The 47,008-nt window shown below is 37.3% G+C and carries 45 protein-coding genes, 1 pseudogene, 1 riboswitch and 1 other annotated feature; of the genes and pseudogenes, 33 read left to right on the forward strand and 13 right to left on the reverse strand.

The genetic code is table 11. The features are described 5' to 3' along the window. Positions 1 to 510: 510 nt before the first annotated feature. The 4 genes from BAZO_RS21960 (at position 511) to BAZO_RS19535 (ending at position 3,460) form a co-directional block, all read left to right on the forward strand. Positions 511 to 666, forward strand: a complete 156-nt coding sequence (locus tag BAZO_RS21960) for a cyclic lactone autoinducer peptide (RefSeq protein WP_081585792.1) — start codon at positions 511 to 513, stop codon at positions 664 to 666. A gap of 118 nt (positions 667 to 784) precedes the next feature. Continuing rightward, positions 785 to 1,342 (forward strand): accessory gene regulator ArgB-like protein, encoded by a 558-nt coding sequence (locus BAZO_RS19525; protein ID WP_003333208.1) that lies wholly within the window; start codon positions 785 to 787, stop codon positions 1,340 to 1,342. Between the two features lie 94 nt (positions 1,343 to 1,436). Beyond that, positions 1,437 to 2,699: a sensor histidine kinase gene (locus BAZO_RS19530; protein ID WP_003333209.1), complete on the forward strand. Its 1,263-nt coding sequence runs from the start codon at positions 1,437 to 1,439 to the stop codon at positions 2,697 to 2,699. An 8-nt stretch (positions 2,700 to 2,707) separates the two neighbouring features. Beyond that, positions 2,708 to 3,460, forward strand: coding sequence for a LytR/AlgR family response regulator transcription factor (locus tag BAZO_RS19535; RefSeq protein WP_003333211.1), 753 nt, complete (start codon positions 2,708 to 2,710; stop codon positions 3,458 to 3,460). 49 nt (positions 3,461 to 3,509) lie between these two features. On the opposite strand, the gene BAZO_RS19540 is transcribed toward BAZO_RS19535, so the two are convergent. From BAZO_RS19540 to BAZO_RS19550, 3 genes are read right to left on the reverse strand one after another with little or no spacing between them, the layout of a single operon-like run. Next, positions 3,510 to 4,322, reverse strand: coding sequence for an ABC transporter permease (locus tag BAZO_RS19540; RefSeq protein WP_003333212.1), 813 nt, complete (start codon positions 4,320 to 4,322; stop codon positions 3,510 to 3,512). After that, positions 4,303 to 5,079, reverse strand: a complete 777-nt coding sequence (locus BAZO_RS19545; protein WP_003333213.1) for an ABC transporter ATP-binding protein — start codon at positions 5,077 to 5,079, stop codon at positions 4,303 to 4,305. Before BAZO_RS19545 ends, BAZO_RS19540 begins: the two co-directional genes overlap by 20 nt. 18 nt (positions 5,080 to 5,097) lie before the next feature. Then, complete coding sequence (locus BAZO_RS19550; protein ID WP_003333214.1) at positions 5,098 to 6,090, reverse strand: ABC transporter substrate-binding protein; 993 nt, start codon at positions 6,088 to 6,090, stop codon at positions 5,098 to 5,100. A 159-nt stretch (positions 6,091 to 6,249) separates the two neighbouring features. Between BAZO_RS19550 and BAZO_RS19555 the strand changes: the two genes are divergently transcribed. After that, positions 6,250 to 7,074, forward strand: a complete 825-nt coding sequence (locus BAZO_RS19555) for an alpha/beta hydrolase family protein (protein ID WP_003333215.1) — start codon at positions 6,250 to 6,252, stop codon at positions 7,072 to 7,074. A 160-nt stretch (positions 7,075 to 7,234) separates the two neighbouring features. Here the strand turns inward: BAZO_RS19555 and pckA are convergent, their stop codons facing one another. Next, positions 7,235 to 8,821, reverse strand: a complete 1,587-nt coding sequence (gene pckA / locus BAZO_RS19560; protein ID WP_003333216.1) for a phosphoenolpyruvate carboxykinase (ATP) — start codon at positions 8,819 to 8,821, stop codon at positions 7,235 to 7,237. Positions 8,822 to 8,995: 174 nt separating this feature from the next. After that, positions 8,996 to 9,168, forward strand: a riboswitch (SAM riboswitch). A 191-nt stretch (positions 9,169 to 9,359) separates the two neighbouring features. Between pckA and metK the strand changes: the two genes are divergently transcribed. From metK to BAZO_RS19575, 3 genes are all read left to right on the forward strand, one after another. Further along, on the forward strand, positions 9,360 to 10,559 hold the full coding sequence (gene metK, locus BAZO_RS19565) for a methionine adenosyltransferase (RefSeq protein WP_003333217.1): 1,200 nt from the start codon (positions 9,360 to 9,362) through the stop codon (positions 10,557 to 10,559). Positions 10,560 to 10,826: 267 nt separating this feature from the next. Then, a complete protein-coding gene (locus tag BAZO_RS19570; RefSeq protein WP_003333218.1) occupies positions 10,827 to 11,033 on the forward strand; it encodes a cold-shock protein in 207 nt (68 codons plus the stop codon). Between the two features lie 211 nt (positions 11,034 to 11,244). Beyond that, complete coding sequence (locus BAZO_RS19575) at positions 11,245 to 11,445, forward strand: cold-shock protein (RefSeq protein WP_003333219.1); 201 nt, start codon at positions 11,245 to 11,247, stop codon at positions 11,443 to 11,445. A 465-nt stretch (positions 11,446 to 11,910) separates the two neighbouring features. On the opposite strand, the gene BAZO_RS19580 is transcribed toward BAZO_RS19575, so the two are convergent. Further along, the gene (locus BAZO_RS19580) at positions 11,911 to 12,423 is read right to left on the reverse strand and encodes a gamma carbonic anhydrase (RefSeq protein ID WP_003333220.1); all 513 of its coding nucleotides are present in this window, start codon (positions 12,421 to 12,423) and stop codon (positions 11,911 to 11,913) included. 305 nt (positions 12,424 to 12,728) lie between these two features. Here BAZO_RS19580 and BAZO_RS19585 point away from each other — a divergent pair, with 305 nt between their 5' ends. Then, the gene (locus BAZO_RS19585) at positions 12,729 to 13,520 is read left to right on the forward strand and encodes an alpha/beta hydrolase (RefSeq protein WP_003333221.1); all 792 of its coding nucleotides are present in this window, start codon (positions 12,729 to 12,731) and stop codon (positions 13,518 to 13,520) included. Between the two features lie 35 nt (positions 13,521 to 13,555). Beyond that, positions 13,556 to 14,635, forward strand: a complete 1,080-nt coding sequence (locus BAZO_RS19590) for a tetraprenyl-beta-curcumene synthase family protein (RefSeq protein ID WP_003333222.1) — start codon at positions 13,556 to 13,558, stop codon at positions 14,633 to 14,635. Between the two features lie 30 nt (positions 14,636 to 14,665). On the opposite strand, the gene mnmM is transcribed toward BAZO_RS19590, so the two are convergent. After that, complete coding sequence (gene mnmM, locus BAZO_RS19595) at positions 14,666 to 15,241, reverse strand: tRNA 5-(aminomethyl)-2-thiouridylate-methyltransferase MnmM (protein WP_003333223.1); 576 nt, start codon at positions 15,239 to 15,241, stop codon at positions 14,666 to 14,668. After that, a complete protein-coding gene (gene mnmL / locus BAZO_RS19600; RefSeq protein WP_003333225.1) occupies positions 15,238 to 16,194 on the reverse strand; it encodes a tRNA modification radical SAM protein MnmL/YtqA in 957 nt (318 codons plus the stop codon). The genes mnmM and mnmL overlap by 4 nt, the downstream gene beginning before the upstream one ends. A gap of 303 nt (positions 16,195 to 16,497) precedes the next feature. Here mnmL and BAZO_RS19605 point away from each other — a divergent pair, with 303 nt between their 5' ends. Both BAZO_RS19605 and leuS read left to right on the forward strand, forming a co-directional pair. Beyond that, on the forward strand, positions 16,498 to 16,773 hold the full coding sequence (locus tag BAZO_RS19605; protein ID WP_003333226.1) for a YtzC family protein: 276 nt from the start codon (positions 16,498 to 16,500) through the stop codon (positions 16,771 to 16,773). A 63-nt stretch (positions 16,774 to 16,836) separates the two neighbouring features. After that, positions 16,837 to 17,078: a binding site (T-box leader), on the forward strand. A gap of 144 nt (positions 17,079 to 17,222) precedes the next feature. Then, positions 17,223 to 19,643, forward strand: coding sequence for a leucine--tRNA ligase (gene leuS / locus BAZO_RS19610; RefSeq protein WP_003333227.1), 2,421 nt, complete (start codon positions 17,223 to 17,225; stop codon positions 19,641 to 19,643). A gap of 134 nt (positions 19,644 to 19,777) precedes the next feature. Here leuS and BAZO_RS19615 read toward each other — a convergent pair whose 3' ends face one another. After that, entirely contained in the window at positions 19,778 to 21,046 is a 1,269-nt protein-coding gene (locus tag BAZO_RS19615) for a BaiN/RdsA family NAD(P)/FAD-dependent oxidoreductase (RefSeq protein WP_003333228.1), read from the reverse strand. Positions 21,047 to 21,245: 199 nt separating this feature from the next. Between BAZO_RS19615 and BAZO_RS19620 the strand changes: the two genes are divergently transcribed. Then, on the forward strand, positions 21,246 to 22,886 hold the full coding sequence (locus tag BAZO_RS19620) for a putative polysaccharide biosynthesis protein (protein ID WP_003333229.1): 1,641 nt from the start codon (positions 21,246 to 21,248) through the stop codon (positions 22,884 to 22,886). A gap of 49 nt (positions 22,887 to 22,935) precedes the next feature. Here BAZO_RS19620 and BAZO_RS19625 read toward each other — a convergent pair whose 3' ends face one another. After that, a complete protein-coding gene (locus tag BAZO_RS19625; protein WP_003333230.1) occupies positions 22,936 to 23,169 on the reverse strand; it encodes a hypothetical protein in 234 nt (77 codons plus the stop codon). Between the two features lie 132 nt (positions 23,170 to 23,301). Here BAZO_RS19625 and BAZO_RS19630 point away from each other — a divergent pair, with 132 nt between their 5' ends. Then, on the forward strand, positions 23,302 to 24,024 hold the full coding sequence (locus tag BAZO_RS19630; protein ID WP_003333231.1) for a pseudouridine synthase: 723 nt from the start codon (positions 23,302 to 23,304) through the stop codon (positions 24,022 to 24,024). A gap of 53 nt (positions 24,025 to 24,077) precedes the next feature. Here the strand turns inward: BAZO_RS19630 and BAZO_RS19635 are convergent, their stop codons facing one another. Then, positions 24,078 to 24,293 (reverse strand): DeoR family transcriptional regulator, encoded by a 216-nt coding sequence (locus BAZO_RS19635; protein ID WP_003333233.1) that lies wholly within the window; start codon positions 24,291 to 24,293, stop codon positions 24,078 to 24,080. Between the two features lie 355 nt (positions 24,294 to 24,648). Here BAZO_RS19635 and pepV point away from each other — a divergent pair, with 355 nt between their 5' ends. The 6 genes from pepV (at position 24,649) to BAZO_RS19665 (ending at position 31,478) form a co-directional block, all read left to right on the forward strand. After that, complete coding sequence (pepV, locus tag BAZO_RS19640; RefSeq protein WP_003333234.1) at positions 24,649 to 26,082, forward strand: dipeptidase PepV; 1,434 nt, start codon at positions 24,649 to 24,651, stop codon at positions 26,080 to 26,082. A gap of 30 nt (positions 26,083 to 26,112) precedes the next feature. After that, positions 26,113 to 26,511 (forward strand): CidA/LrgA family protein, encoded by a 399-nt coding sequence (locus tag BAZO_RS19645; RefSeq protein ID WP_003333235.1) that lies wholly within the window; start codon positions 26,113 to 26,115, stop codon positions 26,509 to 26,511. Further along, positions 26,508 to 27,194 carry an LrgB family protein gene (locus tag BAZO_RS19650; protein ID WP_003333236.1) on the forward strand — a complete coding sequence of 229 codons (687 nt, stop codon included), beginning with the start codon at positions 26,508 to 26,510 and terminating at the stop codon, positions 27,192 to 27,194. The genes BAZO_RS19645 and BAZO_RS19650 overlap by 4 nt, the downstream gene beginning before the upstream one ends. 100 nt (positions 27,195 to 27,294) lie before the next feature. Then, positions 27,295 to 28,290 carry a hypothetical protein gene (locus BAZO_RS19655; protein ID WP_003333237.1) on the forward strand — a complete coding sequence of 332 codons (996 nt, stop codon included), beginning with the start codon at positions 27,295 to 27,297 and terminating at the stop codon, positions 28,288 to 28,290. A gap of 122 nt (positions 28,291 to 28,412) precedes the next feature. Next, complete coding sequence (pulA, locus tag BAZO_RS19660; protein WP_003333238.1) at positions 28,413 to 30,563, forward strand: type I pullulanase; 2,151 nt, start codon at positions 28,413 to 28,415, stop codon at positions 30,561 to 30,563. A gap of 114 nt (positions 30,564 to 30,677) precedes the next feature. Beyond that, positions 30,678 to 31,478, forward strand: coding sequence for a phosphotransferase family protein (locus BAZO_RS19665; protein WP_003333239.1), 801 nt, complete (start codon positions 30,678 to 30,680; stop codon positions 31,476 to 31,478). A 14-nt stretch (positions 31,479 to 31,492) separates the two neighbouring features. Here the strand turns inward: BAZO_RS19665 and BAZO_RS19670 are convergent, their stop codons facing one another. Then, the gene (locus BAZO_RS19670) at positions 31,493 to 31,777 is read right to left on the reverse strand and encodes a YtzH-like family protein (RefSeq protein WP_003333240.1); all 285 of its coding nucleotides are present in this window, start codon (positions 31,775 to 31,777) and stop codon (positions 31,493 to 31,495) included. Between the two features lie 161 nt (positions 31,778 to 31,938). On the opposite strand from BAZO_RS19670, the gene trmB reads away from it, so the two are divergent. After that, positions 31,939 to 32,580: a tRNA (guanosine(46)-N7)-methyltransferase TrmB gene (gene trmB / locus BAZO_RS19675; protein ID WP_003333241.1), complete on the forward strand. Its 642-nt coding sequence runs from the start codon at positions 31,939 to 31,941 to the stop codon at positions 32,578 to 32,580. A gap of 108 nt (positions 32,581 to 32,688) precedes the next feature. Here trmB and BAZO_RS19680 read toward each other — a convergent pair whose 3' ends face one another. Next, positions 32,689 to 32,997, reverse strand: coding sequence for a PepSY domain-containing protein (locus BAZO_RS19680; protein ID WP_039957817.1), 309 nt, complete (start codon positions 32,995 to 32,997; stop codon positions 32,689 to 32,691). Positions 32,998 to 33,150: 153 nt separating this feature from the next. On the opposite strand from BAZO_RS19680, the gene BAZO_RS19685 reads away from it, so the two are divergent. The 6 genes from BAZO_RS19685 (at position 33,151) to murC (ending at position 40,012) form a co-directional block, all read left to right on the forward strand. Then, on the forward strand, positions 33,151 to 34,224 hold the full coding sequence (locus BAZO_RS19685; protein WP_003333243.1) for a M42 family metallopeptidase: 1,074 nt from the start codon (positions 33,151 to 33,153) through the stop codon (positions 34,222 to 34,224). A 16-nt stretch (positions 34,225 to 34,240) separates the two neighbouring features. Beyond that, on the forward strand, positions 34,241 to 34,762 hold the full coding sequence (locus tag BAZO_RS19690) for a DUF84 family protein (RefSeq protein WP_003333244.1): 522 nt from the start codon (positions 34,241 to 34,243) through the stop codon (positions 34,760 to 34,762). Between the two features lie 13 nt (positions 34,763 to 34,775). Beyond that, a complete protein-coding gene (locus tag BAZO_RS19695; protein WP_003333245.1) occupies positions 34,776 to 35,387 on the forward strand; it encodes a hypothetical protein in 612 nt (203 codons plus the stop codon). Further along, complete coding sequence (locus tag BAZO_RS19700) at positions 35,377 to 36,171, forward strand: DUF1444 domain-containing protein (protein WP_003333247.1); 795 nt, start codon at positions 35,377 to 35,379, stop codon at positions 36,169 to 36,171. The genes BAZO_RS19695 and BAZO_RS19700 overlap by 11 nt, the downstream gene beginning before the upstream one ends. 28 nt (positions 36,172 to 36,199) lie before the next feature. Continuing rightward, positions 36,200 to 38,554, forward strand: coding sequence for a DNA translocase FtsK (locus BAZO_RS19705; protein ID WP_003333248.1), 2,355 nt, complete (start codon positions 36,200 to 36,202; stop codon positions 38,552 to 38,554). Between the two features lie 150 nt (positions 38,555 to 38,704). Continuing rightward, a complete protein-coding gene (murC, locus tag BAZO_RS19710; RefSeq protein WP_003333249.1) occupies positions 38,705 to 40,012 on the forward strand; it encodes a UDP-N-acetylmuramate--L-alanine ligase in 1,308 nt (435 codons plus the stop codon). 301 nt (positions 40,013 to 40,313) lie between these two features. On the opposite strand, the pseudogene BAZO_RS19715 reads toward murC, so the two are convergent. Continuing rightward, positions 40,314 to 41,452: pseudogene (locus tag BAZO_RS19715) on the reverse strand (IS110 family RNA-guided transposase). A gap of 788 nt (positions 41,453 to 42,240) precedes the next feature. Here BAZO_RS19715 and BAZO_RS19720 point away from each other — a divergent pair. The 6 genes from BAZO_RS19720 to BAZO_RS19740 form a co-directional block, all read left to right on the forward strand. Continuing rightward, on the forward strand, positions 42,241 to 42,648 hold the full coding sequence (locus tag BAZO_RS19720) for a hypothetical protein (RefSeq protein ID WP_003333250.1): 408 nt from the start codon (positions 42,241 to 42,243) through the stop codon (positions 42,646 to 42,648). A gap of 24 nt (positions 42,649 to 42,672) precedes the next feature. Next, on the forward strand, positions 42,673 to 42,867 hold the full coding sequence (locus BAZO_RS19725; RefSeq protein WP_003333251.1) for a beta/alpha barrel domain-containing protein: 195 nt from the start codon (positions 42,673 to 42,675) through the stop codon (positions 42,865 to 42,867). A gap of 188 nt (positions 42,868 to 43,055) precedes the next feature. After that, positions 43,056 to 43,208: a hypothetical protein gene (locus BAZO_RS22515; RefSeq protein ID WP_157382188.1), complete on the forward strand. Its 153-nt coding sequence runs from the start codon at positions 43,056 to 43,058 to the stop codon at positions 43,206 to 43,208. A gap of 24 nt (positions 43,209 to 43,232) precedes the next feature. Next, positions 43,233 to 43,502 carry a hypothetical protein gene (locus BAZO_RS19730; RefSeq protein ID WP_003333252.1) on the forward strand — a complete coding sequence of 90 codons (270 nt, stop codon included), beginning with the start codon at positions 43,233 to 43,235 and terminating at the stop codon, positions 43,500 to 43,502. A 218-nt stretch (positions 43,503 to 43,720) separates the two neighbouring features. Further along, positions 43,721 to 44,164 (forward strand): hypothetical protein, encoded by a 444-nt coding sequence (locus BAZO_RS19735; protein ID WP_003333253.1) that lies wholly within the window; start codon positions 43,721 to 43,723, stop codon positions 44,162 to 44,164. Beyond that, the coding region (locus BAZO_RS19740) for a calcium-binding protein (protein ID WP_003333254.1) at positions 44,164 to 47,008 on the forward strand (2,845 nt) is incomplete at its 3' end. The genes BAZO_RS19735 and BAZO_RS19740, both read left to right, overlap by 1 nt.

Raw genomic sequence — 47,008 nt, forward strand, 5'->3', positions numbered from 1 at the left:
CTCTGCGAAAGTTGAGTTATATTCTTAATCAAAGTATTACTATGGAACCTCTAAAAGACCTAGTAGACCTAATACACTATTAACTAGACTTAAAATAAAATTTAATTATTCTATTAATAATTCTATCTTTTTCACCTCCTTTTACCGTATTATCTTTCTACAGAAATCGATTCAATTGCGGCGGCTTTGTTGCTTTATATCGATTTTCAGCACCAATACTATAAACACTAGTAGTGGTTAATTAGAATTTTAGGACAAAACATTTACAAGTAGTCATATTTTTCCGAAAATTGAATATTATGATCCTTTTTATAACAAAATGTGCGAATTAACAAAAAAACATTGCGTTTAAGAAGGGAAAATTGTCTTTTAGGAAAAATCAACCATTAAAATTACAGATTCTTTATAATTAGGTAGAAAAAAGAGGAGATTGAGAAACGGGAAAAACTATTTTTATTTCTAGCTAGTAATTATTATTAGCACTCATTTTAAAAAGAAAGGGGGATTCTGATGAATAACTATCGTTCAACAAAAAGTTTACTGATTAAAAAACTTTCTAATCTTGTTATTGCCTTTAGTGGGATAGCTGTTATACAAGGCTGTACTTTTTTTCTTCACGAGGAAGAACTACCGGAGGTACTCAAAAATGAACATCCTTTTAAATAAGTAAAACTAAGGATGCTATAGCTTGATATCACATTATTAAAAGCAGCAAAACAATGTTAATTGCTAGGCTGCTTTTAATTTGTCTTTATTGGTATAATTAGGGAGCGGGGGCGAATTAATGCAGCAACTGGAGCAGCGACTTGTTCATTATTTAACACAAGCACATTATACAGAGGTGGAAAAAGCGAAAATTGCTTTTGGCGTAAAGTTAATACTTTCTGATCTATCCAAATTTATCGCTGTTTATGGGGTAGCTATTCTATTAGATTGCTGGTTTCAGGTCATTATTATGCACTTGGCCTTCTATTTTTTACGTCAAGTTAGCTTGGGGTATCATTTTTCTAGTAACCTTCAATGCGTGATATGGAGCATTTTTTTGTTTCCTGTTCTTTGTAAGATTCAAATAATTATTACTTTTGAACATCATCTGCTGCTTCTATTAGCAAGTACATTTATATTATTTCTTTTTGCACCTGTAGGTACAAAAAAACATGGAATTGTCAGCCAGAAACATCGTAGCTACTTACAAAAAAAGTGTTGGATTCGATTGGTCATTATTCTCGTACTCTATCTTTTACTACCTCAAAATATCCAACCATTTATCGCTTTAGGTGTCAGTGTTCAAGCTATCCTAGTAATCATCCAGCTCATTCTAAATAAGAAAGCGGCATTTTGATGACGGTCTATCATTCAATCAGAATAAATTATCACCTGCATAAAAAAACAAAAAGCACTGCCATTGAAAATGGCAACGAACAGGATAATATAGCATGATAATTATTGGAATTATAGAATTTATCGCATTATTTATAGCAGTATTATTTTTGGCTAATATTAGAATTGATTTATTAAAGTTAATAGTAGGATTTATTTTAATTTTAATTCCCTCGTTGATAGGTTTTTTCTATTTTTCCCAAGGGGTAGGAATTATCGTTTTATTCGTAGGTTTGTCTTTTTTATTTTATATATTGGCGAAAACGAAATGGGTTCTTATTGATGTATGTATAGTCATGATGCTGGGAATCTTAGCAGATAATATCTCTCAATTTTTACAAAATAAACCGATAGGCGGTCATGATTCAATTATTATGCATATTATCTTGTTTAATTGTGTCTTCTCTGCACTTATCGTACTTTATAAAGTGATTTTGAAAAGAAAGATGACATATGTCTACCTATCTTTTGTCAATCAATTAATTATAATAGTATTGATAATTGTTACTGTTGCAATTTTCTATATTAACGTCTTTGTCTTACATACGAAGATGCTTGTAATAATAAATATAGCTATCCAATTACTCTATCTTTCGCTTATTATTTTATTATTTTCATTATTACTAAGAACAACCAAAAAAGAGTATATGGTTAAGCAAAAAGAAATATTGCAACAACATTTTAGTGAATATACCAAAGCATTGGCAAAAGTAAATGAAGATATGCAAAAGTTCCGTCATGATTATATGAATATATTATTATCAATTCGGGGCTACCTTGATGAAAAAAATATAGATGGCTTAACGGATTATTTTTACACATACATTATTCCTACGGAGCAGCAAACACTGTTTCGTAATAAAATGTTTGGTGTACTTGAAAAATTAGAAGTATTAGATATTAAAAGTATTATTGCCTCTAAAATGATCCAAGCAGAAAGGGAAAATATTGAGGTGAATCTCGAAATTCCTCAGCAAATTTCACAAATTAATATCGATCCAATTGATCTTACACGTGTAATTGGCATCTATTTAGACAATGCAATAGAAGCTAGTGAAAACATTAAAAATCCTTGCATCAATATGGCTTTCTTCCAAAATACTGAAGAAAATATTATTATTATTGAAAATAAATGTAACCCAGACAACCTGCATCTAGACAAGCTGTTCAATAAGTCCTTTTCTACTAAAGGAGAACAGCGCGGACTAGGTTTGCTTAATGCACGCTCTATTTTAAATAAATATGATCATATAACAATGAATACACGTATTGAAAAAGATTGGTTTATCCAAGAAATACAAATTGACCAAAGGAGTTGAAACAAACCATGCGTGTTATTTTATGTGAGGACGATCCACAACAGCGACGATTCTTACAATCTACTATTTTGCAATATACGAGTTTTCACGAAACGAATATAGAACTAGTACTTTGTGCAGCAAAACCTGAAGAAGTGATGACCTATCTTACAGATCATCAGGCGGATTGCTATTTTTTGGATATTGAGCTAGATGCGGACATAAACGGACTAGAACTGGCTCAATTCATTCGGGAAAAGGATCCTTTAGCCAATATTATCTTTATCACAACATTTGCCGATAAATTGAAACTGACATTTACCTATAAACTAGCAGCATTAGATTATATCCTAAAAGAAGCTCCAAATTTAAAAGATAATATCATTTCTGCTTTGCAAGTGGCTTTTGAAAAGTATGAACAAATTCATTTCAAAGAAGAAACAGGATTTTTTGCATTAAAAATCGGGGAGTTCATCAAAAAAGTACGCTTTGAAGATATTTATTACTTTGAGACCTCACACCATGCACATAAAGTTATCCTAAGGGAGATAAATGGTTTCTATGAATTTTACGGGAATTTAAAAGAAATTGAAGAAAAAATAGATGAACGCTTTTTCCGTTGTCACCGCAGCTATTTGATTAATCTTGATTATATAGAAAAACTTGATATGCAAAAAAGACAAGTGTTGCTGAAAAACGGTACCATTTGTGATGTCTCTTATCGTTATTGGAAAAACTTAAAACAGCACTTTTTACAAAGTCAATTAACAGGACACAAGTAACAAATAATATTTAAACTAGTAGCAAATTTGGCTCCCCGAATCCAGATAGCTATGCTTCATTTTTCACAAGCTTCTTTTCAAGCCACTCCACCAATTTGTACATAATCGTTGCAAATACTGCTATAAGCAACAGGCTCATTAATACGAGCGTAAAATTGAAGACCTGGAAGCCGTATATAATTAGATATCCGAGCCCCTTAGCGGATACAAGAAATTCCCCGACAATAATCCCAACCCATGATAAGCCTACATTCACCTTTAACGTTGAAATGATTGTTGGAAACGAAGCGGGAAGGATCGTGTGCTGGAATGTTTGGACTCTTGTCGCTCCGAACGTTTGCATTACTTTAATATAATTGGAATCTACCTCTCGAAAAGACGTGTATACAACGATTGTTGTAATGATAACGGATATAATCGTTCCCATGGCAATTATGGAGGTATAACCTGGTCCCAAAGCAACGATAAGGATCGGTCCTAAGGCTACCTTTGGCATCGCGTTTAAGATGACGAGGTAGGGGTCAAGGATATTCGATAACCGTGGCGACCACCATAGGATGGCAGCTAAAATTGTACCTAACAATGTCCCTAAAATAAATCCTAGAATCGTCTCAAACAATGTAACTTGTAAATTAACAAGCAAAGAACCGTCGCTTATTTTTGTTAAAAATAAATTCCACACTTTCGTAGGAGAACTGAAAATTAGTGGATCAATCCAGTGATATTTACTGGAAATTTCCCATAAGCCAAAAAAGGTAATAAAAATAAGAAGCTGCCAAAATTGAGTCAAGCGTTTTTCTTTTTTTAACGTCTGTAAATATTCTTTGTGCAGAAGCTCTGTGTTACGTTGTTTTTGACTCAAGATTGTTCAACTCCTCCCATATGATTTGGAATAACTCTGAAAAACTCGGATGCTGCCTCGCTGCAAAAGGGGTAAGGCCTTGTAACTCTTTTGGGACAATAAAGGATTGTGCGATTTCTCCTGGATTTGCTTTCAGGAGGAAAATACGGTCACTCATGGCGATGGCTTCGCCGATGTCATGGGTTACCAAAAGCGCTGTTTTATTATACTCTTTTAAAATTTGAAACACTAAATCTTCAAGTTTAAGCTTTGTTTGATAATCAAGTGCGGAAAAGGGCTCATCAAGCAAGAGAATTTTTGGATATGTTGAAAGTGTTCGAACTAATGCCACGCGCTGGCGCATTCCACCTGATAATTCACTTGGATACTTTTTTTCTATGTTTTCCAACTTCATCTCTTTTAGAAGATCAAGAGACTTTTGATAATTTTCCGGGGTATCGATTTTCATTATTTTTAAACCAAGCGTAATATTTTCCTCGATTGTTTTCCACGGGAAAAGATAATCCTGCTGGAGCATATAACCGATCATCGCCTTCTGGTCGCTAACATTTATGCCATCAATTTTAATAGAACCTTCCGTCGGTTCTAAGAGTCCCGCAATGATCGAAAGTAATGTTGTTTTCCCACAGCCGCTAGGGCCGAGGAAGGAGATAAATTCCCCCTCCTCAATTGAAAGTGATATATTTTCTAGAGCCGTAGTTGCTGTTTTTGGAGAAAAATAGGTGTGATAAACATTTTCGATTTCTAAAAAGCTCATTGGAGAAAAACCTCCCTCCTATTTAGCCATCACTTTTTTCGCAATGTCTGTATTTACAAGTGTTTCATAATCAATTCGTTTTGGAAGATCACCGGCTTCATCCATAATGTCCTGTAAGTTGTTCCACTCTTCTTCATCCAAAATTGGATCGGTAGCAAAGGAACCTTGGCTCTTATAGCGGTCAACAACCGTTTCAATAATGGATAGGTCCGTGTCTTGGAAATGTGGCGCAATTGCTTCGGCAATTTCTTTCGCACTATGCTCCTGAACCCAAATCTGTGCTTTATAAACAGCTTTCGTGAATTTTTCAATAACCTCAGGATTTTCCTTCATGTAGCTATCCCGAGCCATAAATGTTGTATATGGAACATGACCGGACTCCGTTCCAAATGATGCTACAATGTATCCTTTTCCTTCATTTTCAAAAATACTGGCTGTCGGTTCGAACAATTGCACATAATCGCCTGTTCCAGAGGCAAAAGCATTCGGGATATTAGCGAAATCGATGTTTTGAATCAAAGTCGTGTCATTATGCGGATCAATACCATGTTTCTTGAGAACGAATTCTCCAACCATTTGCGGCATGCCGCCTTTACGCTGTCCTAGGAAGGTGCTGCCTTTTAATTGCTCCCATGTGAAATTGTCAACTTTTTCACGAGCAACAAGAAACGTGCCATCAGTTTGAGTAAGTTGCGCAAAGTTGATGACCGGATCCGTTGCACCTTGGGCTTCCACGTAAATTGAGGTCTCAGAGCCTACTAAAGCAACATCCGCTCCGCCTGTTAACAAGGCTGTCATTGTTTTATCTCCGCCCCAAGTAGTCGTCATTTCAACATCAAGGCCCTCTTCAGCAAAAAAACCTTTTTCAAGCGCTACATATTCTGGGGCATAAAAAATCGAGCGAGTAACCTCAGCCAGCCTAACCTTCTGTGGTGTATCTTGTGAACATGCCGTAAATGCAAATAGAACAAGTAAAGATATTGTTACCACCATTAGTTGACGAAATTTCATATTATACAAACCCCCTTGAATTGAATCTAAAATAGACTATGATGAAAGAATAAAATGTGTGAATGCCCATGTAAAAATTTAAATGGAGCCATGCACCAATTGTCGGTGGGGGTGCCTGTCCCCGCATGGCAGTTGATATAGCAGAAGGGAGTTAAGTTAGTGTTGAAGTATGTTAACATAATTGATTCGCAACGATATCCTTCACCGCACCCTGAGATCGATGTCTTTCTCATTACATATTTAAGCGATCGTTACCGGGTTAAGGCTTTTTTAGCCGTTCCAAAATGGGAGCCGGAGCGGAGAAATGGGAAGTTTCCAGGCTTTTTATACTTAAGAGGTGGAATTAAAGGTGTAGGAATGGTGCGAGTTGGAAGAATCATTCAATTTGCCTCGGAAGGCTTTGTTGTAGTTGCACCATTTTACAGAGGGAATTGCGGTGGGGAAGGTTATGAGGATTTTGCTGGGGAAGATCGAAGAGATGCCTTTGAGGCATTTGAAATATTGAAGGAGCACCCTTTAGTGGATCGCAATAATATCCATATATTTGGCTTTTCCCGTGGAGGTGTGATGGCATTAATTACAGCGATTGAAAAGCCTGATGCGAGATCAATCGTGACATGGGGAGGTGTCTCCGATATGACTTTAACATATGAAGAAAGAGAAGATCTCAGAAGAATGATGAAGCGGGTGATCGGTGGAACCCCGGCTAAGGTTCCTGACCAGTACAGCTGGAGAACCCCGTTAGACCAAGTAGAAAAAATCAATGCCCAGGTATTAATCATCCATGGAGCACAGGACAAAAATGTATCAGTGGAACATGCGTATTTATTGGAAAATAAGCTAAAAGAGCATGGTAAACGGTATTCTAAATGGATTTTCGAGGAATACACCCATTACTTCCCGCCACAAGTTAATCGTCAAGTTGTTCAGAAACTAGCGCAATGGATGCAACAAGGTGAGGATGGTACCGCTATAAGAATTTAATCCAACATCAAATGCTCTCAGGGGTCGGTTTGATTATGGATAACAAGCGATTACAATCATCTTCAAGAGAACAAATCAAACTAAGTCTGTCATCCTTTTTCATTCCAACAAAAAAAGCACGGAACCCCATCAAACGGGCATCACCGTGCTTTGAATTTTATTATTTTACCAATGGACCTGCATTTTTGATTTCGTCAGATACATCACCGAACTGCTTGAAGTTTTCATTGAATGCTTGTGCTAATTCTAATGCTTTCTTCTCGTATGCAGCACCGTCAGCCCAAGTTTTCTTAGGTTGTAATACTTCATCAGGTACTCCAGGGCAATGTAATGGAATTTGTAATCCAAAGATTGGGTCTGTTACTGTTTCAACGTTGTCTAAATCTCCTTCAAGAGCAGCACGAACCATTGCTCTAGTGTAAGAAAGATTCATACGCTTACCAACGCCGTATTCACCGCCAGTCCAACCAGTGTTAACTAAGAATACATGTGCATTGTATTGGTCGATTTTTTCGCCAAGCATTTCAGCATACACTCTTGCTGGTCTTGGTAAGAATGGGGAACCAAAGCATGTTGAGAATGCTGGTTGTGGTTCAGTGATGCCACGCTCAGTTCCAGCAACCTTACTTGTATAGCCACTGATAAAGTGGTACATTGCTTGCTCTTTAGTTAAACGGCTTACTGGAGGTAAAACGCCAGAAGCATCAGCTGTTAAGAAAATAATTGTATTTGGATGTCCACCAATACTTGGTGTTACGATATTATCAATTGCGTGAATTGGATAAGCCGCACGAGTATTTTCTGTTAATGATGAATCATCATAATCTGCCACTCTAGTAGCATCGTCAAGAACTACGTTTTCTAATACAGTACCGAAACGGATTGCATCCCAAATTTGTGGTTCCTTTTCTTGAGACAGGTTAATACATTTAGCGTAGCAGCCACCCTCAATGTTAAATACGCCATTATTAGACCAACCATGCTCATCATCACCAATTAGACGACGATTTGGATCAGCAGATAATGTTGTTTTACCAGTACCTGATAATCCGAAGAATAATGCTACATCACCTTCTTGACCGATATTGGCTGAGCAGTGCATTGGCAATACATTCTTTTCAGGTAATAAATAGTTCATAATAGAGAAAATGGACTTCTTCATTTCACCAGCATACTCAGTACCACCGATTAATACTGTTTTTTGCTCAAAAGAAATGATAATAAATGTTTCTGATTTTACACCATCAACAGCTGGATCAGCTTTGAAATTAGGTGCAGTTATTACAGTAAATTCCGGAGTATGTGACTGTAATTCTTCATCAGTTGGACGAATAAATAATTGATGAACGAATAAATTATGCCATGCATATTCGTTGATTACTTGAATTGGTAAACGATATTTAGTATCTGCCCCGGCAAATCCTTGGAAACGGAAGATTTCATCTTTGGAACTTAAGTAATTTAACACTTTTTGATAAAGTGAATTGAATACTTCAGAAGAGATTGGTTGGTTAACGGAACCCCAATCAATTTTATCTTTTGTTGAAGCCTCTTCGACAATGTATTTATCCTTTGGTGAACGGCCAGTATATTTTCCAGTTGTAGCACGGATAGCACCTGTTGAAGATAATACAGCTTCTTCTCTTGATAGTGTTTTTTCCACTAATTGTGGAACAGACAGATTATGATGGACATTAGCTCCACTAATCACATCCTTTAATTCAATCGTGTTACGAACAGAGTTCATGAACAAAACCTTCCTTTTCATTAATTTAAATCATTTTATAATCTAATCTATAATATGTTAAATAGTATAACATATTTAGATTAATAGTCTATACTATTTAAAATCTTTATCTAATTTTTAAATTTTAATTGCAAAATATGGTTTTCTACGATACTATAGGTCAGAACGGATACTCTCTTATCCCGAGTTGGTGGAGGGGGGACAGACCCTAAGAAACCCGGCAACCGACACTATTATTATTTCCATGAAATTATCGCAACTATCCGGTTTATTTCGTTGGAAAATAAAAAATGGTGACAAGGTGCTTAACCTGTTGCAAGACAAGCTTTTGTCTTGAGCGATAAGAGTGAAAGGCTTAGTTGATTAAACAACCTTTCCTCATTTATTTGTAGGAAAGGTTTTTTTGCGTCTTTATATGATTTATTTTGAGTTTTTTATACAAAGATGGATACCTTAAAATATAGAAAAGGTATGAGCCAACGTATAAAGGGAATGAGTACCGTTAAAATTGATTTATTCTTAGGAGGTACATATTTAAATGACAAAGAATCGTCGTTTGTTTACTTCAGAATCAGTAACGGAAGGACACCCGGATAAAATATGTGATCAAATTTCTGATGCTATTTTGGATGAGATCCTTAAAAACGATCCAAACGCTCGTGTAGCGGCTGAAACGACTGTAACAACAGGCTTGGTACTAGTTGCCGGCGAAATTACCACATCCACTTATGTGGATATTCCAAAAATTGTACGTGAAACAGTTGATGGCATTGGGTATAATCGTGCAAAATATGGATTTGATGCTGAGACATGTGCTGTTTTAACATCGATTGATGAACAATCTCCTGATATTGCAATGGGTGTTGATAAAGCGCTGGAAGCCCGTGAAGGTAAAATGTCAGATGAAGAGATTGAAGCGATTGGAGCAGGAGACCAAGGATTAATGTTTGGATTCGCTTGTAATGAAACACCTGAATTAATGCCGCTTCCTATTTCATTGGCACACAAACTATCACGCCGATTGGCAGAGGTTCGTAAAAATGAAACCCTTTCCTATTTACGTCCCGATGGTAAGACACAAGTAACGGTTGAGTATGACGAAAACGATAAACCGGTGCGCATTGATGCTATTGTTGTATCCACACAGCATAATCCGGAAATATCATTAGAACAAATTCAAAAAGATATTAGGGAATTTGTCATTAACCCAATTGTTCCAAAAGAGCTTATTGATGAAAAAACAAAATACTTCATTAATCCTACAGGCCGTTTCGTAATTGGCGGACCTCAAGGTGATGCTGGCTTAACAGGCAGAAAAATTATTGTTGATACTTATGGAGGATATGCACGTCATGGCGGTGGTGCATTCTCTGGGAAAGATCCAACAAAGGTTGACCGCTCAGCGGCTTATGCAGCAAGATATGTAGCCAAAAATATTGTTGCAGCTGGGTTAGCTGAAAAGTGTGAAGTCCAGCTTGCCTACGCAATTGGTGTTGCCCAACCGGTATCGATTGCTGTTGATACGTTTGGAACTGGAAAGGTTTCAGAAGAGAAGTTAGTTGAAGTTGTCCGTAATAACTTTGACCTTCGTCCTGCTGGAATCATCAAAATGTTAGACTTACGTCGCCCAATCTATAAAGAAACGGCTGCTTACGGACATTTTGGTCGAATCGACCTTGATGTACCTTGGGAAAAAACAGATAAAGCAGAAAGACTACAAAAAGAGGCATTACAATAATAATAGAGGGTAGATAAGCTTTAGAAGTTTATCTATCCTTTTTTTTAGAGGGAATGGGCGCATATCCATAATTTTGAAATAAATTGGTATAAAAATGTTTTATAGGGTATACTATGAAAAAGGGTTTAAAAATTCATATTTTGAAGTCGCTTATTATAAAGATATAACACATCCTATTTTGTTATGTTTTTATAATAAGTTTTTTTGTTGCAATCATGGCTAATTTGGATTTTTTATGAACATAATTCTCGAAAGGTGTGGTAGGTAATGGCTTTTGGAAGAAGACCAGTAGAAGAGGTTGTTACAGAGGAGACTAAGGTGTGGGTGTGTACTTCAGATGATTGCAACTGTTGGGTTCGTGATAACTTCAAAAGTAGTGACGAGCCAGCTTGTCCATTATGTCATAGCGAAATGAGCCCAAGTACTAAAATGCTGCAGGTCGTTGAAAATCACAGCCGACATAATTTTAAATAAAAATTTGACTTAGGAAATTATATGGTATATTATTAGGCATACGCTATTAAGTTCGTTTATAAAATTTTGCATGTATATACGTAAGTCGTGACTGCAAATGGAATGTGGACGATTACTTTCTCCACAATTTGTAGTTACGGCTTTTTTATATTTGATTAAATGTAAGTAAATAAGCTTATGGTGATTAATAAAAATATTGGAGGAAATACAAATGAAAACTGGTACAGTTAAATGGTTTAATGCAGAAAAAGGTTTTGGATTTATTGAAGTTCAAGGTGGAGAGGATGTTTTCGTACATTTCTCAGCTATTCAAAGCGATGGCTTTAAGTCATTAGAAGAAGGTCAAAAAGTTTCTTTCGAAGTTGTTGAAGGAAACCGTGGACCACAAGCTGCTAATGTTCAAAAAGCATAATTAGCGTAATAGAATATAGCATGGGGTTGTCAATGACAGCCCCCCTATATATTTTATCTACTAAACTCCTCTTGGTTGATTCCATCTTTTTATCCCACATTATTTTATTTTTCAAATTATCTAATGTTTAAATTGATTAACAAGTTGGTTTTTATAAGCTAATTCCCATGGCGCGGCCTAGGAGCCGTAAAGATGAAAGAGAGGCAGGGCTTTCGTTGTTTTAGATATATCTGTCGAGAAGTGTTTAGTAAAAATAACAAGGAGACTATGCTTCAAAGCTAAAGTCTCCAACTACATATAATTTTAATTTATTCGTAATTGTCTAGCTACAGTGCCCAGCGACTCGAAAAACTTCACAGGCCTCCCTACGATAAGTCAACATCGACTCACCATGCTCGTCGTGTTTCCTTTATCTCAGTCGACATGCTCCAGTTTTTTCGTCGCTAGACGGGCACCTCCGCTTTTCTATTTTTGCAAACCTTTATAAAATTGACCTTTTTCTACATATTCCCGTCTAATTCTAGCCATGTCTTTCAGGTCTTCTTCATTCAATTCGCGGACGACTTTCGCGGGGCGTCCAAATGCTAATGTGTTTGGCGGAATTTTTTTGCCTTGAGAAACGAGGCTGCCGGCACCGATAAAAGCACCTTCCCCAATCTCAGCACCATCCAAAATCGTTGAGCCCATCCCAATTAAAGCATTTTTTCTAATCGTACAGCTATGTAAAATAACCATATGTCCCACTGTTACGTCATCTTCTATTATTAGCGGGTTATTAGGACTTTGGTGAAGGACTGAGTTGTCCTGGATACTTACACGATCCCCGATAATGGTCGGGGCTACATCGCCACGGATGGATGTATTGAACCAAATATTAGTTAATTCACCAATCGAAACGTCACCAGTTATAGTTACATAATCTGCAATAAAAGCGCTTTCTGCTATTTTTGGATATTTTCCCTTGAATTCATAAATCATAACAATATCATTCCTTTTTAAAAAAATTTGTGTCTTGAATAAAGGTCCGCTCAAACCATAAAATGATTGTATCATGGATAATTGGTAAAATTAACTTTATTCAGCGGAAAATTCTTTTAATCATAAAATGGAGAAATGACTCCCATTATGTATTACGTATCAATAGAGATTCAAACCCCTGCTGAATAAAGTTAAGCCTCTGGCGAATGCCTCAGATTTTTTAGAGGAAATTATCGAGCAAGCTCGATAAAAATCTGGGCGCCAATACACCAAGGCATATTTGATTAGTAAAGGAGACTTTTTTCATGTGGAAGTGGGAAGTTGAAGACCCTCGTGGAGTGTTTGTAGTTGTTCATGGTGCATTTGAACATCAGGGACGCTATAAGTGGTTAACAGAAATGTGGAAAGCAAGCAAAATGAATGTAGTACTTGGCGACTTGCCTGGTCAAGGTACTTCTACAAGAAAAAGAGGGCATATCGATTCTTTTAATGAATATATAGATACGATTTGCGGATGGATTGAGGAAGCAAGAGTGTATGATTTACCGATCTTTTTGCTTGGCCACAGCATGGGGGGCTTAGCTGTCATTCGGACATTGCAGGAAAAACAATTACCTATAAAGGCAGCTGTTTTGTCTTCTCCGTGTTTAGGACTAACAAACCCACCACCGAAAGGGTTACAATTAGCTGCAAAAGCTTTAAATGTAGTCGTTCCTTCCCTCCGGCTTGCTTCCCATATGGAACCGAAAATTGCGACACGAAATAAAGAAGTGATGCAATTCGATGAAAATGACTCGCTTTATGTGACAAAGGTTTCTGTCCGCTGGTATCAAGAGCTTATGAAGGCAATGGAGCAGGCAAATCGAAATATTGATAAATTACCTGATGATATTCCGGTATTACTGATGCAAGCAGGGGCGGATAAAATTGTCGATAAAGTTGTTGTAAAAGAATGGTTTAATAAAATAAAAGTAAATGAAAAGCTTTATAAAGAATGGCCAAAGCTTTATCATGAAATTTTCAATGAACCGGAAAGAGATGAAGTATTTAAATATGCCAAAGGTTTTATAGAAATGCAATTGCAAAAATCTTTTTAATTTTTTTGATAGATCTTGTTTGGAGTGAAAAAGGATTGACAGCACCAGGCTACGTATTTTACTTAATGAAAAAAATATATAAAAATGTTTTTCCAAATGTCCATCAACAATTAAATAAATGGAAAAAAAAAGCGAGCGAAATTCCTGATCCTGAACTTAGAAAGCAGGCATTAGCCAGTATTAATTCGAAAACCTTTCATTGTGAAGGTGGAGGAGTCTATGCCATTTTGGCAAGGGAATCACTAACCGATTGTATTGAATTCATTGTCGCTTATCAAACGATTAGTGATTACTTGGATAATTTATGCGACAGAAGCACCTCCTTAGACCCAGTTGATTTCAAGTGCCTGCATGAGTCGATGCTGCATGCCTTAACACCGGGTGCAAGTACGAAAAATTATTATTGCTACCGCAAGGAGCAGGATGATGGGGGCTATTTGTGTGAATTAGTGGAGACATGTCAAAAAACTCTTATGAGAGTAAAGCACTATGAAAAAATTGCTCCTTATTTACATGAATTAGCTTCCTATTATTGCGACTTGCAGGTGTACAAGCATATTAAACCTGAAGAACGGGTACCTGAATTGGAAGCATGGTTTGAATTGTATAAGGAAAAGCTGCCGAAAATGGAATGGTATGAATTTTCGGCCTGTGCAGGTTCAACATTAGGAATTTTTTGCTTAGTTGCCTATGGCTTCAATTCAGTTTTTACTGACAAAGAAATGTTGCAGGTTAGACAGGCTTTATTTCCATATGTCCAAGGCCTTCATATTTTATTAGATTATTTTATTGATCAAGAAGAAGATAGGATAGGCGGGGATTTGAACTTCTGCTTTTATTATCCAAGCCCGGAAGTATTAAAAATAAGGCTTGTTCATTTTTTTGAACAAGCCAATGTACATATTAAAGGATTACCGGATGAAACTTTCCATCGCTTAATTAATCATGGACTTTTAGGTCTATATCTTTCCGATCCGAAGGTAAAGAGACAAACCGAAATTCAACGTGTTATGCGAAAAATTTTAAAAAGCGGCGGATTTACTTCCTTATTTTTTTACATAAATGGACGTTGGTATCGTAAAAATGTAGGACAAAATAGAAAGGTTGCCTCTTAAGTTTCTGTTGAGACAACCTTTCACTTTTTGTTATTTGATTTTTTCTATTGCGATTACAAATGGTGCATGATTAATTTGGTTCAAAAATTGATATTGCAGCACTTGGGCCTGTTTTTGATCAATCGTTTTAACATATTGAATCAACTGATCCCGTTCAATTTGACCCTCGGGATGTCCATGGTAGACAACAAGTACAATGATTCCACCCGGGGGCATCATTGTTAGCAGCTGTTTCACGGCGCTTATGCTAGAGTCCGGGGTTGTAACAATGGTTTTGTCTCCACCCGGTAAATAACCTAAATTGAAAATGGCAGCTTTGATTTTTTTATGAAGTTCTGGTGGAATAACAGATTCAATTTGATCATGACTTTTTAGAAAAAGTTCTACTCTTATCTGGAGTTCATATTCTTGTAGGCGCAGGTGTGCCTTTTCCAGCGCATCCTGCTGGATGTCAAAACCGTAAACCTTTCCGCTTGAACCCACCAAATTGGCCAATAATACCGTATCATGACCATTTCCAACGGTCGCGTCGATAGCAATATCTCCTTCTTTGACAGCAGCTTCAAGCAATGAATGGGCAAACGGCAAAACTCGTTTCAACATCATTGCGAACATCCTTCTTTGACTGCTAATTTACCCTGCCAACTATCGCGTCTTTTCAGCTCGGCATCAATCGCATTTAAAACTTCCCATTTCTTTAGACTCCACATTGGACCAATCATTAAATCGGGCGGCCCGTCACCTGTGATGCGATGAATCACAATTTCAGGGGGTAAAATCTCCAATTGGTCACATACTAAATTTACATAATCCTCAAAAGATAAAAATTGGAGCAAGCCTTTTTCATACTGCTTGACCATCGGGGTTCCTTTTAGCAAATGAAGAAGGTGAATTTTAATTCCTTGAATATCAAGCTTTGCAACTTCTTTTGCTGTTTCTAACATCATTTCTGGTGTTTCTTGCGGAAGTCCATCAATAATATGGGAACAAACTCTAATACCATGCTTTCTGAGCTTTGTAACGCCTTCTTTGTAACAGTCATAGTCATGAGCACGATTGATTAGATTTGCTGTTGATTCATGTACGGTCTGAAGGCCAAGCTCGACCCATAAATAAGTCCGTTCATTCAGTTCTGCCAAATATTCAACGACATCATCCGGGAGACAATCCGGTCTTGTTGCAATCGACAAACCGACTACATCGGGCTGTTGTAAAATAATTTCATATTTTTCTCGAAGCTCTTTAACAGGTGCATACGTATTTGAAAATGCTTGGAAATAGCCTAGATATTTTCCGTCTTTCCATTTCTCATGCATTTTCGTTCTTATATCATTAAATTGTTTAACTAAATGATCGGTACGATTACCGGCAAAATCACCGGAACCGGCAGCACTACAAAAAGTACACCCGCCATGGGCAACCTTTCCGTCCCGATTCGGGCAGTCAAAGCCGCCATCAAGTGCCACCTTAAATACTTTATGTCCAAATGTTTCACGTAAATGGTAGTTCCATGTATGGTACCGCTTTTGGTCAGTTGTATAAGGGAATGAATTCTTCATCTGTATTCCCTCCTTCTTTTGAAATTACTTTTGTGTTATTAAACACACTGTGTCATTTTAGCATGATAACCACTTTTGGGACAAGAGGTTGGGACGCAGGGTCGGGTTCTGTGGTCAGGAGTTCCCCAGAGCCAGAGTTCCCGACCCTGTGTCCCGGAGCAATCCCGTGGCCCAGAGCCAGAGTTCCCGACCCTATGTCCCACCCCAACCCCGTGGGCCGTATAACAATCCTGCAACCTGTACAAAATAATAATGCTGCACCTAACCAAAACCTACTCCATTTAAATAAAGGAGGAATCTTCAATGGCAACACGTGCATCAGTTGACCAACATATCAACAGAGCTGAAGAAGCTTGTAAATACGCATTAGAACAATTGGAAGTTGCGAACCAGCAAGAGCATTACAATACGACTGAGTATATAGATGCGCAAATGATGTTAAATGAGTCCTACATGGAACTGCAAAAGCTAATGTTAAGCTCCAATAAGCAGCAGAAAGAGCGTTTATACCGGATGCAATTACAAATTAATCGCATCCAAAATGATATGATTTTAGATCAGCAAAACTTATTAATGTAGCTCATATTTGCCAATGGACTTGACAATGAACCGGTAAATTCTTAAAATACAGACTATATGATATAAACAACTATGATGAGGAATAGTAATGGTTGATGAGTCTTCTAGAGAATTGGCGGTTGGTGCAAGTCAATAGCTTATCATCATGAACTCGCCTTTAAGTTGCAAATGTGAAAAATAGTAATGTTTGCCGTATTGTCCGCGTTAAGGAATTAGAAGTGGGTTAATCTTTATATGAATGGTGTATAAAGATTTGCTAATGTGGGTGGTACCGCGGGAAGTTCAAATAGCCTCTCGTCCCTGGTTATTTTCAGCTGGGGCGAGAGGTTTTTGTATTGGTAAAAGTTATAAACTTACATAAAAGTGGGTAACTTCAATTAATAAAGTATTTCAAATAGAAAACTACCATACATACATTGAAATAAAAAATAAAAGCAGGAGGTTTTTTTATGTCATTTGATCATAAAATTATCGAAAAGAAATGGCAGAACCATTGGGAAGAAAATAAAACATTTAAAACAACAGAAGACAAGGACAAGCCTAAATTTTATGCATTAGACATGTTCCCTTACCCTTCAGGTGCCGGATTGCACGTTGGACATCCAGAAGGCTACACAGCTACAGATATTTTATCCAGATTGAAGCGTATGCAAGGATATAATGTACTTCATCCAATGGGCTGGGACGCATTCGGTCTTCCTGCTGAGCAATATGCTTTAGATACAGGAAATGACCCAGCAGAATTTACAGCTAAAAACATAAATACATTTAAGAGACAAATCAAATCACTAGGATTTTCTTATGATTGGGATCGTGAAATTAATACAACGGATCCAAATTATTATAAATGGACACAATGGATTTTCCTAAAGCTATATGAAAAAGGCTTAGCTTATGTTGATGAGGTGCCTGTTAACTGGTGTCCGGCATTAGGAACAGTTCTTGCCAATGAAGAAGTAATTGATGGAAAAAGTGAGCGCGGCGGTCATCCGGTTATTCGTAAACCGATGAGACAGTGGATTTTGAAAATTACTGAATATGCAGACCGTCTTCTTGAAGATTTAGAGGAGCTTGACTGGCCTGAAAGCATTAAAGAAATGCAGCGCAATTGGATTGGACGTTCAGAGGGTGCAGAAATTATATTTGAAATTGCTGGCACAAATCAAAGCTTTGAAGTATTTACAACAAGACCGGATACCATTTTTGGGGCAACGTATGCGGTATTAGCACCGGAACATCCATTAGTGGCTGAAATTACAACAGCTGAGCAAAAAGCAGAAATTGATGCCTATCTTGAAAAAGTTCAATCAAAGAGTGACCTTGAAAGAACAGACCTAGCAAAAGAAAAAACAGGTGTGTTTACAGGTGCTTATGCCATTAATCCTGTTAACGGGGAGAAAATGCCAATCTGGATTGCAGACTACGTGTTAATGGGCTATGGTTCAGGGGCGATTATGGCTGTACCAGCACATGATGAACGTGACTATGAGTTTGCTGTGAAATTCGAATTGCCAATCAAAGAGGTAGTAGCCGGCGGAGATATTTCGAAGGAAGCCTATACTGGCGACGGTGTTCATGTTAACTCCGATTTCTTAAATGGTTTAAATAAAGAAGATGGGATAAAAAAAGCAATTGAGTGGTTTGAGTCCAATAGTAAAGGTAAGAAAAAAGTATCATACCGTCTACGTGATTGGTTATTTAGCCGCCAGCGTTATTGGGGTGAGCCAATTCCAGTCATCCATTGGGAAGATGGCACAACAACAACTGTACCTGAATCTGAATTACCTTTAATTCTTCCAAAAACCAATAATATTAAACCATCTGGAACAGGCGAATCACCACTTGCCATTATTGAAGATTGGGTGAATGTAGTAGACCCTGAAACAGGTAAAAAAGGTCGTCGTGAAACAAATACAATGCCACAATGGGCAGGCAGCTGCTGGTATTTCTTACGATTTATCGACCCAGACAACAGTGAGGCACTTGCAGATCCCGAAAAGCTAAAACAATGGCTGCCAATTGATATTTATATTGGTGGAGCCGAGCATGCTGTCCTACACTTATTATATGCTCGTTTCTGGCATAAATTCCTTTATGATATTGGAGTTGTCCCAACGAAGGAGCCGTTCCAAAAGTTATTTAACCAAGGTATGATTCTTGGTGAAAATAACGAAAAAATGAGTAAATCAAAAGGAAATGTAGTAAATCCAGACGACATCATTGAAAGCCATGGTGCCGATACGCTTCGCCTTTATGAAATGTTTATGGGACCATTAGATGCTTCGATTGCATGGTCAACAAACGGACTTGATGGAGCCCGTCGTTTCCTAGATAGAATCTGGCGCTTATTTGTAACAGATACTGGCACATTAAATGAAAGAATTCAAAAAGGTACCAATTTAAAATCTTTAGAACGTGTTTATCACCAAACAGTGAAAAAGGTAACAGACGATTACGAGCATCTACGATTTAATGTGGCTATTTCACAAATGATGGTATTTATTAATGAAGCGTACAAAGCTGAAGTTCTACCATATGAGTATATGGAAGGCTTTGTAAAATTAATCTCTCCAGTTGCCCCACATGTGGCAGAAGAACTTTGGGAAAAACTTGGTCACGGTGAAGGCTCTATCAGCTTTGAACAATGGCCAACTTACGATGAATCAAAATTAGTTGAAGATGAAGTAGAAATTGTTGTCCAATTGAACGGCAAGGTACGTACAAAGCTTAATATTCCAAAGGATGCAACGAGAGAAGTGATGGAAGAGATTGCAATGAAAGATGAAAAAGTAATCGAAGGCATTGAAGGCAAAACAGTACGCAAAGTTGTTGCAGTACCAGGGAAATTAGTTAATATTGTTGCTAACTAAATACATTAAAAACACGACATTCCCATTTGGGGCGGAAATGTCGTGTTTTTTTGTAGAAAGCTTGAATATGCTAAGTTATCTATAATCAAACGGAGCCCGGACCTTATTTGGTGAGGATAAAAGAAGGGTAGTGACTACTTGCTTTGCTTCCCCGCATTCAACCCAGCCAGTCGCCCAGTTACTAATGCTGCTGTAATATTATAGCCGCCCGTGTACCCATGAATATCTAATATTTCACCGCAAAAATAAAGCCCGTTCATTAGTTTTGAAGACATTTCCTTAGGGTTAATCTCTTTTACTGAAACGCCGCCGCCGGTAACGAACGCTTTTTCAATAGGCAATGTACCATTGACCTTGATTTCAAATCTTTTTAAATCTTTAACAAACCCGCGGATTTTATCATTGGGCAAATTCGCATAGGTGATTGACTCGTCAATTTCATTTTTCTCAAGTAAAAACAATAGCAATCGTTCTGGAACAAAGCCCTTTAAAACATTTTTGACCGCTTTTTTAGGATCAGCTTTGATTTTTTTCATGATTTGTTGAAAAAGCTCTTCTTCGTTCACAGTAGGAAAAACATCAATGGCAACAATAATTTCGTTTACTTTAAACTTTTGTAAGGCCTTTACAACAAATTGACTGCAGCGCAAAATGGCTGGACCAGACAAACCGAAATGTGTGAAAATCATATCCATTTGATGGGTAACGATCGGTTTTCCTTTTTTGGGATCCAAAACAGAAACAGCAACATCTCTAAGTGAGAGCCCCTGCAAAGCTTTATTTTTAATAAAAGGCTCTGAAGATGTCACAGGAACTTCAGTAGGGTAAAGGTCCGTTATTGTATGACCAGCTGCTTTTGCCCAAGCATAGCCGTCACCTGTTGAACCAGTATGGGGGACTGATTTTCCACCGACTGCAACAACAACAGCACCAGAATGATAGGTTTCTCCATTATGCAACTCCACACCAACGGCACGGTCACCCTCGTATAAAACCTTTTTAACTGCTGCCTTCGTCCGAATATCCACATGCAGCTTCTTCAGTTGATTCAAAAGGGCGTCAATTACTGTTTGCGATTGATTTGAAGCGGGAAACATCCGTCCATGGTCTTCTTCTTTAAGTTTGACTCCTAAATTTTCAAAAAAGCAAATAATATCGAGATTATTAAATTCGGAAAAGGCACTATATAAAAACCGACCATTTCCCGGGATATGTTTGATGATTTCATCAACCGGTAGACGGTTCGTAACATTGCAGCGCCCACCGCCGGAGATTGCTAGTTTCCTGCCAAGGTTGTCCCCTTTATCTAACAACAGTACCTTGCATTTTTGTTCAGCGGCAGCGATGGCCGCCATTAGTCCTGATGGGCCGCCGCCAATGACGATTACATCATATTTGTTCATAATTACACCAGCTTTGGGAACATGGGGACGGTTCTCATGTTCCATATTTTTATAGGATAATGATTATTTCGGAATGGAACACGAGAACCGTCCCCATGTTCCGCTTTCCTAGGCTCATACTGTATGTTAAAATACAGAAGTTGTGTTTGCTTGTCAAATGCTACCGAAAAGGTCTTATTTTACATAATTGGAGGGCGAAATGTCCGGTTCAAAATTTCTTAAAGGAACATTAATGCTTACAGGAGCAACCTTCCTGTCTAAATTTCTGGGAATGATTTATGTATTTCCTTTTCAATCTATCGTTGGTTTAAAAGGGGGTACGCTCTATGCTTATGCTTATATTCCATACACGATTCTTTTAAGCATGGCAACAATGGGGGTACCGCTTGCCGTTTCAAAATTTGTTTCAAAATACAATGCATTAGGAGATTATTATACAGGTAGAAGGCTTTTTAAAACAGGCTTATTGTTGATGTTTATAAGTGGTCTCGTTACCTTTTTAATTTTTTATAGTATTTCTCCTTGGCTTGCACCGAAAATTGTTGGGCAAAATGAATATGGGATTAAACATGAAGAAGTCGTTTATGTTCTTAGAATGGTGAGTACAGCCCTTATTATCGTTCCGATGATGAGTATTATCAGGGGATTTTTTCAAGGCTATCAATCAATGGGACCAACGGCCATATCACAGGTCATCGAGCAAATTGCGAGAGTCATTTTTTTGCTGGCTGGAAGTTTTCTTGTCATGAAAGTATTAAATGGCGATTTGCATACGGCTGTCGGTTTAGCTGTTTTTGCGGCTACTGTGGGTGCAATAGCGGGTATGGGTGTCCTCATCTGGTATTGGGTAAAAAGAAAAGAAAATCTTGATGAATTTCTTGAACAGAGCACAACCCAAAGTAGTTTAACAACAAAGGAAATGCTGTTGGAGCTGCTTTCGTATGCCGGACCGTTCGTATTCGTTTCATTAGCGATTCCATTATATCAATTAGTGGATGAATTTACATTTAGTCGTGCCATGGAAAGTATAAATAAAGGCGGCGAATATGCCGAGAATTTATTTTCGATTTTTAATATGTATGGTCATAAATTAATTATGATACCAGTATCACTTGCAACAGCATTTGGTTTAACGCTTGTACCAACGATTACGGAATCATTTACCGCGAGGAATACGCCGCGATTAAACAAACAAGTCTCACAAGCTTTACAAATTGTTATGTTTTTAACATTACCGGCTGTGTTTGGACTGGCGATGGTGGCCGGGCCGGCAATCGGTGCCCTTTTTAGTGTTGAGCATATTGATATCGGGGAAGGGATTATGCTTTATTATTCCCCTGTGGCGTTATTTTTTGCTCTCTTTACCGTTTCCGCTGCCATTTTGCAAGGAATCAATCAGCAGCGGTTTGCTGTTTATAGTATGTTCGGAGGCTTCCTTTTAAAGCTAGTTTTGAACATACCGCTTATTAAGCAGTTTGAAATTTATGGCGCCATTAGTGCAACAGCGATCGGCTTTTTATTTTCAATTATGTTTAATTTTTGGGCAATTAAAAAATATGCAAATGTCCGTTTTAACTATACGATTCGCCGCAGTTTACTAATTACTATTTTTGTAGGAATTATGGTGGCGGTTGTTCAATTGGTAAAATGGATTCTTTCCTTTGTTATTTCTTATGAAGATGGACGTGGTCAATCCATTGTTGTGTTGGTTCTTTCAATTACAGCAGGTGCCGGTGTTTATTTATATTTAAGTATTCAAAGTAATCTAGCGGGAAGTATTCTTGGCTATCGATTTAAATTTTTACAAAAACAAAAACGAAGGGAAAAGGCGAACAGTTAAGTCCGCCTCTTTTCCTAAACTGGGACAGAGAACCCGACCCTGTGTCCCATTAATCCCATGCTTCAAGGGCAAAGCCTAATTGCCGTTCAACACGCTGGAGGCGGCGGTTTAGTCGGTTAATACGGTCGTTTTGGCGCTGCAATTGATTTTCGATGCGGTTTAAACGACGATCAATATTGCTGCCACCGCCTGGGAACCCGCCCGGGCTACCCGGACCACTAGGACCACCTCCGGAAAATCCAGGAAAACCAAATTGACGTTCATAATCATAATAGTAGTCCATTATCTTCTTCTCTCCTTTTTGTATGTGCTTTTATTACGTTAATAATCTATGCAATATGGATAATCGTGGACTAAACTATAGCCTATATGGATTCTTTACCCGCTTCGAATATTTGAAAATGGAGGACTTAACATGAGAATTGACAAGCTGCTTGCCAATACAGGCTATGGTAGTCGGAAAGAAGTAAAAAAATTACTGAAAACCGGTGCGGTACAAATAAACGATACCGTGGTTAAAGACCCCCAAACACATCTTGATCCGGAAACTGATCAGGTTACGGTTCACGGTGAGATAGTAGTATATAGAGAGTTTATCTATTTAATGATGAATAAACCGGACGGTGTCATTTCAGCGACAGAAGATGACCGTGAGGAGACCGTTATTGATCTTCTTGAGATGGAGGATCAAATTTATGAACCATTTCCGGTTGGGCGGCTTGATAAAGATACGGTCGGTTTATTGCTATTAACGAATGATGGCCAGCTAGCTCATCAGCTTTTATCCCCAAAAAAGCATGTACCGAAAACGTATTATGCCAAAATAGCCGGGCTTGTTACAGAAAAGGACATCGAGGCCTTTAAGCGGGGGGTTACCCTGGATGATGGCTATATAACAAAGCCAGCTGAGCTCGTTATCCTATCAACAAATGAAGAGGAAAATAGATCGGAAATCGAACTGACGATCATGGAAGGGAAATTTCATCAAGTAAAACGAATGTTTGAGGCTGTTGATAAAAAGGTGACTTTCTTAATGAGAATTAAAATGGGTCCCCTATCACTCGATGAATCATTAAAACCGGGGGAATATCGGGAACTAGATGATGAGGAAGTTGAATTATTAAAGCAAACATCATAAGGGCTGTACCCAAGTTGCTTAGCAATTGCAATTTGGGACAGCCCTTTAATTTCCTAAGATATCTTTACCTTCTTTTCAGTTGTTGTCCATACTCCTCGGCTCGGACTGCAGACCAAATCATTATAAGTCAGCACATTTAAGTCTCTTTGAATAGTCCGAGGTGTTGTACCAAATTCTTCTACAAGTTCTTGTGTTGAAACCATGCCTTTTTCATTAATGAATAAGTAAACAGACTTGATGCGGTTTATCATCCGGGTAGTTGGGTTCAAAAAACCACTCCTTAATATAATGTTCAAACCCATTTGAACAAGAAATTAAATAGAGGTGAATTCATACTCTTGAAACTCCAAAACTAAAACCAAGTAACAATACCAACACTTGATAATATTATTGTACATGTTATTGTTAAAAATTTCTACTATAACATATGAATTTACAAAATATTTACACTTCTTATACAATCACCTCGCTTAGTGCCATTTCACTACTAACATATGTAATATAGTTTGAATATTATGACTATTTATCTGTGAAATTAAGATAGGTTTTACGCGCGTAACTAAATAAAAAGTAGTATATTGATAAAAAATAACATTATTTATTTCAAAGGGAGGACAATTAAGAATGTCAAATCAAATAAATTGGATGGAAGAGGTTTTAAAAAGAAAAGAGCAAATCATCCATGATACTCAAGTATTTTTACAAATCAAAAGTGTTTTAGATGAGGATGGTGCGACCGAACTAGCCCCATTAGGCCACGGAATTGATCAAGCTTTAAAGTTTATGCTTAATAAAGGGCAAAATGATGGTTTTTCTGTAAAAAATGTCGGTGGCTTAGCAGGCCATATTGAATATGGGGAAGGTACAGAGTTATTAGGAATCCTGTGCCATGTTGATGTTGTCCCTGAAGGGGATGGTTGGACAAGTGATCCGTATAGTGCGGAAATAAGAGATGGGAAAATTTTTGCAAGAGGGGCGATCGATGATAAGGGACCAACAATGGCAGCCTATTATGCCATGAAAATCGTAAAGGAATTAGGACTTACTGTACAAAAAAGGGTTAGAATGATTTTAGGTACGGATGAGGAAAGCAACTGGCGCTGTGTGGATCATTATTTTAAACACGAGGAAATGCCTACGATTGGTTTTGCGCCTGATGCGGATTTCCCGATCATAAATGCAGAAAAAGGAATTTTTGATTTTATCCTGGAGCAAAAAGGTTTGGAACAAAATGAGAATAGCGGTACGGCAGTTTTAGAAATGCTGCAAGCCGGAAGACGTCTTAATATGGTACCAGATCTGGCAGAGGCAAGCATTCAATGCAGAACAAAAGATAGTGCCGAACAAATTAAATATTCTTTTGAACAATACATAAAAGATAATACCCTAACAGGTGCTGTTATAATAAAAGAAAACAACTTGCAACTTCGTTTGGAAGGCATATCTGCCCATGGAATGGAACCTAATAAAGGAAGAAATGCCGGTCTGTTGTTAAATAGCTTTTTATATAATAATCTCCTTGATGTGCTCGATCCAAAGACGTGTTCCTTCGTTTCTTTTGTTCAACAGTATTTTGGAGGGGATACTCGCGGCAAAGCACTTGGTATTGCTTATGCGGACGAAATCTCGGGGGAATTAACAATCAATAATGGTACTCTTTCCTATAGTAAGGAAAAAGGTGGAAAAATCGGATTAAACCTTCGTTATCCGGTTACCCATGATATTGAACCATCCAAGCAGAAAATAAAAGAGGTTTCTGAAAATCATAATTTTACATGTAAAGAATTAAGTGATTCAAAGCCACATCATGTTGATCAACAGCATCCATTAATTAAAGTACTGCAGATGGTTTATGAAGAGCAAACAGGTGAAAAAGCAGAGTTAATCGCCATTGGTGGAGGGACCTATGCCCGTTCATTACGTGCCGGTGTTGCTTTTGGTCCGTTATTTCCGGGTCGTCCGGATGTTGCCCACCAAAAGGATGAGTACATCGAAATTGAGGATTTATTAAAGGCGACCGCAATTTACGCACAAGCTATTTATGAATTGGCAAAATAGCAAAAAAAAGGAGAATTCTGGGGGGTTTTTATGGGGGGCTATATTCGAATTTTTTATCAAATTGGGATACTTTACGTTTTTTATTACATTGGTTTATGGATTCAACAAACCTTTAAACTATTAATGCCAGGCAGCATTATCGGGATGCTTTTATTATTTTGTTTATTAATGACTAAGAAATTTAAGGTAACATGGATTGATAAAGGGGCCAGTTTTTTGCTATCCCATTTACCGCTATTATTTATTCCGGTAACGGTTGGAATTATTGACTATTTCGAACTTTTTAAAGGCCGTGGGTTTCTTTCGGTGATTGTAGTAATCATTAGCACCATTTTAGTGATGATAACTTCCTCATTCGTCGCCGGGTGGATTGCTGAAAAAAATATAAATGCAGTAAAAATGCGTACACAGGAGGGTAAAGAAATATGAGCCTATTCTATGCCGCATTAGCAATAGCGGGTACCATCCTAACCTATAACTTAATGAAAAATGTATATGTAAAGTTTTATACACCATTTATGGTGCCAATTGTAACATCAACGGTTTTTATCGTGCTATTTTTGCTGTTATTTCATATACCGTATGAAACCTATATGAGCGGCGGTGAGTGGATTGTCCATTTATTAGGACCGGCCGTTGTTGCTCTTGCTTATCCGTTATATAAGCAGATTGATACAATTAAAAAATATGGGGTGTCAATCGTGACAGGGGTATTTGTCGGCACTTTTATCGGAATCGTGAGCGGGATAGGTTTAGCCCTTTTATTTGATGTAGAGCCGTTAACTTTACTTTCCCTAGTGCCTAAATCGGTAACATCACCAGTTGCCATGGATATTGCTCTAGTGATTGGTGGTAATCCGACTTTAGCAGCGGTCTTTGTTATGGTTGCAGGGGTGCTTGGTGCCGTTTTAGGCCCATATCTGTTAAAATGGATGAGGATCAATCACTTTATCGCCAGGGGAATTGGGTTTGGAACAGCAGCCCATGGGATAGGAACGTCAAAAGCGCTTGAAATGGGTGAACAGGAAGGAGCAATTAGCTCCATTGCAATGACACTAAGTACAATTTTTGCCTCGATATTAAGCCCGCTTCTTGTTCAGCTTTTATTATAAAAGGCATAATTTTGTACATCATTGTCTAGCTCCAGCGCCCAGCGACTAGTGGACGTCGCTTAACGGGCGCTTACGCTTTTCTAAGTTTGGAGGAAATATTGTGGCACAGTTAATAAAACTGCAGGATTTTATATCCCGCTATGAAACAGATATATACCGATATCCAAGCCAGTATATCCGTTTGAAAAAAGAACGCTGGGAAAAAATCAATGCTTCATTAGACGATCAACAACCCAAATTAAGTGACTCAACATTTTTTGAAGGCTTTGAGGATTTCGATCAAAACTGGCTTGAACCTGAGAAAAAAGGCTTGTTTGGAACATTAAAGCGTTGGCTAAAAAAGCCGAAAAGCAGCATTGAGGACATAAGCGAAATCGAAACACCTTTTCGGGAGTTCGATCAATTATCAGCAGATAGAAAAAAAACAAAAGAAGAAATAAAACAGGAATTTCTTAATGAATTATTTCGTTTTCAAATAAACTGGGCCAGCTCGACAATTAGAGATTTTTCCTATGTAGATAAAAGGATTTATGAGGATGAAATATTAAAATACTTTCTACAGCATTTCCCCGATAACTATTTATTATTATATAAGCCGACTTTACTTGTAAAAAAAGCACCGATTGAATTGGAAATCATTTTAATCAGCCCTGTAACAACGTTTTGTATTACTATCATTGAAAACGATGATATGAGTGTTTTTAAGACGGATAGAGGCAATTATTGGTCTGAGCTAATTCGAGATCAAGAGATTAAAAGAATAAATCCAATGCTCTCTTTAAACAGAGCTGAGAGTTTAATTAAAGGCTATTATAAACATTATGAGGTTGAAATGCCGGTTCAAAAAATAGTGTTGTCGCGAACGGGGTATATAGAGGGTGAATACGAACCATCCAATACATTACTTATCGATAAACGAAACTACAGCGAATGGTATACAAAGCTTAGAAGACTGCCTTCCCCGATAAAATTTGTTCAATTAAAGGGTGCCCAAGCCTTATTAAAACATAGCCAATCAACCTATGTCCGCAGGTATGAATGGGAACAGGATAATGATGAAATCAATATTGATGAGTTTTTTGATGAAGACAAGTAAAAGGTGTTGAAAGCTAATTGAAAATCAATGGCTTTCAACACCTTTTTTTGTAGAATAATATATAATAATAGGTAAAAGAAGTATGTTAAACAAGTCGTAACGTAATAGTTGGGGTGTGAGAGATGAACTGGTTTGAAGCCTATTTAGATGAAATGGATATCGTTACAATCTTGTTTTCCAAAGAAACGCCTTCATTAAACAATCATGAATTTTACTTGCATGATGGAGTTCAAAGACACTCATTGACAGTGATTAAAAAAGAAGAATTAGTAACAGAGACTAAATTTACATGCAAGTCACCGGTTGACATAGAAATAGGCAAATTTAATTTAGTATCGGACCTTTTTGGAAATCAAACTGAACTATTAATCGGCTCAGTTATAAGAACGAAAAAATTTGATCAATTATATTATTATAGCGGAAACGATTTAGGGGCCAATTATTCATTGACGGAAACAACCTTTAAAGTATGGGCTCCATCTGCAGAGGATGCTTCCCTTTTGTTTTATAATAAAAGAGGAACGATCTACCAAATGTTTTCGTTGGCAAGGGAAGAAAAAGGAGTTTGGTCGATTACTTTACACGGGAATTATGACGGCTATTTTTACCGCTATAATGTTTGTGTTAATAAAGTATGGCGGGAAGCTGTTGATCCATATGCCAAAGCGGTGTCCGTAAATGGGGAGTATGGGGTTGTCGTTGATTTGAGTAAAACAACAGTCCCTAAATACTCTCAGTATTTACCGCCCTTTAAATCTCCAACAGATGCTATTATTTATGAAACCCATATCCGTGATTTTTCGATACATCCGGAAAGCGGTGTAAAAAATAAAGGGAAATATGTAGCCTTTTGTGAAGAAGGTACAAAAGGACCATATGAATGTAAAACCTGTCTTGATTATTTAGTAGATTTGGGAATTACCCATGTTGAACTGCTCCCTTTTAATGATTTTGAAGGAATTGATGAGTCAAGTAATCAGGATCAATATAACTGGGGCTATAATCCGGTTCATTACAATGTTCCTGAAGGAAGCTATGCTACAGATCCATATGACCCTTATGTTCGAATTCGTGAAACAAAGGAAATGATCGAAGCCCTACATCAAAAAGGGATTCGGGTCATCATGGATGTTGTTTATAACCATGTTTATATGCGTGAATATTCATCCTTCCGAAAAATAGTTCCCGGCTATTATTTCCGTTTTAATGAATTTGGACTGCCTTCTGATGGGACCGGTGTTGGCAATGATATTGCATCAGAACGATTAATGGTTAAAAAGTTTATTATAGATTCAGTTCAATATTGGATTAAAGAATATAATGTTGATGGATTTCGTTTTGACTTAATGGGTATTTTGGATATCGAAACAATGAATGCTGTTCGACAAAAGATTGATGAGATTGACCCGTCGATTATCATGCTCGGAGAAGGCTGGAACCTGGACACACCACTACCGGAAGAAGAAAAGGCCATCATTAAAAATGCAGAAAAACTACCAAGAATAGCTCATTTTAATGATGTATTTCGCAATTCAGTTAAAGGCAGTATTTTTGATCTTTTGGAACAAGGGTTTATTTCTGGAGATATACGGTATAACGATAATTTTAAGATGCTTTTTGCCGGAAGTATCACAATTACGAAAGAAATGGATGGTTTATTTCAATCACCACAGCAAAGCGTTAACTATGTAGAATGCCATGATAATCATACATTATGGGATAAGCTTGAAATTAGCAATGCGGATGAATCGCTGGAAATTAGAAGGAAGCGACAGTATTTAGCCATTGCCATTGTGCTGCTTTCTCAAGGCATCCCGTTTCTGCATAGCGGGATGGAATTTTTTCGGACAAAATATGGCGAGAGTAACAGCTATAACAAGCCTGATAATATTAATCAGCTTGATTGGGCAAGAAAAAATATGTACGAAAACTATATTCCGTTATTCCAAGCTCTAATAGCGATTCGGAAAGCACATCCGGCCTTTCGTTTATCCACTTCAGAAGAAATTCAAAGGCATTACAAGTGGCTGGCACCGTCGCCGAATCTAATAGGTTTTTTACTACATGATCTTGATGAAATAGACACATGGGAAAATATCATTGTCCTGTTTAATAATGGTGTCCTCCCAAAAGAATACTTGTTGGATGATTGTGATCAATGGATTATTGCTGTTAGTGGAGATAAAGCAGATTTGAATGGAATAGAACAAATAACAAAAAAGGTCATGATAGAGCCGCTGTCAACGATGATCCTTTTTAAAACAAAAATCTAGTGGTTTCCTAACGAATTGATTTACGTTATACTAAAAATGGTATAATGACGGGAATTTTAGCATAAGTTGTCGATTTAATAGATAAGTAATCAAGGAAAATGTAGGTGAACAGCATTGGAAATCAGTTTAGACTTAGGAGAAGGTTGGGAGGTTTTTCCCGCAGGTGGTGCCACTGGCGAAGCCTACATCGCTCAATATGAAGGCCAAAATAAACTTTTCCTTAAAAGAAACTCCTCCCCATTTTTGGCTGTTTTGTCCGCTGAAGGGATTGTTCCGAAATTAATTTGGACAAAAAGAATGGAAAATGGTGACGTAATTACAGCGCAGCACTGGTTAAAAGGGAGAGAGCTCAAGCCCATAGATATGACGGATAAGGCTGTTGCGATCCTTTTGAGTAAAATTCACAATTCTAAAGAGCTTTTAAACATGCTGCAAAGAATTGGAAAAAAGCAACTCCAGCCATTGCAATTGTTAGAGGACTTAAAACAAATACTTGAAAAGTCACTTTCTACTGAAAAAGAAATTTGCAATTCTATTCAATTTTTGGAGCAGAACTTGCCATATATAAATCATGAATACTTAGGTGTATGTCATTGTGATGTAAATCATAATAATTGGTTAATGAGTGATGAACAGGAATTATATTTAATTGATTGGGATGGGGCGATGATAGCAGATCCAGCACTAGACTTAGGCCCATTGCTTTATTGGTATATACCCCAAAATAGCTGGGGTGATTGGCTTCATAATTACGGTTTGGAGCTGACAGCCAACTTGGAACGAAGAATGAAATGGTATGTAGTGTACCAAACAATTTCAGCAATTGTCTGGTACAAGAACCGCAATGAAAACCATGAATACGAACAATGGATCGATCAATTAGGAAACATGTTGTCAGCTTTCTCAATTTCCTAGGAAATATTGTAGGTTTATGTCATATTATAATTGTTGAGGTCATCAATCCACATCGATAGACGGTCTTGGTGCTGATTAATATGATCATCCATATTTTTGGAGTTTTGGGCATTTAGACTATAGTTGTAAACATCCATTAAAGTGTTTTTCATTTGTTCATCTACTTGTTGATTGCCAATCAAAGATTGAATGAGCCGCTCCAGTTGTTGGCATTCAGATACTGTACCGCAGCAATCAACTTGATGGTTTTTTAATATATCTTGCAGAATTGTTAGTTGGTGTTGTTCATTCAATGGCATCAGTATTCCTCGCTTTCTTTTCTTATCATGAACTAAATGACAAAATAATATTCGAAACCTAAAGCAGCCTTCAACTCATGGCTGCTTTGCTTTTTTATTCTTTTCATTTTTCTTAAATGATGGTATGTTTGAACTTGTAGTTAAAGGAGGCATTGAATTTAATGAGATTGCGAAACAAGCCAGGAGCACATGATAAAATTAATGAACATCCCGACAGAGTAATTTCCACACCGGCAGATTTCCGTGGGAATTGGAAAAAAGAAATATTTAAAAATGAAAATCCAATTCACATTGAAATCGGAATGGGAAAGGGAACTTTCGTAAATGGTATGGCTAAATTACATCCTGACGTGAATTTTATCGGGATTGAAAAATATACAAGTGTGATTGTAAGTGCATTGGATTTAACTTTAGAACAGGCTTTGCCTAATGTAAGGTTATTAAATATAGATGCAAATACTTTACCGAAGATTTTTGAACAAGGGGAATTGGCACAAATCTATTTGAATTTCTCTGACCCATGGCCGAAAAATCGTCATGAAAAAAGACGTTTAACCCATGAATCATTTTTAGCAATGTACGAATCAGTGCTTGTTAAAGGCGGAGAGGTACATTTGAAAACTGATAACCAAGGGTTGTTTGAATTTTCATTAGAGAGTTTTTCAAGATACGGCATGATTGTTAAAAATGTAAGTCTTGACCTACATAAGAGTGGTATTAAAGGGAATGTCATGACGGAGTATGAACAAAAATTTTCAAGCAAAGGAAACCGAATATACCGCTGTGAAGCGCAATTTAGGTAAACGTAGGTAATAGGAAGATCATAACTATTTAAATGCTATGCTATATGCGGCCAAGGAACCTACGATCAAGCTAGTCAGTGGCCGCAATTGCATTTGCATAAATCCGTTTTATAACGGGTTTACCTCAATAATCGTACCTGTCATGGCATCAACCAAAAATTCATACTGCTCCACTTCGTTATTAACCGTCCTTGTAATACCGCCCCGATAAATTTTATAAGGTAGGTTATATTTTTTTATATTTTCCGGATTCATATGAATCCAAGACCCATCAATTGGACCATTCTCTTTAAATGCCTTCTTTGCTAAGCTTAGCGCAACATCAGATGAAATTGTCTTTTTCTTCGCTGCTTGGCTAATTAACGCTCCTGCAATGATTCCTGTACTAAAGCCGATTAATAATTTATTCCACTTCAAATGCATTCCCTCCGCTTCTAATACTCTTAATACTTTATAATATAAGTGTTGGAAACGAAAAAATTCAAGTGAATACCATGTTCTTTTTGGATAGTGTACAATATTAATATTACATAATATAAAAAACAATTTCATTTGAAGGAGTTTTGTAGAATGAATCAAGAAACACTTCAGCTTTTTAAAACATTGACGGAACTTCAAGGTGCCCCTGGCTTCGAACATAATGTGCGTAAATTTATGAGAACTGAAATTGAAAAGTATGCTGACGAAATGATCCAAGACCGCTTAGGTGGAATTTATGGAGTGAAAAAGGGCTCCGACGAAGGACCAAGGGTTTTAGTCGCAGGACATATGGATGAAGTAGGCTTTATGGTTACCCAAATAACGGAGAATGGATTACTTAGGTTTCAGTCATTGGGTGGTTGGTGGAGCCAGGTGCTGCTTGCACAGCGAGTACAAATAGAAACTGACCAGGCCCAAGTTATCGGTGTTATTTCATCTGTTCCTCCTCATTTGCTTGATGAAGAGACAAGAAAAAAACCAATGGATATTAAAAATATGTTGATCGACATTGGTGCAGATAATAAGGAAGATGCAATTCGGATTGGAATCAAACCGGGACAGCAAATTGTCCCTATTTGCCCATTTACACCGATGGCAAATGAAAAGAAAATATTAGCGAAGGCATGGGATAATCGTTATGGCTGCGGATTAGCAATCGAACTGCTGAAAGAGACGAAAAACGAAAAATTGCCCAATAAGCTGTTTGCCGGGGCTACTGTGCAGGAAGAAGTGGGCTTACGTGGGGCCCAGGTGGCTGCAAATTTAATCCAACCTGATATTTATTATGCGTTAGATGCCAGCCCGGCAAATGATGCATCAGGGGAAAAAGATGTATTTGGAAAGCTTGGTCAAGGAGTATTATTAAGAATTCTTGATCGCACAATGGTCACTCATCGCGGAATTCGGGAATTTGTATTAGATACAGCAGAAAGTGCTAATATTCCTTATCAATATTTTGTATCACAGGGTGGAACAGATGCCGGACGTGTCCATACATCTAATAACGGTATTCCATCGGCGGTAATAGGTATTTGCTCACGGTATATTCATACATCAGCGTCTATTATCCATGTAGATGATTATGCTGCGGCTAAAGAACTATTAATTAATCTTGTGAGAAAAACAGATAAAACAACGGTAGATACAATTCTAAAAAATAGTTAAGGTGATGGATAGGTAAATGAAAGTAGCAGTAGGTTCAAAGAATAAAACCAAAGTTCGTGCAGTTGAAAATGTATTTATATCCGCGATAAGTCCGCAAATAGTTGCAATCGATGTTCCTTCTGGTGTATCGGCTCAGCCTTTTTCCGACGAAGAGACAATGAGAGGTGCTAAAAATCGGGCCTATCAAGCCTTAGTTGAAACAGATAGTGATATCGGGATCGGACTTGAAGGAGGAGTAATGGAGACCGGTAAAGGATTACTCCTCTGCAATTGGGGAGCTCTTAAGCTAAAGGATGGTACAGAATTAATTGCAGGCGGGGCCAGAATTCTTTTGCCTGAGGAAATTTCTGAGGGTTTGAGAAAAGGCTTCGAGCTATCCCATGTCATGGATGAATACACATCAAAGCACGATGTTCGCTCAAACGAGGGTGCCATTGGAATCTTTACCAATAGCCTTGTCCAGCGAGAAGAGATGTTCACCCATATTGTAAAATTACTGTTCGGTCAATATTTATATTCTTCACAAAAGGAAAGTTAAAGGGGTCAAAGAAATGAAAGTTTATAGTAAATTAGCAGCAATAATGATTATAAGTTTTGGTTTGCTAGTAGGTTGCAGTAGTTCAAAGGATGAAGCTATCAGTCAAGCAAAACAGGTAGCGGAGTCAACATTTAATGGGCCGGCCGAAAAGACTACGGAAACAACGAAAGGGTTTAGTTATTATTTGCCAGAGGGATTTAAAGTGAAGGATGAATTTGAAAACAATGTTATCTTATCAAAAGGAAACCAGGAATATATATTATTTGTAAATTCGCATGAGTCACTTCATAGCGATGTTATTTTTAATGAAATCAAAGGTGCGAAGGATGAAAAAGGGATAGAAACATTTAAAGGCGAGGACAGATTTGGGTACATAAGTATATCCCCTGGTGAGGACAAAAAGTACGAATTAATAGTTGGTATCGGCGGTGTTAAAACGACAACAATGACAACAACAAATGATATGGTAGAAAATGCAAAAAATATGATGATCATTGCTAATTCTGTGGAGTATGGCCAAGAGGGAAAAGAAGAAAAAGTAGAAAATAAAGATAATACAAAAGAACAATTGGATTTAGGTAAAGCAAAAGAAGGGGAACAAAAAAAGAATGAAAATGACAAGTAATAAGATGAAAGATCTTTTAATGGAACGACTAATGCGGAGTAACTGGACTATAGAGTATGACCATAAAAATGAACAGCTTCGAATTGAGGATACTGAATCGAAAAAAGGTGTTGCAGTTTCAGTACCGACGGTCGTTTCTAAGTGGGAAAATCGAAAAGAAGGGGCCGTTGATGAAATAGTCTATTATGTTGAAGAAGCATTAAAAGCGATGTCTGATAAGCAAAACTTATCAGGAAAGGAAAAGAACATTTTTCCTGTTATCCGTTCGACTTCTTTTCCGATAGAAACTAAAGACGGCAAAAAGTTAATTTTTGAAGAACACACTGCTGAAACAAGAATTTATTATGCACTTGATTTAGGTTCATCTTATCGCTTGATCGATTTATCTTTTGCGGAACAAGAAGGGTGGAAGGAAGAACAAATTAAACAGGTGGCCCGCTTTAATGTAAGGTCATTGGATTATAATTATAAAAAAGATATCGTCGCAGGCAATCTATTTTATTTTGTAAATACAAATGATGGGTATGATGCAAGTCGAATCTTAAATGATTCCCTATTAGAAAAGATGTCTTCTTTAATAGAAGGAACGATGACCGTAGCCATTCCACATCAAGATGTTTTAATTTTCGGTGATATCAGAAATGATAAAGGTTATAATATACTCGGCCAAATGACAATGCATTTTTTTGCTGAAGGACGTGTACCAATTACTGCGCTTCCATTCTTATATGAAAATAAAGAGCTTGAGCCTATTTTTGTTTTGGCTCAAAATAAACAAGAGTAACATTAAGGCTTTAGAAAGAGTGATAGGAATGAATAATTGGTTTAAAAAATTATTTGGTTTGGAACAAGAGGAAGATGAAAATAGACCGAATGAGATATCTGATCAAGAAATAAAAAGACAACAACAGAGCAGCTTTTACAAGAGCTCAAATAAAGAGGCTCGGGTTGTCTATGATTATCCAAAAGGTCATTTTCGTTTTCCATTAATACCCGATGAAAACGATCAAGTAAAAGCAAATTCCAACATCAACACCAATATTTCTTCTAGAAGAATAGAGGAACAATGGCCTAAAGAAACCCGGGTTGCTTCTCAATATGCTTCAGGTATAACTAGAAAGGAATATCGCAGCCAGAGCAAAGAACGCAGCCGATCCAGAGACCGAGACCGCAGCCAAATAAGAGAACAAAGCGTAAATAAAGATACTAGTCAAAGCAGTGCTAGTAAGACTAAAAAAAGCCCATTTAAACCTACTGAAGTGCCATCACCAATTTATGGATTTAATAGACCGAAACCAGAACCAGAACCTATTTTAAATCACGAAGAGGTTTCAGCCACGGTTGAAATTTTTGAAGAAAAAATAACCGCCCCAACTATGGTGGATTACGTAAATGACATTGTAGAGGAATCACAAGATGATCATTTCAAGCAAGAGGAATTCAGCTCGACCATAATCGAAGAGGATATCTATGAGGAGCCCATTATTCCTGAAAAGGTTGTAGTGAAGGAAGAGGAGGAAGAAAAAGAAGAAGCTTCAGAAGCAGCTGCGAGTACCGAAACAATAGAAACGGTAACCCCAGATGAAACAGTTACCGAGACTGTTGACGAAATAGTTGTTACTACTAATGAAACTAAGGAAGAAAGTCGCAAAAGGCATGGTGTTCCGTTCAATGTGATGATGCTGAAGCAGGACAGAGAATCAATTAAAAAGACTCCGCCTACGAACGAAATCCAACCACTGAAAGAAAGTAATCTAAATAAGCCTCCATTAAGTCTTCTTGATATTCCGCCACTTGAGGTTGAAGAGGATGAAGAGTGGCTTCATGAACAGAGCCGCCTTTTAGATCATGCATTTGTAAGCTTTAATGTGGGGGCTAAGGTAGTGAAAGCAACTAAGGGTCCTGCTGTCACTCAATTTGAGGTACAGCCGGATATGGGAGTTCGAGTTAATAAAATTACTAATTTATCAGATGATTTGAAGCTGGCTTTAGCAGCGAAGGATATCCGGATTGAAGCACCCATTCCAGGTAAAAGTACGGTTGGTATTGAGGTTCCTAATCGGAAAAGCCGTGCCGTATTAATACGTGAGATATTGCGTAGCCCTGTTTTTCAAAGGGATAAATCACCGCTTGTCGTGGCGCTGGGTCTAGACATTTCCGGTCAACCGATTGTGACTGATCTTAAAAAAATGCCCCATGGTTTGATAGCTGGTGCTACAGGGTCGGGAAAAAGTGTTTGTATTAATTCAATCATTATTAGTTTGTTATATAAAGCTTCCCCACATGAAGTGAAGCTTATGTTAATTGACCCAAAAATGGTTGAGCTTGCACCCTATAACGGCATTCCACATCTAGTCAGTCCGGTTATAACAGATGTAAAAGCGGCGACAGCTGCCCTGAAATGGGCCGTAGAGGAAATGGAGCGTCGTTATGAACTATTTGCGCACGAAGGGGTTCGGGATATTTCTCGCTTTAATGAAAAAGTTCAACAAGAGGACCCTAAAGCGGAAATTATGCCGTACTTAGTCATCGTTATCGATGAGTTGGCAGATTTAATGATGGTTTCACCAGCAGATGTTGAAGATGCTATTTGTCGTATCGCCCAGAAGGCTCGTGCATGTGGAATCCATTTGCTATTAGCAACACAAAGGCCTTCGGTCGATGTTATCACGGGATTAATAAAAGCCAATGTTCCTACTAGAATTGCATTTTCTGTTTCCTCACAAGTAGATTCAAGAACTATAATAGATATTAGTGGGGCCGAAAAACTGCTTGGTAGAGGAGATATGCTCTTCCTAGAAAATGGTTCAAACAAACCGGTACGTATCCAAGGAAATTTTGTTAAAGATGAAGAGATTGAAAGAGTGACCTATTTTGTAAGAAAACAAATGAAACCTAACTATCTATTTGTTCAAGAGGAGCTTATTAAGCAATCCGTAGATTATGGAGTGGATGACGAATTGTTTGAGGAAGCTTGTCAATTTGTTATTGAACAAGAAGGGGCATCTGCTTCCAGCCTGCAACGCCGTTTTCGGATAGGCTATAACCGGGCTGCTAGATTAGTAGATATGATGGAAGCCCAAGGCATCGTCTCAGAAGCAAAAGGTTCAAAGCCACGTGAGGTTCTCGTTTCAAAAGAGCAGGTAGAAAATAATTTTCAATCATGATTTAAACTACAACAAATGACAAAAGATATGTATAATGGAAAATATATTTAACTAAGCGCCAAGGCGCATTTGATAATAAAACAGGCTCGTTATTTTTAATGTAACATATACTTAACCATAGCTACGATTTGGATTGTGGAGGTTCTTTTTATGAAAGTTTACCACTTTGTTGGAATCAAGGGGACTGGAATGAGTGCATTAGCACAAATTCTTCATGATATGAATTATGAGGTTCAAGGTTCTGACGTTGATAAACGCTTTTTTACGCAGCAAGCATTGGAAAACAAAAATATAAAAATCTTACCTTTTTCAAAAGAGAATATAAAAAGTGACCAAATTATCATTGCGGGAAATGCTTTTCCCGATGATCACGAAGAAATTAAAGAAGCGTTAAATCAAGGTTTACCTGTGTTTCGATACCATCATTTCTTAGGAGATCTGATTGAAAAATCGATAAGTATTGCTGTTAGTGGCGCACATGGGAAAACATCAACTACAGGGCTATTAGCACATGTATTGAAAGCAGCAGAACCAACATCTTATCTTATTGGTGATGGAACTGGGGAAGGTACGGAAAACGCAAAGTATTTTGCATTTGAGGCATGTGAGTATAGACGTCATTTTCTAGAATATTTTCCTGATTATGCGATCATGACGAATATTGATTTTGACCATCCGGATTATTTCAGTGGTATTGAAGATGTTTTCGATGCTTTCCAACAGATGGCATTGCAAGTAAAGAAAGGGATCATCGCCTGCGGTGATGACGAACAATTACAGAAAATACATGCAAATGTACCTGTATTGTTTTATGGATTTAATCAGGAAAATGACTTCCAGGCTAGAAATGTTAATAAAACACCAGATGGAACATCATTTGATGTCTTTATTAGACATACTTTTTATTCGTCTTTTAGCATTCCTACCTATGGTGACCATAATGTACTTAACGCGTTGGCTGTTATAGCATTATGTCATTATGAAGAAATACCTGTTGATATCATTAAAAGTCAGCTTTTAACCTATCAAGGGGTAAAAAGAAGGTTTAGTGAAAAAAAGGTTGGCAATCAAGTATTAATTGATGACTATGCCCATCATCCAACTGAAATTAGAGCCACAATTGAAGCGGCACGCCAAAAATATCCTGATCGTGAAGTGGTGGCGATTTTCCAACCGCATACTTTCACTAGAACTCAAACGTTTTTAAATGAATTCGCAGCAAGTTTGAGTGGAGCGGACTACGTATATTTATGTGATATATTCGGTTCTGCCCGTGAGAATGATGGCAACTTAACAATCGGTGATTTGAAGGATAAAATTGGTAATTCAGAGTTAATTACAGAAGAAAATACTGAGATATTAAAAAAGCATGACAACGGAGTTTTAATCTTCATGGGTGCTGGCGATATACAAAAGTTCCAGGTTGCTTATGAGGAAGAATTGAAAAAAAAATGCTAAGATGAGACAGGGCTGCCCTTAATGCAGCCCTGTTTTTATATGCTCGTAAATATAATTGTCAGATTCCCCCTATAAGCCTGTGTATTTAGAAATGAGAATTTTGTAGATGAAATGCATAAATGAATACATCAAATAGATACTTTTTCTGTGAAAATAAAACCCTGGCTTTAGGATCAAACTAATGGGTTTAAACTAAACCCATTTTGTATAAGCTATATATAATCCAATTTTGGCAATAGGAAAGTTGAGCTACCGTTTTTCACGGTTTCTCGTATATCTTTTTTATTGTTTGTCTATACTGCTAATTTGCGGGTATTTCGTGGTAGGGGTCCTTATTCAAAAGCATGTGATAGACAATAGTAAGCATTCGATGTCCGATGGCAACGAGTGCTTTTTTCTTTCCCTTTCGAGCTGATAACGACCAGAATTTATTAGACAAATACGTATTTCTACTCCTTGATACTGCTCATGCTGCCTCACATAATGCAGATTTGATATGTGGATTCCCTTTAACAGTACGAGTGCTTTTCCTTTTACCAGCACTTTCATGGTTACCTGGTGACAATCCAGCCCATGATGACAGATGCTTAGAGGTAGGAAATTGCTTCATATTGGCTCCTATTTCCGCAATAATAACAGCAGCTGTATCCTTTTTAATACCGGGCATTGTGATAAGGAGTTTAACTTCTTCTTGATACTTTTCTAACAATTGATCAATTCTTGCCTCTATGTCTGAAATTAGACTTTCTAAATAGGTAATATGCATCCATGATTGTTTAATTAAAAATAGTTGGTGCTCAGTTAAAGTGCCAAATAGGGAATCCGTAATTTGTTGTTTTTTATGAGCCATTCGACCATGAATTTTTTGTTCTACTTCATCTGGGTTAATATGTCCTTCAGATAATAAATGTTCCAAGAGTCTTCTTCCTGAAACTCCAAATACATCTGAGATAACTGTAGATAGTTTAATATTTGAAGCTTCCAGCACCTTTTGAATACGATTTTTCTCAGAAGTCATTTGTCCAATCCACTTCTTTCGAAGGCGAGTTAAGTCTCGGAGTTCTCGAATATCTTCGGGTGGTACAAAACTCTTTTCAATCAGTCCATGTCGTAATAATTTAGCAATCCATTCTGCATCTGAAACATCGGTTTTTCTACCGGGAACATTTTTAATTCGCTGGGCATTAGCCAATGTAATATCAAAAAGTCCTCTAGAATATTGTAAACGGGTTTCCAGTAGATCCCTGTACTTTCCATTGCAATATGAGTTACTTCATGTTCTTCTAACCATTTAAGAAGGCGGAACAAATCCTTTGTTAATGTCGGAAAAGTTTCAGTTTCTTTCGTTACATTCGAATCATCATTTCCTATTAAAACGCAAGCAACGATTGTTTCAGAATGAACATCTAGTCCAGCGCAACGCTTATACAATGTCTCCAATTCGATCAACCAACCTTTAATGAAATTCTACATACAGTGGAATGAATTTGAAATTTAAACATTTTTCTGTTCGTAGTCATCTCCCGACAGGGAGAGCTAACAATGGGTTGTGCACCAAATTCATTCCAACAGTTTTGTTTACAGGGTCCAACCACCATTAAAAGACACGTTATATACTCACTGCATGTAGTATCAACATTATGGTAAGAATAACTTATTTTCATTCTGGGTTGAGAGCGAAAGATCATGAAGGTTTTGTTTGAATTATATAATATTACAAAAAAATGGTTTTAATTTCAAAAAAATGATTGAAATGGTAATAAATGCCGATTAAAATAAAAATTGTTCAGGGTAATCAAAGAATGATTTCAAATAATGACTTTATATTATCTGAATTTATTTTATTGTCCATATTAATAATAAAATCGCTAAATATTCAAAAAAATGATGTGCTTTTTTAAATAAATATTTTTAAAATATCTCAAAATACATGTGAAATTACGAGCAATCTACCTATAATTGTATTTTTTTTATTATTCGATAGGTAGAACAGAGTTATATCTGTTGGATGTCCAAAAAAATATAGAATGAAATATTATGAGCATAAGGGATTATTTCGAAATGATAGTAGAATGCGCGTTTTTTGTTCGGGGGGTGAAATGATGGCAACTATTCAGGGAGGGATTGATTATGTAGATTAATGGCGTACCGAAAATAGTATTGGCTAGTGATGCGTTATCATCTAAAGAAGTGCCGACATTGATCAGAATACCAAGGAGAGAAAAACAATGGTATTTGCAAATGAAAGTATGACTCAAGAAGAAATTGCATGTTTTGAGGTTAAAGCAATAAAAAACCCAGGTAATCGATTATCAACACTTAGACCATCCATATGGACAATTGACCGTGAAAATAATGTATTTCTAGTATGGGGACTGCAGGAGAGAGAGGAGCCACATGATTACTATTTTCTTTTAAGTTGGAAAGATACACCTATACCAGTGAAATTAGGTGAATCTTGGGTTACTGGTTCACCAAGGATATGGGAGTTGCGTTATATAAAGATTCCAGTAAATTTAAAAGAAAAACGGGATGAAATAATTCAAAGTCTAAAAGATGCGCTAAAGGTTTATGCTTTTAATGGAGTTCCAGATTGGCCACACAATAAAACCACTAAGGTTCAATTTCGTTTCTAGTTGGGGAAGGGGGAGTATAAAAATATGAGTATAGGTAATTTAACGTTCATTGAAGCTATAAATGAATTATCTAGGTTGATGGATCCTGAAGCTATTACAAAAACAATGCTTGAATCACTAGTAGAAAGGGTGTCTGTACAGGACCCTGTTGCAGGAACAAATGTAACTACATTTCAATATAGTGGTTCTGAAAGCATAGATTTACATAGATTCCTTTGATTAAAGCTTTCAGAGAAGCAGGTGGTTATGAAGATAGAATAATGATAGACAATACTACAGCGGGTAAATACCCTCTTGTCTCTATTTACAAAGAGGCAATGGAAATTATAATAAGAAAACAAAATCTGAGTCTTCAAACGGCACCATATACTTTCAAAATGTAATTTTGAATAAAGGAGAGAAAAGTGATGGCATTTATAAATGAAAAAATCTCTGAAGTAGATAGAGAATATTTTGATACCTTTAATTTGAAAAATCCAATTACAAAAGAAACACTTCATTCCAGAAGATGGACGATAGACCGTAAACGTAATGCTTTCTTGGTGGTGTTAGGGGGTTAAGGGATTTACGGATCAGAGATACCAATGTATTATGCATTGATTTGGAATAAAAGTGTGATCATGCTTGAAACATTTAGTAAAGCAACTGGTAGCACCGCTGCAGGTATGGAGTTTTTTTGGGAAATAACTGAAATTGAAGCACCTGAGTGTCTTCTGAAAAACAAAGACGAAATGATGGATATGATAAAAGGAGCAATTATAGCATACGAAACCGGTTTTACAACAGGTAGAACGATAAAAGTCAACTTTGATTTTATAGCCACACCTTGCTTCGTTAAGGAGGTAGGTAAATAGTGGCAACTATAAATGAAGTAAGTGATTTGATTACGTTGATTCATGGTGTACTGAAAATGGAGTATAAGCAAGTGATGCGTTATCATCTATAGAAGTGCCGACATTGATCAGAGCACCAAGGAAAAATAGTATTGTGATTAGTGTCTAAGGATAGTTGAAATATAGAAGTATTCTCTAATTAGATATTAACAAAAAAATTATGTGAGGAGAGAAAACCAATGACATTTATAAATGAAACGATTTCAGAGGTTGACAAAGAAAAATTTTATTCTTTTAACTTTAAAAATCCGGTTACACTTGACCCTGTCAAGGCAAGAAAATGGACAATTGATCGTGAAAGTAATGCTTTTTTGATAGGGTTAGGGGGACAAGGTTCCGAGTTTTCTGAAATACCTATGTTTTATGCATTTGTATGGAAAAATGATGTGATTATGATGGAAACATTTAGTAGAGGGACAGGAAATGCTCAGTCTGGTGTTGAGCTTTGGTGGAAAATCACTAGAATAGAAATCCCTGAGAAATTGAAATCGGATAAAGAAGTAATTGTTGAACAGATAAAGAAAGCTTTTGATGAATATGGATCTTTCCATAGACGCGATCATGTCAAAGGAGTTTATTTTGATGTGATAGCAGAACCCGTGTTTGTTAGGAAGGTGAAATGATGGCAACTATTCAGGAAGTAATTGATTATGTAAACTCATGGCGTGCGCAAAATGGTATAGCAGATAATATAGAGTTAACACCACAACAAGAGTTACAATTTGCCAAAGATCTTCAAACGAAAATTGGTGACCTTTCTTTTAAAGCACCGACTGATGGTGCTACGATTACACCATATAATGGGAGTATTGGGAATGAACCTGCATGGAGGATTGCCCAAGCAACATCTCAGAGCAGTGGCGGAAAACTGATTTATATCAGTGATATTGAGGCAGGTAAACTGCTTAATGATTTAGATTTTAAAGAAGCTGTAGTTAGGGCTGTTGGTGAGAATGGGGCACTCGCTAATAACATAATAAATGGTACAAAAGAAAACGGCATCCGCACCCCTTATGGTGTCGGCGATGTCTTGTCTGTAAACGACTTTGTGTCTCAGCAGGCAATGAAGTTTAATGCGAAAGGCAATGTACTAACCTTTACCGCTGGGTCAACAGTTGACAGTGTCTGGACGCTGACAGAGTTGCCTACTCTTTTGGAAATGTCGGAAGTAACCAGTATAGATGGAATTCCAAAAGAGGAGCTTTTACATACAAAAAACGCTTTAATAAAATCTGGCTTATCTGAACAAAAGGCCTTAAATGTTATGCGTGAAATAATCGCATACAAATCCAATCTGAATATGTCATCGATAGATATTTATATGGGCGAAAACAACAAAATTTTAGGTGTTGATACCTCCAAGTTGACCGGCAGGGATGCTATCATGATACCAGAAGGTATACAAACCCGAATGACTGCTGGCGAAATGATGGGGCAACTGTCTGAGGCTGAATTTAGAACTAAATATTCTTCAGTAGTTGAAATAGCTCCAAAAAATCCAGAAGTCCATAATTTTATAAAAATGCTCGACCAGGCAGGACGGATGCCGGAAACGGATTTCAATTCCGCCTATCCGACTTTGACGGAAATAATCCAGAATACAAAAATAAAAGAATACCAAAATTATCGCGGCAAAATCCTCAAAGGTGCTGGAGTTGTTGGAGGCATTATGCTTACAATTGATGCGATAAATATGGTATCCGAAGCTACCAAAGCTTATAAGGCAGGGGATACGGATAGAGGTAATAAAATTGTCCGTGACTGGACAATTGAAACGATGGGCGGATTTGCAAGCGCAGCTGTTGCCATGGAGGCGGTAGCACCTTATGCTTTGGCGCTTGGTACAGCCGGAGGACCTTTGGGAATTGCCGCGGGAATTACTGTTGAACTAGTGGCGGGCGTTGCAGGTTGGATGGCAGGAAGCCAAATAGGGCATATCTTTAGTGAACTATTGGACAGACTCTTTGGTCAAGCTTCTGGAGCCACAAGAAGGATTGATCCTATTGTCTTAGATTTAGATGGGGATGGTATCGAGACTGTTAGTTTGCAAAATGGAATCTATTTTGATTTAGACAATAATGGGTTTGCAGAAAAAAGTGGCTGGATTAAAAGCGATGATGGGTTTCTTGTCTTGGACAGGGATGGTAATGGCGAAATAAATGGAGGACGAGAGCTATTTGGAGACCAGACCATTCTTAAAAATGGAACTGTAGCTTCTAGTGGGTATGAGGCCTTAGCAGAATTGGATGACAATAAAGACGGTAAAATCGACAATCAGGATGGTAAGTTTGCTGATTTGCGGATATGGAGGGACTTGAATCAGGATGGACTATCCTCTGAAAGAGAATTGTTTGGATTGGAGCAATTAGGTATTAAATCACTTAATCTCGCATATAGCAATGTCAATATACAGGATTCTAGTGGTAATATAGTTTCGCGTAAAGGTAGCTTTGAGAAAACAGATGGAACTTTAGCAAGTTTGGGTGAGTATTTGTTTTCAAGAAACACATTAGATACGATTGCGAGAGAATGGGTTGAAACTCCTAAAAATATGGAATCATTACCTGATATTAACGGATTGGGTAGTGTATATTCATTAAAACAAGCGATGGTAAGAGATTCGAGTGGAGAACTCCGATTAATTGTAGAAGCTTTTTCAAGTGAGACGAATGTTTCGAAAAGAAATGCAATGATGGATAATATTCTATTTAAATGGACTAATTCTAGCAACATTGACCCCAAAAGTAGAGGGGGAAATTTCGATGCCAGAAAGCTTGCTGTTCTTGAAAAATTTAATGGAAGAAGTTTTACTGGGACAAATGGAAGTAATCCAATTTCAGAAGCTGTACCAATTTTAACACAAGCATATAATGAACTGGTTGAAAAAGTATATTGCAAGCTACTGTATCAGACACATTTAAGTGAAGTTTTTGACCGCGTAAATTTTAATTGGAATTATGAAACAAATGAAATCAATGTTAATTCAATAGAGGTAAGAGAAATTATTGAAAAGAAGATTAATAGCAACCTAGTAGAAGGACTAGTGATTTTGGGAGAACTTTCAAGGGTACTTAAAGGCTGTGATTTAGTAGATAACACTGAATTTAGCAACTTTAGACACTACTTTGAGATAAAAGGAAAGTTATTCTCAGATGTTATTGATACTAGAGGTGAAAATCTGATATTTGGTACGGATAAAAATGATAACTTATTGGGTTTTAATACCAATGATTTATTAGCTGGAGGAGCAGGGAATGACCGCTTAGAAGGTGGATATGGAAATGACGTATATCTATTCGGTCGAGGATCAGACCAAGACACAATCTATGACTATGATTCAACCGCAGGTAATATAGATATTATCCGTATGACTGAAGATGTGGCACCGTCAGATGTCATAGTGAAACGAAACGGTGATCATTTAGAATTAAGGATAGCAGGCACACTAGATAAGCTAACCGTCCAGA

This window comes from Schinkia azotoformans LMG 9581, from assembly GCF_000307855.1.
In the GTDB taxonomy this organism is placed as follows: Bacteria; Bacillota; Bacilli; order Bacillales; family Bacillaceae_J; genus Schinkia; species Schinkia azotoformans.

What these genes read in the sequence shown, in the direction of transcription:
- BAZO_RS21960 (WP_081585792.1), top strand. Translation starts at nt 511, where the DNA reads ATGAATAACTATCGTTCAACAAAAAGTTTACTGATTAAAAAACTTTCT.
- trmB (WP_003333241.1), top strand. Translation starts at nt 31,939, where the DNA reads ATGAGATTGCGAAACAAGCCAGGAGCACATGATAAAATTAATGAACAT.
- BAZO_RS22515 (WP_157382188.1), top strand. Translation starts at nt 43,056, where the DNA reads ATGGCATTTATAAATGAAAAAATCTCTGAAGTAGATAGAGAATATTTT.
- BAZO_RS19700 (WP_003333247.1), top strand. Translation starts at nt 35,377, where the DNA reads ATGACAAGTAATAAGATGAAAGATCTTTTAATGGAACGACTAATGCGG.
- BAZO_RS19530 (WP_003333209.1), top strand. Translation starts at nt 1,437, where the DNA reads ATGATAATTATTGGAATTATAGAATTTATCGCATTATTTATAGCAGTA.
- BAZO_RS19620 (WP_003333229.1), top strand. Translation starts at nt 21,246, where the DNA reads ATGTCCGGTTCAAAATTTCTTAAAGGAACATTAATGCTTACAGGAGCA.
- BAZO_RS19580 (WP_003333220.1), bottom strand. Translation starts at nt 12,423, where the DNA reads ATGATTTATGAATTCAAGGGAAAATATCCAAAAATAGCAGAAAGCGCT.
- pepV (WP_003333234.1), top strand. Translation starts at nt 24,649, where the DNA reads ATGTCAAATCAAATAAATTGGATGGAAGAGGTTTTAAAAAGAAAAGAG.
- BAZO_RS19725 (WP_003333251.1), top strand. Translation starts at nt 42,673, where the DNA reads ATGAGTATAGGTAATTTAACGTTCATTGAAGCTATAAATGAATTATCT.
- BAZO_RS19550 (WP_003333214.1), bottom strand. Translation starts at nt 6,090, where the DNA reads ATGAAATTTCGTCAACTAATGGTGGTAACAATATCTTTACTTGTTCTA.
- BAZO_RS19605 (WP_003333226.1), top strand. Translation starts at nt 16,498, where the DNA reads ATGGCAACACGTGCATCAGTTGACCAACATATCAACAGAGCTGAAGAA.
- BAZO_RS19690 (WP_003333244.1), top strand. Translation starts at nt 34,241, where the DNA reads ATGAAAGTAGCAGTAGGTTCAAAGAATAAAACCAAAGTTCGTGCAGTT.
- BAZO_RS19695 (WP_003333245.1), top strand. Translation starts at nt 34,776, where the DNA reads ATGAAAGTTTATAGTAAATTAGCAGCAATAATGATTATAAGTTTTGGT.
- BAZO_RS19545 (WP_003333213.1), bottom strand. Translation starts at nt 5,079, where the DNA reads ATGAGCTTTTTAGAAATCGAAAATGTTTATCACACCTATTTTTCTCCA.
- BAZO_RS19525 (WP_003333208.1), top strand. Translation starts at nt 785, where the DNA reads ATGCAGCAACTGGAGCAGCGACTTGTTCATTATTTAACACAAGCACAT.
- BAZO_RS19575 (WP_003333219.1), top strand. Translation starts at nt 11,245, where the DNA reads ATGAAAACTGGTACAGTTAAATGGTTTAATGCAGAAAAAGGTTTTGGA.
- leuS (WP_003333227.1), top strand. Translation starts at nt 17,223, where the DNA reads ATGTCATTTGATCATAAAATTATCGAAAAGAAATGGCAGAACCATTGG.
- BAZO_RS19670 (WP_003333240.1), bottom strand. Translation starts at nt 31,777, where the DNA reads ATGCCATTGAATGAACAACACCAACTAACAATTCTGCAAGATATATTA.
- pulA (WP_003333238.1), top strand. Translation starts at nt 28,413, where the DNA reads ATGAACTGGTTTGAAGCCTATTTAGATGAAATGGATATCGTTACAATC.
- BAZO_RS19615 (WP_003333228.1), bottom strand. Translation starts at nt 21,046, where the DNA reads ATGAACAAATATGATGTAATCGTCATTGGCGGCGGCCCATCAGGACTA.
- BAZO_RS19735 (WP_003333253.1), top strand. Translation starts at nt 43,721, where the DNA reads ATGACATTTATAAATGAAACGATTTCAGAGGTTGACAAAGAAAAATTT.
- BAZO_RS19535 (WP_003333211.1), top strand. Translation starts at nt 2,708, where the DNA reads ATGCGTGTTATTTTATGTGAGGACGATCCACAACAGCGACGATTCTTA.
- metK (WP_003333217.1), top strand. Translation starts at nt 9,360, where the DNA reads ATGACAAAGAATCGTCGTTTGTTTACTTCAGAATCAGTAACGGAAGGA.
- BAZO_RS19730 (WP_003333252.1), top strand. Translation starts at nt 43,233, where the DNA reads ATGTATTATGCATTGATTTGGAATAAAAGTGTGATCATGCTTGAAACA.
- murC (WP_003333249.1), top strand. Translation starts at nt 38,705, where the DNA reads ATGAAAGTTTACCACTTTGTTGGAATCAAGGGGACTGGAATGAGTGCA.
- BAZO_RS19625 (WP_003333230.1), bottom strand. Translation starts at nt 23,169, where the DNA reads ATGGACTACTATTATGATTATGAACGTCAATTTGGTTTTCCTGGATTT.
- BAZO_RS19650 (WP_003333236.1), top strand. Translation starts at nt 26,508, where the DNA reads ATGAGCCTATTCTATGCCGCATTAGCAATAGCGGGTACCATCCTAACC.
- BAZO_RS19685 (WP_003333243.1), top strand. Translation starts at nt 33,151, where the DNA reads ATGAATCAAGAAACACTTCAGCTTTTTAAAACATTGACGGAACTTCAA.
- pckA (WP_003333216.1), bottom strand. Translation starts at nt 8,821, where the DNA reads ATGAACTCTGTTCGTAACACGATTGAATTAAAGGATGTGATTAGTGGA.
- BAZO_RS19705 (WP_003333248.1), top strand. Translation starts at nt 36,200, where the DNA reads ATGAATAATTGGTTTAAAAAATTATTTGGTTTGGAACAAGAGGAAGAT.
- BAZO_RS19720 (WP_003333250.1), top strand. Translation starts at nt 42,241, where the DNA reads ATGGTATTTGCAAATGAAAGTATGACTCAAGAAGAAATTGCATGTTTT.
- BAZO_RS19585 (WP_003333221.1), top strand. Translation starts at nt 12,729, where the DNA reads ATGTGGAAGTGGGAAGTTGAAGACCCTCGTGGAGTGTTTGTAGTTGTT.
- mnmM (WP_003333223.1), bottom strand. Translation starts at nt 15,241, where the DNA reads ATGATGTTGAAACGAGTTTTGCCGTTTGCCCATTCATTGCTTGAAGCT.
- mnmL (WP_003333225.1), bottom strand. Translation starts at nt 16,194, where the DNA reads ATGAAGAATTCATTCCCTTATACAACTGACCAAAAGCGGTACCATACA.
- BAZO_RS19645 (WP_003333235.1), top strand. Translation starts at nt 26,113, where the DNA reads ATGGGGGGCTATATTCGAATTTTTTATCAAATTGGGATACTTTACGTT.
- BAZO_RS19570 (WP_003333218.1), top strand. Translation starts at nt 10,827, where the DNA reads ATGGCTTTTGGAAGAAGACCAGTAGAAGAGGTTGTTACAGAGGAGACT.
- BAZO_RS19630 (WP_003333231.1), top strand. Translation starts at nt 23,302, where the DNA reads ATGAGAATTGACAAGCTGCTTGCCAATACAGGCTATGGTAGTCGGAAA.